At 38.5% G+C, this 54,846-nt stretch carries 53 protein-coding genes and 2 riboswitches; of the genes, 36 read left to right on the top strand and 17 right to left on the bottom strand.

Annotation, left to right across the window (positions count from 1 at the left end):
- Window positions 1-109: 109 nt before the first annotated feature.
- Together BLQ56_RS10140 and BLQ56_RS10135 are read right to left on the bottom strand one after the other, a co-directional pair.
- Complete coding sequence (locus BLQ56_RS10140; RefSeq protein WP_090853276.1) at window positions 110-2,368, bottom strand: MASE3 domain-containing protein; 2,259 nt, start codon at window positions 2,366-2,368, stop codon at window positions 110-112.
- A 368-nt stretch (window positions 2,369-2,736) separates the two neighbouring features.
- Complete coding sequence (locus BLQ56_RS10135) at window positions 2,737-3,186, bottom strand: Lrp/AsnC family transcriptional regulator (protein WP_090853273.1); 450 nt, start codon at window positions 3,184-3,186, stop codon at window positions 2,737-2,739.
- A 280-nt stretch (window positions 3,187-3,466) separates the two neighbouring features.
- Here BLQ56_RS10135 and BLQ56_RS10130 point away from each other — a divergent pair, with 280 nt between their 5' ends.
- The 19 genes from BLQ56_RS10130 to BLQ56_RS10040 all read left to right on the top strand — a co-directional run bounded on the left by BLQ56_RS10130 (window position 3,467) and on the right by BLQ56_RS10040 (window position 24,536).
- Entirely contained in the window at window positions 3,467-5,071 is a 1,605-nt protein-coding gene (locus BLQ56_RS10130) for a gamma-glutamyltransferase family protein (protein WP_090853956.1), read from the top strand.
- Window positions 5,072-5,121: 50 nt separating this feature from the next.
- Window positions 5,122-5,688: a chromate transporter gene (locus BLQ56_RS10125; RefSeq protein WP_090853270.1), complete on the top strand. Its 567-nt coding sequence runs from the start codon at window positions 5,122-5,124 to the stop codon at window positions 5,686-5,688.
- Window positions 5,688-6,218, top strand: coding sequence for a chromate transporter (locus tag BLQ56_RS10120; RefSeq protein ID WP_090853267.1), 531 nt, complete (start codon window positions 5,688-5,690; stop codon window positions 6,216-6,218). Before BLQ56_RS10125 ends, BLQ56_RS10120 begins: the two co-directional genes overlap by 1 nt.
- Window positions 6,219-6,296: 78 nt before the next feature.
- Complete coding sequence (locus BLQ56_RS10115; protein ID WP_090853264.1) at window positions 6,297-6,899, top strand: pyroglutamyl-peptidase I; 603 nt, start codon at window positions 6,297-6,299, stop codon at window positions 6,897-6,899.
- Between the two features lie 32 nt (window positions 6,900-6,931).
- On the top strand, window positions 6,932-7,768 hold the full coding sequence (locus BLQ56_RS10110) for a DUF1028 domain-containing protein (RefSeq protein ID WP_090853261.1): 837 nt from the start codon (window positions 6,932-6,934) through the stop codon (window positions 7,766-7,768).
- 603 nt (window positions 7,769-8,371) lie between these two features.
- Window positions 8,372-11,416, top strand: coding sequence for an efflux RND transporter permease subunit (locus BLQ56_RS10105; protein WP_090853258.1), 3,045 nt, complete (start codon window positions 8,372-8,374; stop codon window positions 11,414-11,416).
- 638 nt (window positions 11,417-12,054) lie between these two features.
- The gene (locus BLQ56_RS10100; protein WP_090853256.1) at window positions 12,055-12,237 is read left to right on the top strand and encodes a hypothetical protein; all 183 of its coding nucleotides are present in this window, start codon (window positions 12,055-12,057) and stop codon (window positions 12,235-12,237) included.
- Window positions 12,238-12,342: 105 nt separating this feature from the next.
- Window positions 12,343-12,645: a DUF4212 domain-containing protein gene (locus BLQ56_RS10095; RefSeq protein ID WP_090853253.1), complete on the top strand. Its 303-nt coding sequence runs from the start codon at window positions 12,343-12,345 to the stop codon at window positions 12,643-12,645.
- Between the two features lie 99 nt (window positions 12,646-12,744).
- Window positions 12,745-14,406, top strand: coding sequence for a sodium:solute symporter family protein (locus BLQ56_RS10090; protein WP_090853250.1), 1,662 nt, complete (start codon window positions 12,745-12,747; stop codon window positions 14,404-14,406).
- Window positions 14,407-14,623: 217 nt separating this feature from the next.
- Window positions 14,624-16,489 (top strand): DUF294 nucleotidyltransferase-like domain-containing protein, encoded by a 1,866-nt coding sequence (locus BLQ56_RS10085; protein ID WP_090853953.1) that lies wholly within the window; start codon window positions 14,624-14,626, stop codon window positions 16,487-16,489.
- 12 nt (window positions 16,490-16,501) lie between these two features.
- Window positions 16,502-17,152, top strand: coding sequence for a 3'-5' exonuclease (locus tag BLQ56_RS10080; protein ID WP_090853247.1), 651 nt, complete (start codon window positions 16,502-16,504; stop codon window positions 17,150-17,152).
- Window positions 17,153-17,682: 530 nt separating this feature from the next.
- The gene (gene spoIIID, locus BLQ56_RS10075) at window positions 17,683-17,958 is read left to right on the top strand and encodes a sporulation transcriptional regulator SpoIIID (protein WP_090853245.1); all 276 of its coding nucleotides are present in this window, start codon (window positions 17,683-17,685) and stop codon (window positions 17,956-17,958) included.
- A gap of 146 nt (window positions 17,959-18,104) precedes the next feature.
- Window positions 18,105-19,106 carry a rod shape-determining protein gene (gene mreB / locus BLQ56_RS10070; protein ID WP_090853242.1) on the top strand — a complete coding sequence of 334 codons (1,002 nt, stop codon included), beginning with the start codon at window positions 18,105-18,107 and terminating at the stop codon, window positions 19,104-19,106.
- Window positions 19,107-19,387: 281 nt separating this feature from the next.
- Window positions 19,388-20,203, top strand: a complete 816-nt coding sequence (locus BLQ56_RS10065) for a flagellar hook-basal body protein (protein WP_090853239.1) — start codon at window positions 19,388-19,390, stop codon at window positions 20,201-20,203.
- Window positions 20,204-20,313: 110 nt separating this feature from the next.
- Window positions 20,314-21,162: a flagellar hook-basal body protein gene (locus BLQ56_RS10060; RefSeq protein WP_090853236.1), complete on the top strand. Its 849-nt coding sequence runs from the start codon at window positions 20,314-20,316 to the stop codon at window positions 21,160-21,162.
- Window positions 21,149-21,460, top strand: a complete 312-nt coding sequence (locus BLQ56_RS10055; protein WP_090853233.1) for a DNA-directed RNA polymerase subunit beta — start codon at window positions 21,149-21,151, stop codon at window positions 21,458-21,460. Before BLQ56_RS10060 ends, BLQ56_RS10055 begins: the two co-directional genes overlap by 14 nt.
- A 32-nt stretch (window positions 21,461-21,492) precedes the next feature.
- Complete coding sequence (gene fabZ / locus BLQ56_RS10050; protein WP_090853230.1) at window positions 21,493-21,927, top strand: 3-hydroxyacyl-ACP dehydratase FabZ; 435 nt, start codon at window positions 21,493-21,495, stop codon at window positions 21,925-21,927.
- A gap of 504 nt (window positions 21,928-22,431) precedes the next feature.
- Window positions 22,432-23,934 carry a methyl-accepting chemotaxis protein gene (locus BLQ56_RS10045; protein ID WP_090853227.1) on the top strand — a complete coding sequence of 501 codons (1,503 nt, stop codon included), beginning with the start codon at window positions 22,432-22,434 and terminating at the stop codon, window positions 23,932-23,934.
- Between the two features lie 284 nt (window positions 23,935-24,218).
- The gene (locus BLQ56_RS10040; RefSeq protein WP_090853225.1) at window positions 24,219-24,536 is read left to right on the top strand and encodes a hypothetical protein; all 318 of its coding nucleotides are present in this window, start codon (window positions 24,219-24,221) and stop codon (window positions 24,534-24,536) included.
- Window positions 24,537-25,177: 641 nt separating this feature from the next.
- Here the strand turns inward: BLQ56_RS10040 and BLQ56_RS10035 are convergent.
- On the bottom strand, window positions 25,178-25,621 hold the full coding sequence (locus tag BLQ56_RS10035) for a YwpF family protein (protein ID WP_090853222.1): 444 nt from the start codon (window positions 25,619-25,621) through the stop codon (window positions 25,178-25,180).
- A 403-nt stretch (window positions 25,622-26,024) separates the two neighbouring features.
- Between BLQ56_RS10035 and ssb the strand changes: the two genes are divergently transcribed.
- Together ssb and BLQ56_RS10025 are read left to right on the top strand one after the other, a co-directional pair.
- Window positions 26,025-26,363 carry a single-stranded DNA-binding protein gene (gene ssb, locus BLQ56_RS10030; RefSeq protein WP_090853950.1) on the top strand — a complete coding sequence of 113 codons (339 nt, stop codon included), beginning with the start codon at window positions 26,025-26,027 and terminating at the stop codon, window positions 26,361-26,363.
- A 10-nt stretch (window positions 26,364-26,373) separates the two neighbouring features.
- Entirely contained in the window at window positions 26,374-26,562 is a 189-nt protein-coding gene (locus BLQ56_RS10025) for a hypothetical protein (protein ID WP_090853219.1), read from the top strand.
- Window positions 26,563-27,241: 679 nt separating this feature from the next.
- On the opposite strand, the gene BLQ56_RS24065 is transcribed toward BLQ56_RS10025, so the two are convergent.
- From BLQ56_RS24065 to BLQ56_RS10015, 3 genes are read right to left on the bottom strand one after another with little or no spacing between them, the layout of a single operon-like run.
- Window positions 27,242-27,367, bottom strand: coding sequence for a hypothetical protein (locus BLQ56_RS24065; protein ID WP_274380220.1), 126 nt, complete (start codon window positions 27,365-27,367; stop codon window positions 27,242-27,244).
- 27 nt (window positions 27,368-27,394) lie between these two features.
- Window positions 27,395-30,154, bottom strand: a complete 2,760-nt coding sequence (locus BLQ56_RS10020) for a DEAD/DEAH box helicase (protein WP_090853216.1) — start codon at window positions 30,152-30,154, stop codon at window positions 27,395-27,397.
- Window positions 30,155-30,181: 27 nt separating this feature from the next.
- Window positions 30,182-31,792, bottom strand: a complete 1,611-nt coding sequence (locus tag BLQ56_RS10015) for an SWIM zinc finger family protein (RefSeq protein ID WP_090853212.1) — start codon at window positions 31,790-31,792, stop codon at window positions 30,182-30,184.
- Between the two features lie 339 nt (window positions 31,793-32,131).
- On the opposite strand from BLQ56_RS10015, the gene BLQ56_RS23500 reads away from it, so the two are divergent.
- Complete coding sequence (locus tag BLQ56_RS23500) at window positions 32,132-32,293, top strand: YwzD family small protein (protein WP_175490260.1); 162 nt, start codon at window positions 32,132-32,134, stop codon at window positions 32,291-32,293.
- A gap of 155 nt (window positions 32,294-32,448) precedes the next feature.
- Here the strand turns inward: BLQ56_RS23500 and BLQ56_RS10010 are convergent, their stop codons facing one another.
- Both BLQ56_RS10010 and BLQ56_RS24060 read right to left on the bottom strand, forming a co-directional pair.
- Window positions 32,449-32,919, bottom strand: coding sequence for a hypothetical protein (locus BLQ56_RS10010; RefSeq protein WP_090853209.1), 471 nt, complete (start codon window positions 32,917-32,919; stop codon window positions 32,449-32,451).
- A gap of 174 nt (window positions 32,920-33,093) precedes the next feature.
- Entirely contained in the window at window positions 33,094-33,228 is a 135-nt protein-coding gene (locus BLQ56_RS24060) for a hypothetical protein (protein ID WP_274380219.1), read from the bottom strand.
- A gap of 27 nt (window positions 33,229-33,255) precedes the next feature.
- Window positions 33,256-33,341, bottom strand: a riboswitch (cyclic di-GMP riboswitch).
- A gap of 884 nt (window positions 33,342-34,225) precedes the next feature.
- Here BLQ56_RS24060 and pssA point away from each other — a divergent pair.
- Window positions 34,226-34,921 (top strand): CDP-diacylglycerol--serine O-phosphatidyltransferase, encoded by a 696-nt coding sequence (gene pssA / locus BLQ56_RS10005; protein ID WP_386756465.1) that lies wholly within the window; start codon window positions 34,226-34,228, stop codon window positions 34,919-34,921.
- Between the two features lie 75 nt (window positions 34,922-34,996).
- Here the strand turns inward: pssA and lepB are convergent, their stop codons facing one another.
- The 3 genes from lepB to BLQ56_RS09975 all read right to left on the bottom strand — a co-directional run bounded on the left by lepB (window position 34,997) and on the right by BLQ56_RS09975 (window position 38,260).
- Entirely contained in the window at window positions 34,997-35,626 is a 630-nt protein-coding gene (lepB, locus tag BLQ56_RS10000; RefSeq protein ID WP_090853203.1) for a signal peptidase I, read from the bottom strand.
- A 989-nt stretch (window positions 35,627-36,615) separates the two neighbouring features.
- The gene (locus BLQ56_RS09980; protein ID WP_090853192.1) at window positions 36,616-37,989 is read right to left on the bottom strand and encodes a TrkH family potassium uptake protein; all 1,374 of its coding nucleotides are present in this window, start codon (window positions 37,987-37,989) and stop codon (window positions 36,616-36,618) included.
- 79 nt (window positions 37,990-38,068) lie between these two features.
- On the bottom strand, window positions 38,069-38,260 hold the full coding sequence (locus tag BLQ56_RS09975; protein ID WP_090853189.1) for a hypothetical protein: 192 nt from the start codon (window positions 38,258-38,260) through the stop codon (window positions 38,069-38,071).
- Between the two features lie 249 nt (window positions 38,261-38,509).
- Between BLQ56_RS09975 and BLQ56_RS09970 the strand changes: the two genes are divergently transcribed.
- The 10 genes from BLQ56_RS09970 to BLQ56_RS09930 all read left to right on the top strand — a co-directional run bounded on the left by BLQ56_RS09970 (window position 38,510) and on the right by BLQ56_RS09930 (window position 45,199).
- Window positions 38,510-38,965: a DinB family protein gene (locus tag BLQ56_RS09970; protein ID WP_090853186.1), complete on the top strand. Its 456-nt coding sequence runs from the start codon at window positions 38,510-38,512 to the stop codon at window positions 38,963-38,965.
- 128 nt (window positions 38,966-39,093) lie between these two features.
- Window positions 39,094-39,639: an RNA polymerase sigma factor gene (locus tag BLQ56_RS09965; RefSeq protein ID WP_238457233.1), complete on the top strand. Its 546-nt coding sequence runs from the start codon at window positions 39,094-39,096 to the stop codon at window positions 39,637-39,639.
- Complete coding sequence (locus tag BLQ56_RS09960; RefSeq protein ID WP_090853183.1) at window positions 39,623-40,213, top strand: hypothetical protein; 591 nt, start codon at window positions 39,623-39,625, stop codon at window positions 40,211-40,213. The genes BLQ56_RS09965 and BLQ56_RS09960 overlap by 17 nt, the downstream gene beginning before the upstream one ends.
- Window positions 40,214-40,562: 349 nt before the next feature.
- Complete coding sequence (locus tag BLQ56_RS09955) at window positions 40,563-40,997, top strand: hypothetical protein (RefSeq protein ID WP_090853180.1); 435 nt, start codon at window positions 40,563-40,565, stop codon at window positions 40,995-40,997.
- 228 nt (window positions 40,998-41,225) lie between these two features.
- Window positions 41,226-42,596, top strand: coding sequence for a YjiH family protein (locus BLQ56_RS09950; RefSeq protein ID WP_090853177.1), 1,371 nt, complete (start codon window positions 41,226-41,228; stop codon window positions 42,594-42,596).
- Between the two features lie 548 nt (window positions 42,597-43,144).
- Window positions 43,145-43,312, top strand: a complete 168-nt coding sequence (locus tag BLQ56_RS23495) for a hypothetical protein (RefSeq protein ID WP_175490259.1) — start codon at window positions 43,145-43,147, stop codon at window positions 43,310-43,312.
- Between the two features lie 16 nt (window positions 43,313-43,328).
- The gene (locus tag BLQ56_RS09945; RefSeq protein WP_090853175.1) at window positions 43,329-43,694 is read left to right on the top strand and encodes a nuclear transport factor 2 family protein; all 366 of its coding nucleotides are present in this window, start codon (window positions 43,329-43,331) and stop codon (window positions 43,692-43,694) included.
- 17 nt (window positions 43,695-43,711) lie between these two features.
- Window positions 43,712-44,224, top strand: a complete 513-nt coding sequence (locus BLQ56_RS09940) for a GNAT family N-acetyltransferase (protein WP_090853172.1) — start codon at window positions 43,712-43,714, stop codon at window positions 44,222-44,224.
- 44 nt (window positions 44,225-44,268) lie between these two features.
- The gene (locus tag BLQ56_RS09935) at window positions 44,269-44,814 is read left to right on the top strand and encodes a hypothetical protein (RefSeq protein WP_090853168.1); all 546 of its coding nucleotides are present in this window, start codon (window positions 44,269-44,271) and stop codon (window positions 44,812-44,814) included.
- A 193-nt stretch (window positions 44,815-45,007) separates the two neighbouring features.
- Window positions 45,008-45,199, top strand: a complete 192-nt coding sequence (locus BLQ56_RS09930; protein WP_090853165.1) for a hypothetical protein — start codon at window positions 45,008-45,010, stop codon at window positions 45,197-45,199.
- 7 nt (window positions 45,200-45,206) lie between these two features.
- On the opposite strand, the gene speD is transcribed toward BLQ56_RS09930, so the two are convergent.
- Window positions 45,207-45,602 (bottom strand): adenosylmethionine decarboxylase, encoded by a 396-nt coding sequence (gene speD, locus BLQ56_RS09925; protein WP_090853162.1) that lies wholly within the window; start codon window positions 45,600-45,602, stop codon window positions 45,207-45,209.
- A 211-nt stretch (window positions 45,603-45,813) separates the two neighbouring features.
- On the opposite strand from speD, the gene BLQ56_RS09920 reads away from it, so the two are divergent.
- The 3 genes from BLQ56_RS09920 (at window position 45,814) to BLQ56_RS09910 (ending at window position 48,544) form a co-directional block, all read left to right on the top strand.
- Window positions 45,814-46,212 (top strand): VOC family protein, encoded by a 399-nt coding sequence (locus BLQ56_RS09920; RefSeq protein ID WP_090853160.1) that lies wholly within the window; start codon window positions 45,814-45,816, stop codon window positions 46,210-46,212.
- 172 nt (window positions 46,213-46,384) lie between these two features.
- Window positions 46,385-46,469: riboswitch (cyclic di-GMP riboswitch) on the top strand.
- Between the two features lie 282 nt (window positions 46,470-46,751).
- Window positions 46,752-47,612: a hypothetical protein gene (locus BLQ56_RS09915; protein ID WP_090853158.1), complete on the top strand. Its 861-nt coding sequence runs from the start codon at window positions 46,752-46,754 to the stop codon at window positions 47,610-47,612.
- Between the two features lie 11 nt (window positions 47,613-47,623).
- Window positions 47,624-48,544 (top strand): CPBP family intramembrane glutamic endopeptidase, encoded by a 921-nt coding sequence (locus BLQ56_RS09910; RefSeq protein WP_090853155.1) that lies wholly within the window; start codon window positions 47,624-47,626, stop codon window positions 48,542-48,544.
- An 81-nt stretch (window positions 48,545-48,625) separates the two neighbouring features.
- On the opposite strand, the gene BLQ56_RS09905 is transcribed toward BLQ56_RS09910, so the two are convergent.
- The 5 genes from BLQ56_RS09905 to phnD all read right to left on the bottom strand — a co-directional run bounded on the left by BLQ56_RS09905 (window position 48,626) and on the right by phnD (window position 54,244).
- Window positions 48,626-50,203 (bottom strand): bifunctional metallophosphatase/5'-nucleotidase, encoded by a 1,578-nt coding sequence (locus tag BLQ56_RS09905; RefSeq protein WP_090853152.1) that lies wholly within the window; start codon window positions 50,201-50,203, stop codon window positions 48,626-48,628.
- A 324-nt stretch (window positions 50,204-50,527) separates the two neighbouring features.
- Window positions 50,528-51,325 carry a phosphonate ABC transporter, permease protein PhnE gene (phnE, locus tag BLQ56_RS09900; RefSeq protein ID WP_090853149.1) on the bottom strand — a complete coding sequence of 266 codons (798 nt, stop codon included), beginning with the start codon at window positions 51,323-51,325 and terminating at the stop codon, window positions 50,528-50,530.
- Complete coding sequence (gene phnE, locus BLQ56_RS09895; RefSeq protein WP_090853145.1) at window positions 51,325-52,137, bottom strand: phosphonate ABC transporter, permease protein PhnE; 813 nt, start codon at window positions 52,135-52,137, stop codon at window positions 51,325-51,327. Before phnE (BLQ56_RS09895) ends, phnE (BLQ56_RS09900) begins: the two co-directional genes overlap by 1 nt.
- A complete protein-coding gene (gene phnC, locus BLQ56_RS09890) occupies window positions 52,134-52,907 on the bottom strand; it encodes a phosphonate ABC transporter ATP-binding protein (RefSeq protein WP_090853143.1) in 774 nt (257 codons plus the stop codon). Before phnC ends, phnE (BLQ56_RS09895) begins: the two co-directional genes overlap by 4 nt.
- Before the next feature lie 383 nt (window positions 52,908-53,290).
- The gene (gene phnD, locus BLQ56_RS09885; protein WP_090853140.1) at window positions 53,291-54,244 is read right to left on the bottom strand and encodes a phosphate/phosphite/phosphonate ABC transporter substrate-binding protein; all 954 of its coding nucleotides are present in this window, start codon (window positions 54,242-54,244) and stop codon (window positions 53,291-53,293) included.
- Window positions 54,245-54,846: the final 602 nt, after the last annotated feature.

Here is a 54,846-nt window from a genome sequence, read left to right as displayed (position 1 = left end):
ATGGTCAGAGAGCTAAGTTTGTCCAATAAAAGTCTCTAATCACACAAAGCTTCTGGTCAATCATGGTGTTGATCACTTCGAGCTCGCGTCCCGAGGAGGTGGGCGCCTCTTATGCAAATAATTTATGATGCTCTTCATTTGGTAGGGGTAGTCGTATTTCTACGGTTGTTCCTACATTCTCTATACTGTCAAAATGAATTGTTCCTTTGTGTGCTTCAATAATGCGGAAGCTCACCATTAGTCCTAATCCAGTCCCTTTTTCCTTCAACGTATAGAAAGGCTCACCTAGTCTTGGGATAATTTCCGCTGGTATGCCAATGCCAGTATCTTTAATCCGAATCACGATATGGGTATGGTCAAGTTGATCAAGCTCGATCGTAAGAACACCTCCACAAGTCATTGCCTCAAACGAATTTTTAATCAAGTTAATTAATACTTGCTTTAATTGGTTTACATCACAATACACATTTGTAGTTGAGGTTTTAATATCAACAATAAGTTCAACATTATGGAGCAGTGACTGCGGTCCAGCAAATAAACTAATAGAGTGAATAAGTAGCTTTAAATCATAGATTTCATATTTTACAGCTTGTGGTTTCGCCACAACCATGAATTCATTTGTAATAGATTCTATACGATCTAGTTCGCTTAGCATGATATTAATAAAAGTCTGGTTCATTGGAGCAACACTTGAGCCTAATAGTTGTGTGAATCCTTTTAAAGTCGTAAGTGGGTTGCGTATTTCATGGGCAAGTCCTGCAGCTAGCTCACCAACGACCGCAAGCTTTTCTGATTTCTGCAAAAGCTCCTCAGCCTTTTTTAATGAAGTAATATCTAATGTTGAACCAATGACCTCAACGACCTTTCCATTGCGCTTCAGCGGTTTGTAAGTAACAAAAAGAATCAGGTTATTGAGTTCGATTTCATAAGACACATCCTCACCATTCCAGGCACGAGCATTGAATGGCTTAACTTGTTCGGCTATCTCTGGAGCAAAAACTTCTGTAGTAAGCTTCCCAACCACTTGTTCAGGTGTTAACCCCAACGCCTTAAGTAGCTTCCCTTCACATAGTGTGAAAAGATAACCTGAATTCACTTCTTTAAATTTGAAAAGAATCCCCTGTTGTCTTTTTACCAGTTCAATCCACTCTTGTTCAACCGCTCTAATTTTTTCTTCATTTAGAACTTGTTTCGTCACGTTTCTAGACACAATTACCGTATGAGAATGTCCGATACCCTCACGATTGACAGGGAAAGAGCTGTGTCTAATAAAGATTTTTTCCCCGTCCTTTTGCTGCGCGATTATTGGGGAATCTGATAGCGTTTTCCCATTCTGTATTTCGGCAAGCATCTTTTCAAAGGCATAGATATATTTAGGAAGTGCATCCTTAAGGCTAACGCCCACTACATCACTTTTTTTAAGATTGAAAACGGAAGTAAAACAATCATTCACCCGAACGATTTTCTTATTCTGATCGATAATCATGATGCTATCAGGAGTATTAAGGAAGACAGACTCTAATAAACCATTGGTAACTCTAAGGTTTGTTTCAGCCTCTGACTTTTGTCTGAAAGAAAGCAGTAGCTTGGAAAAATAAAAAAACTTGAATATATAAGCGTATCCTATTGCTTTAAAAATATGAGCGATTAGTATATTGATATCTGTGATACTAGTAAATTGAGTAATCATTATTTCGCATATAAAGAGATAGCTGAAGGCTAAAAGTAAGTCTAAATCAGTTGACTTTTTTGTTTTTAAATAATTGTTTGAAGCTAAAAAAATACAAATTAATAAAATTGAACTGATAAATAGTTCAAGTATATTCTTTAAGAGTGTTGGTGATTCGTTCTCGATCAGGAGTGGTAACTGATGTTCAAATTTAAAAATAATGAATGAGATAAAAAAAGTGTAAAAGAGAGTAACAGCAATAAATATCTTCCGGTTATGTACAGTTGATTCACGATTTTTAAAAGTAAAAAGAAAAAATAAAGAAAATGTAGCAGTTAATCGGGCGGCAATCCAAAACCATATTGTCTTTTCGCTCGAAGCTTCTGTGATAAAGTGAGGCATTCCTGGATAGGTCAAAATGTGTAATAAATCTAAGAACCCAACAGCAAAAAAGATGGAGGGAATCCAAAGTGTATGAATCGTTTTCGAATGATTATATGCATGCCAACCATAAGAACAGATGGAGAAACAGGCAAAAATACTAAATAACTCAAGGATAGTATGAATAGAAAAATGGTTCAGCCCTTGGTAACCCTCTGGTGCTGGGACGAAGAACAAATTGATTAAAATCACCAATACAACTGCCAAAAAGATATGAATGATTACTTCGGAGAACTTATTTGTGTGATTAATAGTCATCGATGCTACCCTTTCTCAGTAAGTTAGATGCTAGGCAATTAATAAATTCGACATGATTGTTAATAATCCTTTAAATTCTCTGAAAATAAAACAGAATTTCACGTGAACTAATTGGATGTGGGTATGCTTATTACTCATTAAACAACAAAGGGGCATAAGTATGGAAATGATTAATTGTAAAAAGTCCTTCATCGAGTTGATAAAGGACAAAATCTAGTATGCTAAATAAGAAAGATGAAAGACAAAAGTAGGTGGGGCTGGTGTTAAAATGTCTTTCATCAAGCCGAAATAGAGGTGCGAACCCTAAGAATCCTAGCCCGGGACAAAATCTATCCCGCGGGTGGTGCCAGGCACCGCCTATTCCCCTCTTATAACTTTAACCCCGTCCGACTCTTAAATCTTCTTAATAGGATATGGCTTTCAACTCTTGTAATGCCTTCTAGGCTGTATAATTCCTCATTTATAAAAGATTCTAGTTTTGAAAAGTCTTCGACAAGGACATGCATATGGAGCGTGCTTGGTCCTGTCATTTGGTAACAGCTTGCGACTTGGGGGTTGTTGGCCAAGGCTTCTGCTACTGCAACAAGTGAGGCTGGTTCACAATCTACCTCAAAGAACGCGGAGACGCCTTTGCCGAGTTTCTCAGAATTAATAACGACAGAAAACTTCTCGATTACACCGTTGTCCATCAGCTGATTAACCCTCTCACGAATGGACACTCTTGATAAACCTAATTCTTTTCCAATATCCACATATGACATTCGGCCATTTTCAGTTAGTAATTGTAATATTTTTTTATCCGTATCATCCAGTCTCATCCGACTCACCACTTTATTATGTAATCATGAACCTATCTTATCGTACATGATCAATGAGAATCAACATGAACATGATCAGGCTGTTCACATTGTTGTTCTCCACATACCCGAAATAAGATATTTTCATAATTTACTAAATTTGTGGAAATATACTGTCTACTCGGGTTATAATCTATTTTGAGAAACGATGTTACGTTTGTTAGTCATAAAAGAATAATCGCTTTACAAATGAATAAATACATAGTCAATAAAATACAATGTGGAGGTAGTATGAATGAAAATGGATTACTTAAATCACCCTTACTCATCTCAACGGATGACAACTTTTGCGAAGAATGGAATGGTCGCAACTTCACAGCCATTAGCTGCTCAAGCAGGACTTGATATTATGAAAAAAGGTGGAAATGCGATTGATGCAGCAATTGCAACAGCGGCAGCATTAACGGTTGTTGAGCCAACATCAAATGGTATTGGTGGAGATGCATTTGCTTTAGTATGGGTAAAAGGTGAATTGCATGGCCTAAATTCAAGTGGTCCATCCCCGAAAAATATCTCGATTGAAGCAATAAAGGAACGTGGTCATGAATCTATGCCAAAGTTCGGTCTGATTCCGGTAACCGTTCCTGGAATTCCAGCAGCATGGGCTGCGTTATCAAAACGTTTTGGAAAACTTCCTCTAACAGAGGTGTTGCAGCCAGCAATTGAGTATGCTGAAAAAGGGTATCCGGTTTCACCAACATTAGGTAAGTTCTGGAAAGGTGCATACAATGCTTATAAGAAGCTATGCACTGGTGATGAGTATCAAGGATGGTTTGATACATTTGCACCAGACGGACGTCCACCAGAGATTGGTGAAATGTGGAGTTCAGAAGGTCATGCGAGCACCCTACGTGCGATTGCCGAAACAAATGCTGAAAGCTTTTACCGAGGCGAGTTAGCTGAGAAGATTTCTGCTTTTTCTAAGGAACATAACGGGTTTATTACTGCTGAAGATTTAGCTGCTTATGAGCCAGAATGGGTGGATCCGATTTCAGTGAACTATCGTGGCTATGATGTGTGGGAAATTCCGCCGAATGGTCAAGGGCTAGTTGCCTTGATGGCACTGAATACGTTAAAAGGGTTCGAATTGAATGAGAAAGAATCAGTTGATACGTACCACAAACAAATCGAAGCGATGAAGCTAGCATTTGCCGATGGAAAAAAATATATTACAGATCCAAAAGAAATGTCGACGTCTGTAGCCCAACTTTTATCAGAAGAATTTGCTGAGCAAAGACGTAGTTTAATAGGTGATGAAGCAGTGACACCAGAGCCAGGAACGCCTCCAAGTGGTGGGACGGTTTACTTAGCGACTGCTGATTCAGAAGGAAATATGGTTTCGTTTATCCAAAGTAACTATATGGGCTTTGGTTCTGGGGTTGTTGTTCCTGGAACTGGAATTGGCTTACAAAACCGAGGACATGACTTCTCGCTCGATCCTACACATGAGAATGCATTAAAGCCTGGTAAAAAGACCTATCATACGATTATTCCAGGATTTTTAACGAAAGACGGAGAAGCTGTTGGACCATTTGGCGTAATGGGTGGTTATATGCAGCCACAAGGTCATGCACAGGTTGTCATGAATACAGTTGACTTCCATATGAATCCGCAAGCGGCACTTGATGCGGCTAGATGGCAGTGGGTGGAAGGGAAGAAGATTCAAGTGGAGCATAGCTTCCCACAGCATATCGCGCAAGCATTGGCCCGTAAAGGACACCAAATTGAGGTATCCCTAGATAGTGGCGGCTTTGGTCGTGGACAAATCATTTGGAGAAATCCTGAAACAGGTGTACTATCAGGTGGAACAGAATCAAGAACTGATGGATCAGTTGCTTCTTGGTAAAATAAGTGAAGTGATGAGGGGTCGCTCTCAGGTAGAAAAGGATTGATTTTATGAAACAGTACCATTTGTTTTTGGCTTTTTTTCGAGTAGGAATCTTGGGGTATGGAGGAGGCCCGTCCTCAATTCCTCTTGTTCATAAGGAAGTCGTTGAAAAATATAGCTGGATGGATAATGATGAATTTTCAGATGTGTTAGCTCTTGGCAATACATTACCAGGGCCGATTGCGACGAAAATGGCTGGTTATATTGGCTACCGTGTCGGTGGAATTCTAGGGATGATTAATGCTATTGTGGCAACCATCGTTCCAACCATTATATTAATGATTATCCTCTTAACATCATTAGCATCATTCAAGGATTTGGCATGGGTAGGTGGGATGACCAAGGCGGTTGTTCCGGTTGTAGGTGTGATGCTAGCAGTTTTAACATGGCAATTCATTGATAATGCCAAAAAAGGGTTAGGCTGGTTAAAAGCGGTGATTCTAGGTGTGGCGAGTTTAGTGTTATTGCAGGTTTTTCATGTGCATCCAGGAATCTTAATTGCCGTTCTTTTAATAGCCGCACTTGTGCAAAAGGATAAAAAAGAAGAACCGGAGAAGAAAGGAGGAACTGCGTAATGATCTATTGGCAGCTATTTCTCGCATTCTTTCTTCCAGGTATTTTAGGGTATGGTGGAGGACCGGCGTCGATTCCACTTGTTGAAAATGAAGTCGTGGGTACTTATGGTTGGTTGACTGTTAATGAATTTAGTGAGGTGCTTGCAATCGGTAATGCTCTTCCAGGACCGATCGCGACAAAAATGGCAGGGTATATCGGCTTTCAAGAGGCTGGTGTATTAGGTGCTATTGTGGCAACCTTTGCAACTGTTGCACCTTCACTTATACTAATGATTGGATTATTAGGTCTTTTATATAAGTTTAAGGATTCGCCAAAGGTAAAGCGAATGACCAATTACATACGTCCGACAATTGGGGTTTTACTTGGGGTAATGGCTTATAACTTCTTTGCTGAATCATATGCTGGAGCTGGGGTCTATCAAACTATTTTCTTAGTGGTAGCAAGTTATTTATTAATGGAAAAATGGAAGGTACATCCGGCCTATGTGATTGTAGGGGCATTAGTATATGGAGCGGTTTTTTTAGCATAAATGACAGTAGAAAAAATGGTCAGATTCCTATAGGGGTCTGACCTGAATACTATTTTCTCAGGAAAGAAGGTGTGCATATTGAAGAAATTATTATTAACGGGCTTTGTTCCATTCTTGGACAATCCTATTAATCCGACAGAGGAAATTGTCAAAGCGTTAGAAGGGCAAGAAATTGGGAATTATGAAGTAGTGGGTCGTATTTTACCAGTCGATTTCTCAGAGTCAGCGGTTCAATTGGAGACGTATATGGATGAAGTGAAACCAGATGTTGTGATGTCTCTTGGCCTTGCAGCTGGGCGGACGAAGATTACACCTGAGCGAATCGCGATTAATTGCCGTGATGGTGCTGAGGATAATCAAGGTGTGAAGCTTCAGGACGCACTGATTGACGAAGATGGACCAGCAGGCTATTTTTCAAGCTTACCTATACGTAAATTCGTGGATACATTAAATGAATCAGGGTTTCCGGCAACGATTTCTAATACCGCTGGAACATACCTTTGCAATAATGTGATGTATGCTGCATTGCAGAAAATTGAGAGAGAAAACTTAGCGATGAAAGCAGGCTTCGTTCATATTCCAGCATCCCACAGGTTAGCAGTTCAGAATCCGAAATTACCAAGCTGGTCAAGTCGGGATTTGGAAGAAGCGGTTGTTGAGATGATTAAGGTGCTAGATTAATTTTAGAATAGAATAGATTAGGAGGAATGTTCATGACATTTTCAATTGTTGGTTTTGATCCGGAAACAAAGGAGTTAGGAATTGCTGTACAATCAAAGTTCTTAGGTGTAGGCGCGGTCGTTCCTTGGGCAAAAGCGGGTGTGGGGGCAGTGGCGACACAATCTTATGCAAACACGACTTATGGACCTAATGGCCTTGAATTAATGGCTGGTGGAAAATGTGCACAAGAAACGGTAGATCAGCTTGTGAGTGAGGATGAGGATCGTGATTTTAGACAGGTAGGGATTGTTGATGGGAATGGGAATGCAGCAACCTTTACTGGCTCAAAGTGCTATGACTGGGCAGGTGGAATTACAGGGAAGAATTATGCTGCACAAGGAAACATTCTTGTTGGAGAGGAAACTGTACTAGCAATGGGTCGTACGTTTGAGCAAACACAAGGCTCATTAGCAGAGCGGTTGCTGAAAGCACTGGACGCTGGCCAAGAAGCGGGTGGAGATAGCCGTGGCATGCAATCAGCTTCCTTACTTGTTGTAAAAGAAAAAGGCGGGTACGCTGGCTATAATGATCGTTTCATTGACGTGCGTGTCGACGACCATCCTGATCCGATTAAAGAATTGATTCGAGTCTATGAACTACAGCAGCTATACTTTGCACCACCAAGACAAGAAAACATTGTCGACATTACGGGTGAAGTTAAGTCTGAATTAGCAGAGCAACTTAAAAGACTTGGTTACTTGAATGAGGAGTCAGAAGAAGCACTTTATGCAGCGTTAACAACCTATATCCACACCGAAAATTTCGAGGCGCGTGAGCTTGAAAAGGGTAAGTTAGATAAGGATCTTTTGACATATATGAAAAAACAATAAGAGCGGGGAGAGTGTGAAATCATAGTGGATTTCATACTCTTTTTTTGTGTGCGGGCGGGCGAGTGATGAAAGACAAAATCCGGATGAGTATTGGGAAAAAGTCTTTCATGAGGCTGATGAAGGACAAAATTGAATAGTTCAGTAGAAAAAAGTCTTTCATGAGGCTGATGAAGGACAAAATTGAATAGTTCAGTAGGAAAAAGTCTTTCATGAGGCTGATGAAAGACAAAATGGATGAGTTCAATAGGAAAAAGTCTTTCATGAGGCCGATGAAAGACAAAATCGAATAGTTCAACAAGAAAAAGTCTTTCATAAAGCCGATGAAGGACAAAATCAATTAGTTCAAAAGAAAAAAGTCTTTCATAAACCGCCTGCGGGACAGATTAAGTCCCGCATTTGGTGCCTGGCACCGAGAGAGGTGGCACCGAGAGAGGGTCTTAACCCTTGATACGACGGGGGTCTGATGTGTGTATAAGCCTCTAGATGTATTTTTGTTATTTTATTGTAAAAATAGAGATTTTATCCAATTATTGCTATATAATCACATCTTGGATAGAGCAAAAAATTTCGAGTAGGTTTAGCACATATAAGGGGGAAGACGGTTTGAGTTTAATAAGGTTTATTGTCCAGAGAAAGATACTTGTTGGGTTAATGGTTGTGTTAGTGGTGTTTGTTGGAAGCTTTGCAATGATGAGATTAGATAAGGAACTTTTTCCAGGACTTGAGTTTGATGGAGCATACGTCGAAATTGATGCAGGTGATATGCAGGCCGTAGAAGTGGAACGAACGATTACGACACCGCTAGAACAAAGCATTCAAGCGATGGATGGAATTGAGAGTATAAACAGTACAACATATATTGGTTCAACTTCGATCCAGGTTGCGTTTGAGCGTGGACGTGGGGAGGAGTTGTTCAAGGAACTAGAATCAATTGTTAATACTTCAACCGCTGATATGTCAGGGATTAAGGATGTCCTAGCTGGCAGAGTTGGAATGAATGCGAGTTATGAATTCTTTATGGATGTAACAGGGGAAGATATGGATCAGATTACTAGTTTCGCGAAAAACACGCTAGAGCCGAGACTAGAGGAGCTGCCAGAAGTGCGAGATGTTTCACTTGGTGGCATTCAAGAATATGAGATAAGCATTGCTTTTGACCGTGAAAAAGTAGTGGAAAATGGGCTAGACGTTACACAGGTTATTGGCCTGATTCAACAGAGTAATACCGAAGCAACTTTAGGTGAATTAAGTGGAGAAAATGACTCACCTACGATTCGCTGGAACACGAAGTTGGAAGAAATAGAACAAGTAAAAGCAATTAAAGTTCCTACTCAAACGGGGTTTATTGCTCTTGATGAAGTGGCAAATGTGACATTAGAGCCAGTAGAAAGTTCATCATTTGTTTGGAAAAATGGATCCAAGGATTTCATTTTTGTCCAAATTGGGCGAGTGTCAGATGTGACTCAAATTGAAATGGCAGCTGCTATTCGTGAAGAGCTTAAAAACATTAAGGATGAAGGTCTAGTTGAGGGCTTTGAACTGAATGAAATGGTTGCACAAGCGGATTATGTTCAGGAGTCAATTGATGGAGTCGCTAGTAATATTTTAATAGGAGGAATAATTGCCGTTATCATTCTTCTCCTATTTTTACGAAATGTAAGAGCGACATTAATCGTTGGATTATCGATCCCAACGTCAGTCCTTTTAACATTTGCAATGATGTGGTTGTTTGACTATAGCTTCAATATTTTAACATTAGTAGGGCTAGGGTTAGGGATTGGGATGATGGTCGATTCCTCAATTGTTATCTTAGAATCTATTTATCGCAAAAAAGAACAAGGGTTAAAGAGCTTGGAGGCAGTTGTTGAAGGAACAAGGGAAGTCGCAACAGCCGTTATTTCATCGATGCTTACGACCATTGTTGTGTTTCTACCGATTGGATTAATTGGTGGAGAAATGGGTCAATTCATGATCATTTTATCGATGGTTGTTGCGATTACATTAATTAGCTCAGTCATTGTCTCCTTTACAGTCATTCCATCTCTTTCTGAAAAGTTTTTAAGGTTCAAAGCACCTAAAAAGCAAAAGGAAGATGGACGTTTAATGCGTGTTTATAGTAAGGTCGTAGGCTGGACGGTAAAGAAAAAGCGTTATAGCTTAGCTATTGTTGCGGCATTTTTCATCATGTTTGCTGGATCACTTGCATTGATTACAAAAATACCAATGTCAATTATGCCAGATGTTTTTAATCGCTATAATGAAATCCTTTTAGATGTGGAATCAGGCCTTTCTTTAGAGGATAAAGAAAAGCTAGTTCAAGATATCAATAGCACGCTTTCATCAATTGAAGATGTTGAATCAAGCTATGTGATGGATAATGGGAGTATGCTGTATACGATCGTGAATATGACAAAAGGCGACGACATCACGAGAGAACAAAAGGAAATCAATGAAGAAATCATGAGTTCATTAAGAGAGCTTGCAGAAACGACGCCGATTGAAAATGTAGCAAGTGCAATGACAGGTGGAGGCGGATCTCCTGTTCAAGTGAATATTAAGGGTGAGAGCTTTGAAGAATTAACGGTAATCGCAGACGATTTTATCACAGAGCTGGAAGAGATTGATGGAATCGTAGGTGTGAAGAATACAATTGAACGAACGTCTATCGAGCAAGTGATTGAGTTAAAGACAGAAGCAATTGAAGATGCTGGATTAACCGACATGCAATTGAAGCAATATATTGAACAGTCATTTTTACAGATGCCAGTAGGAGAAGTAGCGTCTGAAGAAGAAACACTTCCTCTTATTGTAAAATGGGACGGTGCTGTTAAAACACAGTCAGATTTATTGGACGTTGAAATTCCAACAAAATCTGGTATGCAGGAGCTTTCTACTTTTATCAGCTTAAAAAATACAAATACACCTAATGAGATTACACATACAGATGGGGAGCGTTTCATCTCGATTTCTGCAGATATTGAAGACAAAGACTTAGGAAGCATTAACCGTGAAGTTCAAAAGCTAATTGAGGAATTTGAATCACCGGCTGGTTATAGTGTGGCAGTCGCTGGGGATTTAGAGCAGCAGCAAGAATTAATGCAGGAAATGATTTTCGTCCTAGCAATTGCGATTTTCCTCGTGTACTTGGTTATGGCTGTTCAATTTAATCATTTAATACATCCGATTGTTGTCATGTCCGTTATTCCAATGACCATTGTCGGTGTGATCTTAGGGTTATTCTTAACACAGCGTGAATTAAGTATTATGTCAGGGATGGGTATCGTGATGCTAATTGGAATCGTGTTAAACAATGCGATTCTTCTTATCGATCGAACCAATCAGCTTCGCAGGGAAGGATTCTCGATTGAAGACGCGCTCGTAGAAGCAGGGATCAACCGGATTCGCCCAATCTTCATGACCACTTTAACGACGGTCGGGGGAATGCTTCCGCTAGCACTAGCAACAGGAACATCAGGAAATTACCAAGCACCAATGGCAACCGTCATTATCTCAGGCTTACTATTTGCAACCTTTATTACACTCTTACTTATTCCAGCAGTGTATCGCCTGTTATCTTCTTCTGGTAAAAAGAAAGGGCAAAAGAAAAAGAAAGAAGACGAACTTGAACAAACAGAAGCGGCGAGTTAAGGATAGAATTGAATTATCCCACTTTTTTGGTGCCAGGCACCTAAAGTGGGACTTTTTTTGTCCCGGACATGGGTGTTTAGGGCCGTAGGGGATTATGGGGGGAATGCTTTCATCGGGGATGATGAAAGACAAAATCTGAGCGGACTAGGGAAGAAAAGTCTTTCATGAGAGTGATGAAGGACAAAATTGAATGGGATAAGAAGAAAAAGTCTTTCAGGAGGCTGATGAAAGACAAAATTGAGTGGAGTAAGAAGAAAAAGTCTTTCATGAGGGCGATGAAGGACAAAATCGAATAGATTAAAAGAAAAAAGTCTTTCATCAATCTATTAAAAGCAAATCGACTATTCCAACAAGACAAATCGTTAATCAAAATTAGCCTGTGGGACATTTAATGTCCCTCGATTGGTGCCTGGCACCAAAAATGCAAGAATTGTAGAAATTTATGGAAATTTTATGTGTCCAATAGTATTGACGAGTTGAAAGATTCAACGCATAATAAGATTATTGAATTTTATAAAAATTTACCAAATGTTCACAAAATTTTTTTGAGAGGTTATGACAACGCTTTCAACCAATGGTAAGTGACATGAAACTCAATCAATAATGACTCAAAACAACTAAAGGAGGTAATTCCCCAGGTGATACCCTTTATTATTATTCTACTAGTAGCTGGTGTGAGTCTATTTGCAGCATTCAAGAAAAAGCGCCCGATCCTCCTTGCAGTACCGTTTCTATCAATCTTTCTATACTTCGTTGTTGAAGTCATCATGTTTCCTGCACCCATTCTTGACACAATTAAATTCATATTTAACTTAAGATAAATGTGAAAAAGAAAGTAAAGGTGGTGATCGTTACAACAATTTCCCGCGTATATTCGTCCAAACCCTGTATCTAAATAAGCAATTACACTGTGGAGGTGGCCTTGATTGAAGAAAATTGAGAAGAAAGTAGCAGATTCTTATTTTCGTGAGAGAACTAGAAATATTGTTATTTATTTAATCATTTGGTTTATTGTATCATTTGGAGTTGTCTTTTTTGCAGAAGGCTTAAGTTCTATAACGTTTAATGGCTTTCCATTCCATTACTTTATGGGCGCTCAAGGGGCTGTAGTGACATTCATTGTTTTACTTTTCATTAATGCAAAGCTTAGCGATAAAATTGATCAGAAATATGGAATTGATGAAAGTAAGAATGAACAAATTAGCTCTGGTAAGGTGTTTGATCATTGAGGGTTATTTTTAAAAAACGTCAGTTAAAAACGAAATTATCATTTATTTATAAAAAGTAATGAATGAACATTCAATCACCACGTATAAAAGGGGGATAACATGGATACACAATTTTTGGTCTCATTATCTATTATTTTAGCTACATTTGCTTTATACATTGGGATTGCGGTTTATAATAAAGCAAAAGCTACGTCAGATTTCTATGTAGCCAGTCGTGGGGTTCCACCAATTTTTAACGGAATGGCCATTGGGGCTGACTGGATGAGTGCGGCTTCCTTTATTGGGATGGCAGGGACAATCATGTTGCTTGGATATGATGGACTTGCATATATTATGGGGTGGACAGGTGGTTATCTCCTTTTAACATTCCTATTGGCGCCACAGCTGAGAAAGTACGGTCGTTATACGGTTCCTGAATTTATTGGAGATCGTTATAACAGTCATACTGCCCGGATTATTGCGGCAATCTGTACGATCATTATCAGTTTTACATACTCCATCGGCCAATTATCTGGATCAGGGGTTGTAATCGGTCGTCTTTTTGAAATCGATGCGAAGCTTGGAACAATGATTGGGGTAGTTCTTATTGCCTTCTATGCAGCGTTCGGTGGAATGAAAGGGATTACATGGACGCAAGTAGCTCAATACATTATTTTAATTATTGCCTACTTAATCCCCGTTATATTCATGTCACTTCAAATCACAAATAACCCAGCTCCTTGGTTATCTTATGGAAAAATTGTTGGGGAAATGGGTGAGCTTGATCGACAGCTCGGAATATCGGAGTACTTTGCACCATTTACGAATGGAACAAAGTGGCAGTTTCTAGCACTGATGTTTACGTTGATGGCAGGTACTGCTGGACTTCCACACGTAATTGTTCGTTTCTACACAGTATCTACGATGAAAGCGGCTCGTTGGTCAGGGGCTTGGGCGCTATTATTCATTGGTTTACTATACTTATCAGCACCGGCTTATGCTGCGTTTTCACGTTTTATTTTAATGAAAAATGTCGTTGGACAGAAGATTTCAGAGCTACCTGCATGGACGACTACTTGGGTCAATACTGGGAAACTATCAGTTGCAGATACAAATGGGGATGGAATCCTGCAATGGCAAGAGCTAACAATCTCAAATGACATTGTGGTTATGGCAACACCGGAAATTGCGAACTTAGGCGTGTTTGTTATCGGTTTGGTTGCAGCTGGAGCGATGGCGGCGGCATTATCAACAGCGGGTGGATTAATGCTTGCGATTTCATCTTCTTTTGCACATGATATCTATTACCGGGTGCTAAGACCTCATGCATCTGAAAAAAATCGTTTAAGTGTCGCGCGTTGGACAATTGCAATTGCGACATTGTTAGCTGGATTAATTGCACTTAATCCTCCTGGAGCGATTACGCAAATTGTTGCATGGGCCTTTGCACTAGCATCTGGAACCTTCTTTCCTGCACTCCTACTTGGTGTTTGGTGGAAGCGATCTAACGCAAAGGGTGTTACGGCAGGAATGCTAGTAGGTCTTGCGGTCACGTTAACCTATATCTTTGCTGCAAAATACGGTGGCTTTACGATTGCCGGAATCATTGATACAGGCGCAGGTGTGTTTGGTGCAGTAGCTGCCATTATTACAAACGTGGTTGTATCATTATCAACAGCGGCACCGTCACAAGACATTCAGGACGAAGTCGTAGACCTTCGCTACCCTGAGCAAATGACCTTCAAAGATGGCGAAGTATGGTTGAAAGACGAAAATCTATAAAATTAACTAACCGGGATTGGTGCCAGGCACCGTCGGTGGGACATAAACGGTCCCGTTTAAGGTGCCTGGCACCATCAAAGGCACCATCAATCGGCACCAAAGAGTAGACCCCAATTTTCTTGGGGTCTAGCTTTGTTTAAAAAGGTTCTACTACTGTTCTAACTTGAGTACTCTTTCAAAGGGGATTTTAAAGAAGAAGGTGAACATTTTGTTATCGATGGACGAATTATATGAAAGAGTAAAAGGTCATCCATTTTTTGCAGGAATCGGTAAGGAACGTGCGATAGAGCTTCTTGGAGACTGTGTGCAGTTTACATATAAACAAAGGGAAATTATTTTTCATGCAAATAAGAAAAGGGAAGGTTTACTTTTGCTACTTTCTGGTATGGCAGAGGTTTATGTTGAAGCGGCAAATGGGAGAGAGGAAGTGCTAGAAGTTGTTGGGCAAGGTGAATTAATTGGGTTCTCAAGCCTAGCTGACTTTTTGGGGGTATCAGAATGGAAGCCCTCAGAACAAATGGTAGAGGTGCGCGCAACAGAACAGGTGAAAGCACTATTGCTTCCTTTTAAAATGATCTCAAAACGCTGGGATGACCAAGTGGTTCATGATTATCTTTTAACACAGGTTACCAGAAGGCTTAAGGATGTGTACAATTCACTAGCTGAACAGGTTAAGATGTCAAGGCAGTTTGGAGATCCTGACACCATTGTGATAAGAGTTCAGGACTTAATGTCTTCACCAGTTGTCACAGTTTCACCCACTACTTCAGTAAGAGATGTTGCGAAGTTAATGAGTAAAAATCGTTCAAGTTCAGCTATTGTCGTAGAAGAGGAACAACTCTTAGGAATCATAACAGAGCGTGATTTAGTTGATCGAGTACTTTCTGCAGGAAAACCTTCTACTATAGAAGCTTCTGAAATCATGACAGAAAATCCGATCACCATATCCAAGCTTTCTTACTATTATGATGCCCTGTCGACCTTAATACTGAACGGAATTAAGCATCTTCCAGTTATGGATGGTGGCAAGGTGGTTGGAATCGTTACTCTATCAGATCTTCTTCGTAAAAAAAATGAAAACATGATGAAAACAATTCAAACGATCGAAACCGCTGATGAAACAACACTACCTAAAATTGAAGCCGCCCTATATGAAGTTCTACAGACATTAATTGAAGGAAATGTTCCAACTTTTCATCTGCTTGAAATCATGACAAGACTTAATGACCGAATAGTCGTTCGTTGTGTAGAGCTTGGGATTGAATCAATGAGGGTTCCTCCACCTTGTGGATTTTGTTTATACCAAATGGGGAGCAGTGGACGAGCAGAGCAATTTTTGTTAACAGATCAAGACCACTTTCTAGTCTATGAAAATAAACAAGAGGAACCTTATTTTGCAAAATTCACAAATGAACTTGTTCGCCTCTTGGAATTAGCTGGATACACAAGATGCAAGGGTAGAATGATGTCGAACTTTTCGAAGTGGAGAGGTGATGTTTCGACATGGGCGGAACGGGTTAGGAGTTGGTCAATTCAAGCCACCAATGAAAATCTCTTACTAGCACAAAACTTCTTTTCCTATCGAAAGGTTTACGGAGATTCTCATCTCCATCTCCTTTTTGAAAAAGGACTTAGTGAGCAATTAGTTAAAGGGAAAATTTTACTATATCGATTAACTGAGCTAGAAAGAGAGAATGGGATCCCAACTTTAGAGCAGCCAATTCGCTCATTATTTGGCTTACAGAGAAAGCATATTGATATGAAAAAAGAGATTCTATTTCCAATCCACCACAGCCTTCAGATTCTAGCGCTTAAACATGGAATAACATCAGGTACACCAGTTGATCGAATCAATAGATTAGTAGAGTTAAATGCTCTATCATCTTCGTTTGGTAGTGATCTAAAACTAGCGATCCAGGAGCTGCTCAAAATCTATGTCGAACAGAGATGCTATCAATATAAAAACAATCAGGAACTGACTTCACTATTAGACTTTACACATCTAACGACTCGTGAAAAAGAAATTCTTACGTTAAGTCTTAAGACGGTAAGAGAATTGCAACAGCTTGTGTTATTACAATAAGGGGGGATTTCTATTTTTTTTAAGCGATTTCCACAAATCCCATTTGAATTAAACAATCATGTTCCATTAAATACACCAATTGAAGAGTTGCATTTTACTGTGTTTGACACTGAAACAACTGGGTTTGATATTGCTACAACAGACCGATTAATTGAAATTGCTTCTGTTCAAGTACAGGATTTAAAGGTACTAGAAGATGGGAAATTTCAGACATATGTAAACCCTAACCGACAAATTTCTCGGGAAATAACGGAGTTGACACATATTTCTGACACTGATGTCAAGGATGCTCCATTAGCGTTAGATGCAATTAAGTCCTTCTTTAACAATGTGAATGAACATCATAGTGTTTGCTTAGTGGGACACTATGTTTCGTTTGACATGCTGGTGTTAAAAAATGAACTCAAACGAAGTAAGCTAGGGTTAAAAAAACAACAAACCATCGATACACTTGATTTGATTGGATTTATTGCACCTTCCTATGACATGAGGGACTTGCATAAATACGCAAGAGCATTTAACTCCAGAATTTATGAGCGTCATACAGCATTAGGAGACTCATTAACAACTGCATACTTATTTATCGAGCTGCTTCACCACTTTAAAGATAGAGGCCTTCATACATGGGGAGACCTATTACGAGCAACAGAAAATCGATTGTGATACGGGACGGTTCTCACGTCTCGTTTTCAATGAGACATGAGAACCGTCCCGATGTTTTCTATCTATATAGATGTGGGGAGTCTTACTTAGTTAGAAGTTCTGTTTGGTGTAACATTACTTGAAACTACTTGATCGCGGTCAAAATGAGACGCGAGAACCGTCCCCAATTAAATTTTTTTTATTTTTTTCGGATTTGTTTTGCTTTTACCACTTTATGGGTGGAATATCCAAGCGTACCATGCGTGTACAAGTATTGAGGAATCATTAAAAAAACCGGAATAATTGTACTATTTTCAAAAAAATCTAAATAAATCCCTTGTCCCTCTTGACTTTATTAGCATAATCCCTCAACCAAGCTAATAAAATGTTACAAACCTAACAAAGAGAGTGTTTGAGGTGAGGAATCGTATATCGTCTTCGAAGATCTAGCAATGCTATCCTGCCAACGATCGAAATAATATCACTTGTCGTTGAAGCATGAGCGAGTCTCATTTCACACTTCTCACATCCATATAGGGAGGGCGAGTAGTGTGCACGATTACATCAAAGAGCGTACTATCAAGATTGGAAAGTATATCGTAGAGACAAAGAAAACGGTTCGCGTTATAGCGAAGGAGTTTGGAGTTTCCAAAAGTACTGTCCACAAAGATTTAACCGAGAGACTACCTGAAATAAACCCAGAACTAGCTAACGAAGTGAAAGACATTCTTGATTACCATAAATCGATCCGCCATTTGCGTGGAGGAGAAGCTACAAAATTAAAATATAAACGTGAAGATGTAGAGGAGGAAACCGTACAGTCATAAGGGTTCTTAGTGCTTTCTAGCTGGTCGACAAAATTCCGCATTATTTTTTTACAAAATTACCTATTATTTTGCATTTTATGATACAATATATAATTAGGAAAATAATGTGCATTGACCAGTGTAGATGCAAGGAGGAAAGTAACAGGATGTTAGCTAGAGATATCGGAATTGATCTAGGGACCGCGAACGTGCTGATCCATGTAAAAGGAAAAGGAATTGTCTTAAACGAACCATCTGTCGTAGCAATTGACCGAAATAGTGGAAGAGTATTAGCGGTTGGTGAAGAAGCGAGGCGCATGGTTGGACGTACTCCTGGGAATATTGTTGCGATTCGCCCATTAAAGGACGGCGTCATTGCAGATTTTGATGTAACAGAAGCAATGTTAAAACATTTTATTAATAAATTAAATGTAAAAGGATTCTTATCAAAACCACGCATTTTAATATGCTGCCCTACAAATATTACGTCTGTTGAACAAAAGGCGATTCGTGAAGCCGCAGAAAAAAGTGGTGGGAAGAAGATCTTTTTGGAGGAAGAACCAAAAGTAGCTGCAATTGGAGCTGGTATGGATATCTTTCAACCAAGTGGAAATATGGTAGTAGATATTGGCGGTGGAACGACTGATGTTGCCGTATTATCAATGGGCGATATTGTCACCGCCTCTTCCATTAAAATGGCAGGGGACAAGTTTGATGCTGAAATTTTAAGTTATATTAAAAGAGAGTACAAGCTATTGATCGGTGAGAGAACAGCAGAAGACATCAAAATTAAAGTAGCGACAGTTTTCCCAGGCGCGCGTCAAGAAGAAATTGATATTCGCGGAAGAGACATGGTTACTGGATTGCCAAGAACGATTACTGTTCGGTCAAACGAGATTGAAAAAGCACTACGTGAATCAGTAGCTGTTATTGTACAAGCCTCAAAAAGTGTACTCGAACGTACACCACCAGAGCTTTCTGCAGATATTATTGACCGCGGAGTCATTCTAACTGGCGGTGGAGCATTGTTACACGGCATTGATCAACTATTAGCGGACGAGCTAAGAGTACCAGTTCTTATCGCAGAAAATCCGATGGAATGTGTGGCGATCGGTACAGGAATCATGTTAGAGAATTTAGATCGTATTTCAAACCGAAAATTTTTATAAGTAAAGGGGACCTTGTCACTATAAAGACTGGTCCTTATTTCCTAGTATTCATCGTATACAAACCATTTAGCAAACATTACTACTTTTGTTAGTGGTTCATTTCTACTAAAATAAGAAGAAGATGTTTAAAATCGTCTTATTTGATTTTTTATTAGACTGTTCCTTCCAAAGACAGAAACGATATAGATTTGTAAGAAACAACAAGCCATGTAAATAACAGTCTTTAAAATTGAGCTCTTATCAACTGCAACATGGAGCTAACTAAAAAAGAGGTGGAATCTTTGCTAAGAGGTTTTTATACAGCTGCATCAGGTATGTTCGCTCAACAGCGACGTACAGAAATGTTAACAAACAATATCGCAAACGCAAATACGCCAGGATTCAAAGCAGATCAATCCTCATTAAAGGCGTTTCCGGAAATGCTTTTACAAAGGATGGAATCAAATAGTGCAGTACCATCTAAGAAATTTACAACGTCTACAAACATTGGTAGTTTGACGACTGGAGTATATATGCAAGAAGCAACACCGCAATTTTCTCAAGGTGATATCCGAGAAACAGGGAGAAATGCAGACCTTGCACTTGTGAACGGAAATGTTCCAGAAGGTGGATCATTGTTCTTTACGGTTGAAAATGCAAACGGTGACGTGCGCTATACACGTAATGGTAACTTCACACTTGATGGTGCTGGTTATTTAACAACGAACGAGGGATATTATGTTCTAAATGAAAACGGAAATCGGATTCAGTTAGAAAATGAGCAATTTAGTGTAGCGTCAAATGGGGCCATTTTAGAAAATGGATTTGAAGTAAACAACATTGGTATTACTTTTTCCCAAAACTCTAATAATCTAGTAAAGGAAGGAAATGGATTGTTTGCGGCCACTGAAGATGGTGAAATGGTCAATGCAAACAATAATCCAGACACAACTTACGCGATTAGACAAGGGTATATTGAAAGGTCAAATGTAGATGTAGCAGCATCGATGACTGATATGATGACTGCATATCGTGCATTTGAAGCAAACCAAAAGATTCTGCAAGCCTATGATAGAAGTATGGAAAAAGCAGTCAATGAAATTGGTCGTTTGCGCTAATTTACCTGGTTATTTTCGCAACTTATTCGGGTGAATAGGTTATAAGTTCTTAAAAAGAGCCTTGATCATTAATGTTTCGAGTGACTAAAGCAGCCTCAGGAGGAAATAACGTGAATCGTTCAATGATTACTGCAACAAATACAATGACACAGCTTCAAAAGCAATTGGATCTTATTGGTCATAATATGGCGAATGTGAATACCAATGGATATAAGAAACGTGATGTGCAATTTGGTGAACTCTTGTTTCAACAGTTTAATAATATTAAAGCACCAGAGGCAGAGTCAGAAGGCCGATTAACGCCTGCAGGAATTAGACAGGGTGTTGGAGCTAGACTTGGACAAACGACTCTTAATTTAGCGCCAGGAGCTATTCAAGCGACAAACCGACAGTTAGATCTTGCTTTGACAAACATTGGGCAATTCCTGCAAGTTATGGTTGAAGAAAATGGCATCCAAACTCCTACTTTAACGAGAGATGGAGCGCTTTATCTATCACCAATAAATGATGGAACAAACCGAGTATCATTAGTTACATCAGAGGGACATCCAGTCTTAGATGCTGATGGTGAGCCTATTGAATTCTTAGACCAATTCAAGGACCTTATTATTTCAAAAGAGGGCAGACTAACTGTGAACGGTAATAATGGACAAGCCCAAAACTTTGAGCTGTCTGTTGTTCAGGTTAATAAGCCACAGCTTTTAGAAGCTAAGGGAAATAATCTGTTTGGATTACCAGACTTTGAAGCTTTAGGATTAGATGAGAACGAAGTATTTATGGAACTTAACGGTGATATGCGTGCCGAAATTGGGATCACACAAGGCGCACTTGAACAGTCAAACGTAGATATGGCGAAAGAAATGACTGAGTTAATGCTCACTCAAAGGTCATATCAGTTCAATGCAAAATCAATTTCACTAGCAGATCAAATGATGGGGTTAGTGAATGGAATACGCTAAAGGACGGGTGAAATCCGAAGTGACCACTGAACATAACAATTCACAAGAAAGAACACGCGCCGAACATAGGCAGCAAGAAGAAGCAATAGCAAAAGAAAAGCCAGGTAAGACGAGACGACTTGTTCGATTACGTCTGATCCCAATCTGGCTACGTCTATTAATTGTCGCTGCTCTTATTTTGCTAAGTGCAACAGCTGGTGTAATTGTTGGGTATGGTGTCATTGGAGATGGAGAACCGACAGACGCGCTAAAAACATCAACATGGCAACATATCATTGACTTAGTTGAAAAAAAATAACATAATTACCTTGTACGTAAAGGAGGTAAAATATGTTAGACATTAATCAAATTAAAGAAATTATCCCTCACCGCTATCCATTCTTGTTAGTGGACCGAATCCTCGAGCTTGAAGAAGGAAAACGTGCTGTTGGTGTTAAAAATGTAACAGCCAATGAAGAGTTTTTTAACGGACATTTCCCTGAATTTCCAGTAATGCCAGGTGTCCTTATTGTTGAAGCATTGGCTCAGGTTGGTGCTGTTGCAATGCTAGTTAAAGATGAAAACCGTGGTCGCCTTGCTTTTTTTGCAGGCATTGATAATTGCCGTTTTAAAAGACAAGTTGTTCCTGGTGACCAACTACGTCTGGAAGTTGAAATGACACGTGTTCGTGGATCAATGGGCAAAGGGAAAGCCGTTGCTACAGTTGACGGTGAACTCGTTTGCGAAATGGAATTAATGTTTGCACTTGGTGATAAAAAGGAATAATTTTTAAAAACACGCTTGGACAAGCAATGGTTCCAGGCGTTTTTTTATTTTCAAAAGGCTGTTTTCGTAAAGATTGTTGCACTTTAAAAGCCGCAGGCTGAATACACTCCGCGTCCGGCGGGTGACCAGTAAGCCTCCTCGTCGCTAATACTCCTGCTGGGTCTCACTTTTACCACTGGTCCCACAGGAGTCTACGTGTTTGTAAATTCCATTTCAATACTCTATTTTCTAAAACAACAAACTTTGAGAAAACAGCCAAAATTATTATGATAGTAAGTAGGCTAAGAAGGTATCAATCCTTGGCCAATTTGCCATTCATTAGCCTATAATGTACACTAATGCACCAATCCTTCGGATAATCCTTTTTTTAGGAATGATATGGAATTTATATATCTATAAACAGTAATATATACCTATTTAATTTTCAATATTTTTCTAGTTAAATAGTCCGATATACCTTATACTTATACACGGACTAGAATTAAAACTAAGGAGAGAAACATATTGAGTAATGCACTTACGGAATTAAATAAAAAAGATGAACTTATTTATCAAAGGAATAAGCTATTAATTATGATTTTGTGGTTTACTTCCATTATTAGTATGTCATTTGTTGTAATGTCAGGTTTTAGTATTATTGAAACACTTGGCATGTTTTCAATAAGTATAATTATTAATACAGTTATAACATTATTAGTTATTAAAAGGTTATTTACTAATCTTACAAAATATATCATAGTAGTTTCATTTATATTATCTACTTTTGTGACATTCTTTAGCCCAACTGTAACTCTGTCTTTATTTTTTCTTATTGTATTTTACTTAATATTAATCGCAATGTATGAAGATTGGATCTTAACTCTTATAGTTGGTATAGGGTGCTTAATTATATCTAATATTGGCTTTTCGAAAAGTTATAACTTTACACTTCCTGAAAACTTATTGCCGGAACTATACTCTGTTAACTTCTTTATCGTTTTAATAATAGGAGTTATTTTTGTTCAAGGTGGTTTCAATGTTAAGGTAAGAAACCATGTCGATTCTTTAATAAAAGAAGTAATTAAAATGAAAGATAAAAGCGAACAAAATAATGAGTCTATTAGGATGGCTATTACTACTTTAAACAGCTTTAGCACTCAATTGGTTCAAACTATAAGTTCCACATCTAGCATTTCGCAGGACTTGTCACATACGTTTAATGAAATGGCATCAGGGTCTTCTAATCAAGTAGAGAGCATTTCAAGAATTAACGATTCTATTAGGAATACTTCTAAATTTACAAATGGAGTAAAAGAAACTGCTGATGAAATGTCTGGGAAGTCATTAGAAAATTTAATCGTTGTAAAAGAAGGTAATCAAAACTTAAACCAATTACAGAACGAGATTGGTAACATCTCTAGTGTTATAGGTGGTATGGTTATCGTTACGCAAGAATTAAATGAGCAGAGCTCAAAAATTGCAAATATCATTGTTGAAATTAATGAAATTTCTAACCAGACTAATTTACTAGCGCTTAATGCAGCAATTGAGGCAGCACATGCTGGAGAACACGGAAAAGGATTCGCGGTAGTAGCAGATGAAGTTCGAAAACTGGCAGAGAGTTCCAAAAAATCAACAGAATTAATCCAGACCATTTTAAATGGAATAGAAGAAAAAGTACACATGGCAATTGACCAAGCTCAAAAGGGAGACGAAGCTGCAGAATATAGTGAGAAAGCCCTATCATCTGTTCAAGCTGTTTTTGAAAAGATAATATTAAATGCAGAAGAAACGACTAATGCTTCTAAAAAAATCGAAAAAATGTTAGGTGAATTAAACCAATCCTCCGAAAGTATATCTGAAGAGGTAGAAGCAATTGCTAGTGTTACGGAAGAACAAAGTGCATCAACAGAGGAAGTGTTAAGTAGCTTTGACGAACAACACTCAAGGATAAAGGATATAGAAGTTAAATATACTGAATTAGAAAAGATTATTGAACAACTCAATGAAATTGCGAACAATGAATAATAGTAGATTTAACCATAGGAAAGGGGGATTTTGAAATCCCTCTTTTTTTCAACCTCTTTATTAATTGTTGGTGTATAAAGATAACAATCGAGAGCTTAGCGTTGTAATCCACATTTTCCTGTCGATATCCCAAAAGGAATTTTTTTCTAAAATTTATTACTAAATATAAGTGCCGCTTTCTAATTTTTTTCCTTGAAATGCAAAATAATCAACTGATTGGGTAAGCTAATCAAAGACCTACACTAATCGGGTCATTCTATTTTCAGAAGAAAGGAGGAATTGTGATGAATAAGAAATGGCTTTTGAAGCTTTCTGGATCTCTACTTGCGGCAGCATTAATTACTGGCTGTGCTGCAGATGACCAAGATCCACCACCAGAAGAAACTCCTGTTGATGACGTAACACCTGAAGAAGATGTGGATATGGACATGGGTGATGATACAGGAACTGATGCTGGAACAGAAGCTGGTGAGAACGGAGCAGCAACAGGAGACGCGGAGACTGGAGAAACTGAAGCAGGAACTGGCGATACTGGAGCTGAAACGGGTGAGACTGGCACTCCTACACCTGAAGAAACACCAGAAGATGAAGAAAACAAATAAGTTTTCTTTGGATCATCTATGAAGAGTCTCCTTTTATAGGGGGCTTTTTTAGTGTGTTTTTAAACAAGCTGTTTTTGGGAATTGGTTTAGTTAGGTGAAAAAGCAGCAGGTTTGTAGTTTTGGAAGGTTGTTTGTTGGGGGAGAGAATGTTCTATTGGACAAACCAAGCGTGAATCGGGTGGTTTTGTTCGATAGAGCCGTCCTATTGGACAAATCGAGCAAGAAGGCGGGTAGTTTTGTTCGATAGAGCCGTTCTATTGGACAAACCAAGCGTGAAGGCCCATAGTTTTGTTCAATAGAGCCGTCCTATTGGACAAACCAAGCGTGAAGGCCCATGGTTTTGTTCAATAGAGCCGTCCTATTGGACAAACCAAGCGTGAAGACCTATAGTTCTGTCCGATAGAGCCGTCCTATTAGACAAACCAAGCAAGAAGCTGGTAGTTTTGTTCGATAGAGCCGTTCTATTGGACAAACCAAGCGTGAAGGCGCCTAGTTCTGTTCAATAGAGCCGTCCTATTGGACAAACTAAGCGTGAAGACCTATAGTTCTGTCCGATAGAGCCGTCCTATTGGACAAACCAAGCGTTAAAGCCCGTAGTTCTGTCCAATAAGACTAATCGGTTCAATTACCCTTGATGACCACTATTTAATGATCATCAATTTCTTACGTTCTTCATGCACGATTGAATTAAAACTTTTAAGTAAGTCGTCACCCTGTAGGCCTTCCTCCAATAACTGGGCAAGAATCATTTCTGAATTAACAAATTTAGTGCGTTCAAGTTTTGCATCAAACAACACACTAATATGTTCTGAAAAGACATTAACCGACATTACTTTTGCAGCAACCAAAGCTGGATCATTTGAACGATCGGTAATCGTTACTTTAAGATGCAGCTCCTCGTTATTCGCCATATAAGTAGAAAAGGAATCAGCATACTTTTTATCAACAAATGCTTCGATAATCCAGCGCTTTCTACTATCTTCTCGATTTATAATGAGCCCATCTATCAAATCTACATCAACTTGCATTCTTTCTAAAGGCACATCCGGTAAAATACTGAGAGACACAAGCTTAAATGTCTTCAAAAAATACCCTCCCTGTTATTTAAGATATCTTATAACTAAAGTAATACTTTAGGTTGTATTCAATTTCGCTCTATCAAAAAATTATATCACACCAAACTCAGAAGAAATATATCAGTCAAATTACAGTTTTGTATATAATGATCCTCTTTCTTATTTTATACCTTTTTCTGTACTTCAACCAAACATAAGAAAATTAGTATTAAAATGAGTAAATATCTTTTTCCGTGAACAACAACTTAGATATATGACTCTAAATTTATGAATAAATATCGTATTTTATGACAGAATTTGTATGAAAATGTAAAAATGTGAATTTTACTGGAGGGAGGGAGGTCGGTATGATAAGCATGTGAAAGCTATTCTCACATCACAACTCAAACAAAATGGAAAGGAGACTACAACAGTGATTAACCAAGTGATTTTAGTAGGGAGATTGACAAGAGATCCTGAGATCCGCTATACACAGGAAGGTCAGGCTGTTGCTAATGTAACACTGGCGGTTAGTCGTAATTTTAAAAGCAATGCCGGTGAAATTGAAGCAGACTTTGTGAATTGTACGCTATGGAGAAAAACAGCTGAAAACACAGCAAACTATTGTAAAAAGGGGTCAATTGTTGGTGTTAGTGGTAGAATTCAAACCCGTAGCTATGAGAACAATGGCAAAAGAGTTTATGTGACTGAGGTGCTAGCAGAATCAGTCAAATTCATGGGTGGTAAGCCTAGAGAATTAGTAGAGCAATAAGGAGGAGAACATGAAAGATCATGAAGTAAATATGATCCATAAACGAATTGATAAATTAGCAATTGGAATAGGGCGACATCTTGAAACACTTCTTGGTCAAATTGACGAGAGGTTCAATCAAATAGAGAGTAACAACACTAAGCCGTTTATTAGCATCGATACACTACCAGAAAGTAAGGTGTACCATCATTGCGATTAGCTTAAACTTCACCGCAAATATGTCTTCAAAGTAAAAATCCATATACTGAACAAATTACTCACAATTATTTTTATAAAAATGTAAAACAACCTCGTACCAATCCGAACGAATAATATCCAATCAGAGAACATAGCCACAATTATCCCATAAAATTACCTGACTCTAGACTTAGAAAACCCACCTAAACGGTTTTCGTCCCCAATCTGAGAGTCAGGTGTTTTTTTTTTTTAGGGAAGAGGTTTTTATTTGATTATGTTGATGGTCGTCTAATAGACAAAACTCTAGACAGAGTAATGACTTTGTCCGATAGAGCGCTCCTATTAGACAAAACTGAAGGTCAGGGTGCTTAGTTTGTCCGATAGAGCGCTTCTAATAGACAAAACAGGAGACCAGAGAGCTTAGTTTGTCCGATAGAGCGCTCCTATTAGACAAAACAGGAGGCCAGAGAGCTGAGTTTGTCCAATAGAAAGCTCCTATTAGACAAAACAGGAGGCCAGAGAGCTTAGTTTGTCCGATAGAGCGCTCCTATTAGACAAAACTGAAGGTCAGAGTGCTTAGTTTGTCCAATAGACCACCCATTTTAGACAAAGTCGATGATCAGAGCTCCGACTTTGTCCGATAGAACACCTCTAATTGAAACATAGCCTCAAGCATTCACTGGGTTTTCAGCTACTTACCTCTACCTCTTAATCTTCGCCTCAACCAATGTCAAAAAACGTTGCCATGCTTCATCTTTATCTTTATGCTTTTCGTTCACAACCACTTTTTTCTTTCGTTCATTTTTCGTTTTTACCGCTTTTACCATCTAAATCAACTCCTTAGACCACAACTCCTATCGTAGTGACAGAAGATCCTTAAGATCATGATTTGACAATTCTGTAATCCAGCTTTCACTTTGGATGATTTCATCGTTTAGCGCCTGTTTCTTTTCAAGCATTTCATCGATTTTTTCCTCAAGTGTACCTGTACTAATGAGCTTGTGAACATGTACAAATCGTTTTTGACCAATTCGATAAGCGCGGTCTGTTGCTTGGTTTTCAACAGCTGGATTCCACCAACGGTCATAATGGATCACGTGGTTTGCCTCTGTTAAGTTTAACCCGGTTCCACCAGCTTTAAGTGACAGAATCAATACATTAAACTTTCGATCCTGGAAGTTTGCAATCATTTCATCACGTGTATTCTTAGGGACACTACCGTTTAGAAACAACACCTTTTCATTTAGCTGCTTTTCAAGAACTGACTGAATCATTTCACCCATTTGAATGTATTGAGTGAAGATTAAACAGCTTTCCTCTTGTTCACGAATATTAGTTACTAAATCAAGGAGCTTCTCCATTTTATTCGAACGAGTTTCAATTCGACTAGGGCGTTCTTCTTTTAAATATAAGGAAGGATGATTACATACTTGCTTTAACTTACTTAGCATTTTTAAAATAAGGCCCTTACGCTGCATGCCAGCAACCTGTTCAACCTGTTCAAATGTATCCTTAACAAGCTGTTCATACATGGATGCCTGCTCAACAGTTAGTGGGCAATATTCCTTTTGCTCTTGTTTATCAGGTAAATTAAGTGCCACATCTTCATCTTTCTTCGTTCGTCTTAATAAAAATGGACGGATTAAACGTTGTAGCTGACCGATTCGTTCTGTATCCCGGTCCTTCTCAATGGGAGCCACGTATCGTTTTTGAAACTGACCTAAGCTACCCAAATAGCCTTCATTTGTAAAATCAAAGATCGACCATAACTCAGTTAATCGATTCTCCATAGGTGTCCCGGTTAAAGCAATATGATGCGCACCAGCTAAGTTGCGGATCGCACGAGACTGTTTCGTTTGGGCATTCTTAATGTTCTGGGCTTCATCTAAACAAATCGTGCCCCATTCATATGCAGAAATCTCCTCATAATCCAAATGTGATAAACCATATGAGGTTAAGACAACATCCGCATCTGAAACAGCAATCGGGAAATCTTCACCCTTGCGACGATTTTGCCCATAGTGAAGATGCACCTTCAAGGTAGGTCCAAATTTCTCAAGCTCCTTTTGCCAGTTCCCAAGTACGGAAGTAGGGCAAATGATGAGAGATGGCTTTGAACCTTGCTCTTTAATAGTAAGGAAATAGGCGATCATTTGAATCGTTTTCCCAAGTCCCATATCATCAGCCAAGCAGGCCCCAAACCCAAAGCGGCGTAAATACAGCAGCCAGTCAACACCTTGCTGTTGATATGGTCGTAATTCACCTTTGAAATCTGCTGATAACTCTACATGTGGAATTTCCTTAATTTCACCGAGCGATTTGACCATTTTCGATAGATGACGATTTAACTCGATTTCAACATTGGCAAAAGGATTCGTTGAATCAACTGCTTCCTCAAGACCCTGTTCTTTAGCTAATAGTTCCTGTTCCAATATATCGCGGAAGCTAAGACCTTCTTTATTTGCTTTCGTTAAAATAGACTGGACCTGCTTGATGAAGGCAGGGTCAAGCTTGATCCACCTTCCACGAATATTGACAAGCCTTCGTTTCTGATCAACAAGGCTCATGAACTCATCCTCAGAAAGGTCAACTCCATTGGTCGAAAAGCGCCAATCAAAATCAATCAAGGCATTCAGTCCAACAAAAGATTTTCGTGCAGTCGCAGAAGTCGATTTCACCTTCGCTTTAACTGCTAGTTGTGCATCCTTGATCGCTTGCCACCATGATGGAAGCTGAATTTCCACACCTGCTTCAAGCAAGCGCTCACTATCCTCTGTTAAAAAAGACCAGGCCTGAAACTCGGAAATTTCACGGATAATCGTCTCATTTTCAGCACGAAGCCATGGAACAATCATCCCCCACACCTTTTGCTCGCGATCGACTTTTTCTACAAAATCTCTCCATGAGATCGGTAATTTATCTCCATAAGAATAAGCAATTTGCTCATTTTTTTTATCACGCAAAATCGTCTCAATCACCCATGGCTCATCATCTTCATCAGGTTCAACCAGCCTTAGCACCACATCGAAGGGGGAGGTATCCTGTATCCAACCAATTTTCTCAAGCCAATCGGTTTCATTGGCAGCGACTAACTGATTTCCTGCATGCTTAAGCAAGGGGAATTCACGGAGAAGGTGATTCCAACCCTCACTCAAGGAAGGATCTTGATCAAACCAATCATGTAATGCCGCAGTTAACCACTCTTTTGAAAATAAATCTAAGGTCATCTCTTCGATTGTCCAACCAAATTCACCATCTAACCATTGTTCAAAATCAGGGATAAATGTTCCATCAACGATTGCTTCATATAAAAGCTCTGCACTCTCTCTATAGAGATCACAGTCTTCCGTATAATTAAAATGTGCTAATGTGTTTTGTGATTGATTTGCGAAAAAATCAAGTGCTTGCCATGGTGTTAAATAGAAGGCTTGATGGGAATGAATTTCTTTTAATTCAACAAAAGAACCATAATAAGATGATTTATGATGGGAAAAAAGAAGTGTCCGAACCTTTCTGAGGTTCATTTCTTCACCCATTTCATTCTTACACCATACATAACAGCCCTGTATTCCATCCCATTCACAATCAATGGTAATCGTCCGAGTTACTAGCATATAATCACCTACTTTGTTTTGAAAATTCTACTGCTGCACGACTAATTTTGCTCGAACTAATTCCTCTTGAAACGCACGAAGACGCTTATGAGTTAGGGCGAGCTTCTCGATATAAATCTCCCAAACATCCAGCTGATTGATCTGACGGTAGGAGGTACGTAGTTTTCGTAAATACTTAACAGCTTGCTTATAACTAGAACGATTTTTCTGTTCGAGCGCATCCATTACGGCATGATGGTAAAAAGGCAGAAGTGCCTCTCGTTCATTCTCTTCAATTAACTTTAATGTATGACGATCACAATCACTTGCATTGTAGCCAACAAGAATTTGCAAATCAACCCATGCCTTATAATCACGAATATGTAATAAATGATGATCAAGCTCGACAAAGCTATATGGAAGCAGTTTTTTCATCATTTGAATATAAAGCTCTGGATTGTTTGCCTCACAGTACCCAGACACTTCACTTAGAAACGATCTAGTAAAATGTCGACAAGCTTCATAAGATCCTAAGCCCTTAATATAGCTATCTATATGCCGCGCTGCATAGTCAATCCAATAGCGAGCTCGTTTCCAATCATGATTATTGGATAAAACATGAATCCACCAAAAACTATAAGTCACATAAGAGCTATCTAAGCGGGATAAATAGTTAATCGCTTCCTGATCTCTTCGCTGTAAAAACGCAAGATGGACTAACGCCAATAGGTTGCCATCATGATCATCACTATCAGTTGTTGCTAACAGCTCTTCTTCTTCCTCAATCCACTTTTTACGATTAAACAAGACAGACCATAATGCACGATAAATTGAGAACCGGTTAAACAGAAAATAATCCTCACGTAATAAGGTTTCACGTACAGAATCAATGCTTTCATATAAAATCGTATCTAATGCAAACGGAAGTGATATTGCTCGTAAATGAAAGATATCATCAAGCACATCATCAACAACATTATGGACATGCTGACTAACTGTAGATTCAAACTGGAACGGCTGAAGCTGATGCTTATCAATTGCTTCAATCATTTTATTGACTGTGAAAATCCCAGCATGAATCGAGAACAATCGTTTCGTTTCAGAAACCTTTGGCGACTTTCCGATCACAGATTGAAAGAAATGATAATAAGCATTTGAAAAGAAATGCCGATCTCGCTCTGAATATTGATTTAGAAACATTTCATATTCTCGTTTAAAAAATGACTGCCAGCTGACTAGTGATAAGTCCTCATATGGTTTATGTAAATCCTTCGCAGATCTAAGTGTCGGTAAGCTATTCAAATTAGTAGTGATTACGTCTTCTTTCCATTCATCTAGAAGTGCGCCAATCCTTGCAACACTCGCATAGATTGAAAAAAACAACGCCATCCGGTGACGACAAAAGCTTGGAGAAGGGCAGCTACATTGACTTTCATCTGTAAACTCTAAATCAAGTGTCACCTCAACAGGAATCACATCTTGAACTCTACCGTGAACCCTTTGATTATGAAATTGGACATTATAGACACTACCTTGACGATATAAATTAAGCCCTTTTTTGATTAAGTTTCGATCATCTTCACGGTTGAATGAGTATTTCTTTTTTAACACTTCAGCATAATCAAGAATGATTTCTTTTGCTACCTCATGCTCTAGCATGACAGATCTCCACCTCCTAAATTAAACATGACCGCCAAATAGATATTGGTGTAAGAATATTCAAATAGTTACTTCTAAAGAATTTCATCCTTCTATTATAACGCATTCTTGAAATAAAATCGCTCTCTTACATGATTAGACATTGTTTTGACATCATCATTTTTCTAGATCTTCTCATGGTACAGTCGCAAAAGGTTAAGGGCTTGCGTATAAATATAAGAAGTATATAAACTTATACTTATTTTGGTGTCTAGCGCAAGGATCCACCGGCTCGAGGTCATTTTATGCCTTGCGCCGATCACGGGCGCCATGCGCTTATCATTTTAAGAGGTGATAATTTTGGACAATAAAAAGTCCAAGGCTCAAGGTCAATTGAATCTTGAAGAATTTAAGCAGGTATTATTGCGAGCATATATGAAGGGTGAAAACCTATCTGATATGAATGCAAAAAACATGATTGAAGAGCTTGCTAGAACGATAAGAAATGCTAATGCAAATTAAAATAAGATTATCCCATTAGTGCAAGGAATCCACCTTAAGCTACTATAAAGAAGGTGGTTCTTGCACATTTACAATGGGACAACCCTATTATATATGAGTATCTAATTTTCAGGGAAATGGGGCCAAGATGAGGGGCGAATTCTGCTTCAGGTTCGTTATTCATACGACCATAAAATGGACCAATCTCCATCTTCCTTATCCTTTGCGACAAACACATCCTGACTTAATGTGAAAGTGCCAAACTTACTTTTGAAGGTTTGTGTGATTGGTATTTGATAGACTTCATTAATTGGATCACTTTCCCGGGACATTTTCCAAGAATCCAGTAACTTCGGGTCTCCGATCGTATAAGAGAATGTGCTCACATCAAAGTGCCCCATGAAGACATGATTACGATCCTGAATGTAGCCTCTTCTTGTGAATTTATCTCTCATAAAAGGATGAAACAATTCCCATGCATTTCCGAAATCTGATTCCTGCTCATATTGATAAAAATCATCTACCACTCTTTTAACCTGTGATTCTGGTGTGCTGCGAAACAGAAAGTATAAAACGAGTATGAATGCAATAATGATCAAACCTATTATGATGAATCCACTTGATGATTTCTTTCTCCTGTACTTCATTAAAATAGGCCCCCTAAACTTGTTTGTAAAGGCAAATGAATCTGTGACCAAGCCTTTATAAAACATGGATATGCTTAGTGGGAGTTGTCCTATACGTACAAAGATCTTTTAATATTGAATAGAAAAATAAAAACTAGAGTAAAAAACTACTCTAGTATAATAATTTTATATAAATTAATTTGAGAACAGTTGTTTACGAGGTCGGTTTCCAACCTTCATAAATACACTGCCGTCATTTATACATCTGAAAAATCGCACTTTAACAATTGCAAATGGCGTCCAAACTTCTTTAAATGAGTAATATGGCATCTATATTTTCCCCCTGATAAAAGTAATAGATGCAGCTGGCTGGCCTATTTGTAAAAAACGTAGCCCCTATAGCTTTGCGTCATACATTTTCATGTACTTTGCCAATATTGGCTAATCATACCACTTGTCCTATTTTGTTATTGTAGAAAAATGTCGTCCGGTTTAGAAAGAATTTAGAGTCATTTCGACAATGTTCGTCATTTTTCTTATTTTTTAGTGGGAATTAGTTGCTATATAGGATATAATAAACAGTATAAGTAATATAAAAATATTTTGAATGGTCTGACAGAATGAGACACACATCGCTCTAAGTTTCATATATAGTGAAGTCAGGGTATAAATCTATTAAAGGAGATGGTCTTAGTGAGAGAGGAATCAAATCACTTATTTGTTGGCATGGTTTGGGGAACGACATTAAGCATACCTTTATGGATATCTTTTCTTGGATGGTTTAAAATTTTAGTGAAGGTTTTAATATAAAAACTATAAATGTAATCGTTTACAACATTGTGAATTGGAGGGGTTGATTCTTGGTGTTTACACCTTAATCAACCCTTTTTTATTTGGCTGTTTTCGTATAAAATGCTGCTATTAAAGCCGCAGGCTGAATACACTCCGCGTCCGGCGGGTGACCAGTGAGCCTCCTCGTCGCAAAAGCTCCTGCGGGGTCTCACTCTGGCCACTGGTCCCGCAGGAGTCTCCGTGTATTCAGCCTGCTAGTAACTGCCATTTCAATACTTTATGTTTAAAACAACCAACTTTGAGAAAACAGCCTTTATTTTGAAGGGACAGATAGCTGTCTGCTTCTGCTGTTGTTAGTGCTCAGGAAAATATAAGGATCGTGCTTTTAAAAAAAGGATATAAAAAGTGCTAATTTATCATAGAATAATTAGATGGCTTCAATTCATTTAGAGTTCTCTTACCATAAACTGAATAAATAGTATATAATTAATAACACTATAGGAATTATTAGCCACAGTGTGTTGGAGGTATGAGATTGTACGGAAAAATACTTAGAAGAAGCATTCCAAACTTATTTACCCTTTCTAATTTGTATGTTGGGTTTTTATCCATTTTCTTCGCAGCAAACGGAGATTTCAAAAATGCATCGACCTTAATCTTAATTGGTATGATGTTAGATAGTATGGATGGTCGATTAGCTAGAATGCTAAATGCACAGTCCGAACTTGGAAAAGAGCTTGATTCCCTTGCAGATGTTGTAACATTTGGGGTTGCTCCAGCTGTATTAGTGTATTATGTTTCTTTTTCAAATCATGGCATGATTGGCTTGCTAGTAGCTGGGATGTTCCCACTATTTGGTGCCTTTCGACTAGCGCGATTTAATGTAACATCAAAGAATTCAACTCGCTATTTCACAGGTATTCCAATTACAGCAGCTGGGGGATTATTAACCTTTATTGTCATGCTAAAGCCATGGATCCCATCAATTGTGATTACAACGTCATTTGTTATACTTGCATTATTAATGGTTAGTAAAATTAAAATCCCAAGCTTTAAGGACGTTCCGCTTCCCAAGTATGGAACAATCATTACGATTCTCTTTGGTCTGATGCTATATTATGTTTATAGAAGTAGTGACTTTCCTTATTTTATCTATTTTGCAGTGCCTTTATATGTGCTTTATATTGGGTACCGCTTTAGAAAGTCAAAGGGAAAACAGAAAAGTAAGTAGTATTAAACTTAAGAGGTAAAAAATAGGCTGTCCTAAAAGTAGTGGAATTCACTCATAGGACAGCCTTTTTATTATTTAAAATAGCTCAAACTTCTTAAAAGGATACATTCTCATCACAACTTCACCGACGATATGATCAAGTGGAACTGGTCCGATTTCACGACTGTCACTGCTAAAGTTACGGTTATCACCCATTACAAACACGGTTCCTTCAGGGACAACCATTCGTTCAAAAGGATAATTCATTTTCTCTTTTATATAACTTTCTTCAAGCTTTTCATTATTCCGATAAAGGTAACCATCTCTGATTTCTAAAATGTCTCCAGGTTCACCAATTACACGTTTAATCCAAATATTTGTTTGATCATTACTACCTTTATCTTTATTGGCAAGAACAGAGATAATCGGACTATCCCTCAAATCATCAAGCCAACTACGTTTTTCATCTATCCTACTATCAATAATAACCATATCACCATGGTCAGGGCCATTACCTAGTAGTAGAGCTTTTTTTATGACAATAACTCTGTCCCCTACTTGATTAGGATCATCCTGACTTTGACCCGTTAGAGTCGGTTCCATTGAACTACCACTAACAGAATAAGGTTGTACTAAAAACATAGTCACTACAATCGAGATGACAACAGCAATTATAATCGCTTTAACCCAAGAAAAAACTTCTCTTACTACATTTATAGGTTTCATGTATACACTTCCTCTAAATAGTAGGTACATTTTATCACAGATTTATGTCATTTTCCCAAACAGTAGTAAGAATGAAATATAATTGTAACATGGGGACGGTTCTGGTGTCTCATTTAGTGAGTTAAAGTGGTGAAGTGTCGTGATTGGTGTAGGTGGGGCGTGGGAATTCCGCGAAAAGAGCCTGGAATTCCGCGAGATAGCATGATAATCCCGCGAGAATACAGGATAATCCGACGAAGTGCCAAGAATGGTGAAGGCGGACGAGGTAATCCCTCGAAAAGAGGCTGGAATCCCACGAAAAAGCATGATAATCCCGCGAGAATACAGGATAATCCGACGAAGCGCCAAGAATGGTGAAGGCGGACGAGGTAATCCCGCGAAAAGAGCATGGAATTCCGCGAGATAGCATGATAATCCCGCGAGAATACAGGATAATCCGACGAAGCGCCATGATTGGTGAAGATGGACGAGATAATCCCGCGAAAAGAGCCTGGAATTCCGCGAAAAAGCATACTAATCCCGCGAGAATAAAGGATAATCCGACGAAGCGTCATAATTGGTGAAGATGGACGAGGTAATCCCGCGAAAAGAGCCTGGAATCCCACGAAAAAGCATGATGATCCCGCGAAAATACAGGATAATCCGACGAAGTGCCAAGAATGGTGAAGGCGGACGAGGTAATCCCGCGAAAAGAGCCTGGAATCCCACGAAAGTTCAGGTTAATCCCGCGAAAATACAGGATAATCCGACGAAGCGCCATGAATGGTGAAGATGAACGAGGTAATCCCGCGAAAAGAGCCTGGAATCCCACGAAAAAGCATGATAATCCCGCGAAAAGAGCCTGGAATCCCGCGAAAGTTCAGGTCAATCCCGCGAGAATACAGGATAATCCGACGAAGGGTCAAACTAGCTGAAACTAAAAAATAGGATGCTCATCCAAACTACCCCACCATAGTGGTCATAGTATGTATAAACATCCTATCCAAGCTCTACCCAATCATAACCTTCTCTTCGACATATCGGTATGGTGGCTGTTTTTTTGATGCTCTTGCTAGTGCAAAGGCGATTGTGAGTGGACCGACTCGGCCGATAAACATTAAGATGGTGATTACAATTTTCCCAACTGGACTTAAGTCAGGGGTAAGTCCTAATGACATACCAACTGTTCCGAACGCTGAGATGACTTCAAAAAGAATAACGTTTAATGGTGCCGCTTCTGTAATAGTTAAAATAAACAAGGTAATGAACACAACGGCTGTTGAATAAACCGTAATCGCAAATGCGCGATAGATTATATCCTTGGGCAAGCGTCTACCCATCGTATTCACATCTTCTTTGCCACGAATCAAGGCCCAGATTGCCAGGAAAATAATCGCGACTGTTGTCACTTTAATTCCTCCTGCCGTTCCACCTGAACCACCACCAATGAACATCAGGACCATCGTGACAAACTGGGAACTTAACGTTAATTCGCCCATGTTCAAAGAATTAAATCCAGCCGTTCTTGGCACGACTCCATGAAAATATGCACCTAACAATTTATCCTTTAACCCTAACGGACCAAGAGTTCCAGGATTATTATATTCTAAAGTAAAGATGAGAACAGTACCGACCACATTTAGAAGAACAGTCATAATAAGCACGATTTTTGTGTGCAGAGAAAGCTTCTTAATTGATTTTTTTCGAACGATATCTAGGACGACTGTATAGCCGATCCCTCCAATGATTAATAGTGAGGTAAGGACCATGATAACGGTGAAATCGCCGACATAGCTGGTCATACTGCGGAAATCTCCCATTATATCAAAGCCTGCGTTATTAAACGCAGAAATCGAATGAAAGATGCCATAATAAATCGCTTTTGGAATGGCGAAGTCTTGGGCGAAACGAAACGCAAGGATAACAGCCCCAATGCCTTCTATGAAAAAAGTAAACCCTATTACAAACTTTACGAGTTTTACCATTCCTTCCATTGAAAGCTGATTTAGTGACTCTTGAATCATCAGTCGACTTTGTAAGCCAATGTTTTTGCCGAGAAACAAGGCAACAAGAATACCAACCGTCATAAAACCTAATCCACCGATTTGAATTAAGACCATCAAAACGATTTGGCCAAACATAGTGAAGGTTGTATGAGTGTCCACCACGACTAAACCAGTCACACAAACCGCTGATGTTGCTTGAAACAGGGCATCAATAAACGAAAGATGATGTCGATCCTGTGTGGCAAAAGGTAGCATTAACAATAAGGTTCCAACTAGAATGAGAATTAGAAACCCAAGAGAAAGAGTTTGGGCTGGGTTAATCCGTATCAGTTTTTTAGATAACTTAAATTTAGCGATTTTTTTTAGTCCTTGGACCATTATCATCTGCTCCCAAACGTTCAATTTTTTATAAAAAAAAAGCCATATAAAATGGCGTTACAGCTTTGTATTAATATTATTATTTAATAAGACTTACTAATCGTAGCAATGGATTTCTGCTTCGATCTGAAATTTTAAGATCACTCATCGATAATTTATCTTGGTTTTCTGAAATCCAGTTTTTTAATTCTTGTTTATCCTTACAATGGGTGTAATATGTTTCGCCACCTTTTCCGATCGCGTTCACAACAAATCTACATGTATTCCCCATAATGCCCACCTTTTTTTATATAGATAATGTATTACTTAGAGGATTATATCAGTGTTGATTAAAGATTTCATCATCTTTTTTTGTCGAATTTCAAATCCCTTTTTTGTAAACCTTTACATGTGGAGAAATAGTGGATTTATGCTTTTTAAATTTTTCTAGGGAGTGTAAGTTTTATCAAAAAAAGGAAATGATTGTTTTTTGTTGAATGTATATAATGTCGATATCTGACTGATGTGAAAGGAGAAGATCATGAAAAATTTATTTTTATATAATTGGATGGTTAGAGAAGACTGGTTCAATTGGTGTAAACAATTTTCCAATGAACAACTACTGGCCGAGAGAAAAGGCGGATTAGGTAATATCCTTCACACACTTCTTCATATCATTGTGGTCGAACATGATTGGATTCAAGACTTGAAAGGTGGCAGGGTTGCCGAATTAATAGTGAGTGATTATCGAACAATTGAAGACGTTATTGAACTACATCATAAATGGCATGACGAGATTAAAGAGTTTGTTATGGGGTGGCACGAGGATCTCGACAAAATCGAATTAATTTTGGATGAGGATCGTTATACATATGGAGAAGTGTTGAAGCACTTGATCGTACATGAAGTTCATCATATTGGGCAATTATCAATATGGGCAAGAGACCTAGGGAAAGCCCCGGTTACAGCGAACTATATACGCAAGGGACTTCAATAGAAATAGGGGAATTAGCACTTGGGTAGGATTTTACCAAGTGCTTTATTACGTTATGGACAGTGCTAAACAAATTATTTTTTAAAAGTGTAACCGATTTTTTCTTCAATCGTTATTTAGGTAGAAAAACAATGAAAGAAGAGATGAAAATGGACCATGAGCTAATGAAGAGGAGAATTAATGAGTGGTATTTTGAGTACAGTAATGACCTTTATCAATATGTAGTATTTATGATTCGTGATCATGACCAGGCAAAGGATATTATGCAGGATACGTTTCTGAAGGCATATACCAACTATGAAAGATATCAAGGGGGTAATGCGAAGGCGTGGCTGTTTCGAATTGCTCGCAATTTAACGATCGATTATATTCGCAAGAAGAAGCCAATTTCACTCTTGTTTGAAGCAATCCCATTTATAAAGAATGAGGACCCAACGCCTGAACAAATGACGACCCTCAATGAAACAGAGCGTGAGTTATATAGAGCTTTAGGTAAAATAAAGAGGTCTTACCGGGAAGTCATTATTTTACGAAAAATGAAGGACTTCTCTGTGAAGGAGTCTGCAGAATTATTGGGTTGGAGTGAAAGTAAAGTGAAAACAACACTCTTAAGGGCCATTGCCGCATTAAAAAAACAACTTGAGGAGGAGGGTTTCACACATGAAACAATCTTATAATGAGCTTCATTTAGATAAAGAATTAAAGTCTATGACTACAAAATTGAACCTTACTACCACTGAAAATAAAGAGATTTTAAAACAACTTAACTTAAAATTAGATGAACAGCAAAAGAGAGTAAAGAAGCGCTTTAATCCATATTACTTGTCAGTTGCAGTGATGGCTGCGATCTTGCTTATCTTCTTGGCACCTGTTCTCCTGCAACAGGATTCACAACAATCAGAAGCACCAGTAGTAACGGAAGCCGGAATTGAACAAATAATAAGTGAAACCCCAGTTAATACGATTACCTATCGGTTTGAGGAATATGAACAAGAGCTAACAATCATGAAAAATGCACTCATAGCTAAGGAGGAACTAGAAGGTAAACCTGATTTGGAAGAAGTGTTTCCAAAGACGATTACGATTGAGTACAAAGGTGGCCTGAAAGAAGTCTACCGAGTATGGATCACCTCAGAACCATCTGGTGAAGACTATACGTACAGAGGATATTTCCTGAAAGAAAATGGTCACACCTTTTATAAGTTAGATGTAGAGGCTGCTGAATTAATGTTTGGGATGTTTGCGAATTAATCTAAAAGACTGTTTTCGGATAGAGTGTTGCTCTTAAAGCCGCAGGCTGATTACACTCCGCGTCCAGCGGGTGACCAGTGAGCCTCCTCGTCGCTACTGCTCCTGTGGGGTCTCACTTTGGCCACTGGTCCCGCAGGAGTCTACGTGTATTCAGCCTGCTTGTACTACTTTTTCAATCTAAAAAAAACCACTAAAATTGGATGTGCATGTGCTAACGTGATAAATCCCTTAAGATAGACAGGTAAAACTTGTTATCCTAGGGGATTTTTTATGTTAATGAAGTGAACATTATTATCTAAGGGGGACTGGATTTATAGGTAATGAATAAATATGAAAGGAATGGCTTCGAATGGATTTCATGTTGATTTTAATTATACTAACGCTTTCCTATCAATTAGTTCGAAGAAGACAACGATCACATCATTGGAGTATAAAAAAAGCCCGGGTTGTCTTTGGATTATTCAATTTTATGGGGCTATTCTTTGGTTTGCTTATTATAGAGATGTTCATTTATGCTTCCCCACGACTCGAATTACATTTAACCCTATCATACGCATTAATCGCATTGATTTATGGTTTGATTATTTCAAGCTTGACTTTTATTAAATATAGCAATAATCCAGAGGAAAAAAAGAGAACCATTTTTGATGAGGATTTTGTCCCACAGCGTGATATCTTGATTTTAAGAGAAGGAAAAGAAAGGCTAAAACTTGAATCAATTGCAATTATAATTATCATACTCCCACTTTTGGCAGCCTTTGTCGCATTATACTTTTTATTATAATGATAAAATAAACCACAGGTCTTCTACTGTAATAGTCCCCTTTGCAAACTCCTACTCCATAATAAGAGTGCTTATGAAACTTCCACTTTAAGAGTCTTTCCGATTTTAATGAAAATTTGATTAAAAATTTGAAAGACTATCTTGAAAATATGTGATATGATATCAAAGTTTGAAAAATACAATATAGAAGAAAGAAGTTTCGCATCCTGAAAAACTAGAGGTGAACGAATGGAAAATCAAGATCAACATGAACTTAGGAAATCATATAGCATTAGCGAATATTTACAATTTATCATACCGTCTCTAATCGGTATCTTCTTATTTATTATACCCATTCCTTATAGCGAAGGGATTACCATTCCTGTTGCCGTACTTGCGAAATGGATACAGAGCAACCTAGCTGGTGAAATACCTGCTATTATGACAATCGTTATGGTGATTACTGCATTCATTTCAATACTTGCAAGCATCGTGAAGCCAAGGGTAATCATGCAGTCGCCTTTTTTAGAAAAATTATTCTTGGTTACACCAGTTTGGCTTTTCGCTAGAATTCTTGGAGCAGCGTTTGCTGTGATGGTCCTAAATGAAATGGGTCCTGCTTGGATTATCTCTGAAAATACTGGTGGGTTATTATTCTACGACTTAATTCCAGTACTGTTTTCAGTGTTTTTATTTGCTGGTTTATTTTTGCCATTGCTTCTTAATTTTGGACTGTTAGAGCTATGTGGAGCACTATTAACAAAAGTGATGAGACCACTCTTTCTTTTACCTGGACGTTCATCGGTTGATTGTTTAGCTTCATGGCTTGGTGATGGAACGATTGGGGTACTATTAACGAGTAAGCAATATGAGGAAGGCTACTATACAAAACGAGAAGCAGCGATTATTGGGACAACATTTTCTGTTGTATCGATTACGTTTACGATTGTGGTCCTTGCTCAAATGAAGCTTGACCATATGTTTGTTCCATTTTATTTCACGATAGTTGTGGCAGGCTTAGCCGCGGCGTTAATTTGCCCAAGAATTCCACCATTATCAAGAAAGTCAAATACGTATAATGACGATAAAGAGCAAAAGGTAGATGAAAAGATTCCAGGGAATTTCAGTGCATTTCGCTGGGGGATTTCACAAGCTGTGACGACAGCAAAGAGAAACAATCAGTATTCGGCTGTGTTAAAAGGCGGGGTCCAAAACGTACTTGATATGTGGATGGGAGTAATTCCGATTGTCATGGCGATTGGAACGGTTGCACTTGTCATTGCTGAGTACACACCACTCTTTACCTACTTAGGCGCACCTTTCGTCCCTGTTTTAACATTGCTACAGGTGCCAGAAGCATCTGAAGCAGCTCAAACAATGGTCGTTGGTTTCGCGGATATGTTCCTACCAGCCATTATCGGGAGTGGAATTGAAAGTGACCTCACCCGATTTGTCATTGCAGGCGTCTCTGTCACACAACTGATTTACATGTCAGAAGTGGGTGGACTATTATTAGGATCCAAAATACCAGTTAGTTTCCTAGATTTAGTCCTAATCTTCTTGCAGCGTACGGTCATCACTTTACCGATTGTGGTGGGGATGGCTCATTTGTTTTTTTGATGTATGATATTGAAGATTTGGCGAGAATTCTATTTAGGGTTCTCGCTTGTTTGTGTTGGCTGGGTTTGGGTGTTGGGGGATTGGTTCCCTTTTTCTATGTTTTGGCTTGAGGTTGGGCATCTAAATGGGGATTAGTTGCCTTAACGCTTGAATGGTATAGCACAACGGTCACTAATCGTGGATAAGTGCCCTTAGCCCATGATCCACCCCGCGAAACGGTCACCAACGGAGATAAGTGCCCTTACCTCATAATCCCACACCACCCCTAGATCCCCAACCCAAGATAAGTGCCCCTATCCATTGATCCACCTCGCACATTGGTCACCAATCCTCCAAAAACGTCATCCAACAACCACACATATACAACTATAAGAAGGAAATAGAAAATAAATCACGAAGTTAATCATAATCATCATCATACGTATCTTTGAAAGGGGACTATCCCAATGAATATCACAAATGAAGCAAGTCAATTCCTTCAACAGCTCTTAGCCAAGAGGAAAAAAACAGGTGTGCGGATTGGTTATAATGAAAAAAGTACGTGAGGCTTGTCTAAATTCAAATTAACTCTGGATGAGTTAAAGGAAGAGGACTATGTAACAGAGGAAAATGGCTTAACTATTTTCTATCAGGACGATGTCGCCACAAAACTCCATCGTTTATCAATCACCTATGAGAATGGGAGACTAGGGTTGAGAGATTTAGAACAATCGTAAAAAGGAGTGTGCAAGAGTGGAAGATATTATTTTACTAAAGGAAGAAATACGTCGGCTAGAGGAATCCCTACATAGTCCAGACATTCGTACATCGCCTGAGAAAATTAATCAATTACTCTCAGATGATTTCTTTGAGTTTGGTGCTTCAGGAAACAAGTGGACGAAAGCAGATTGTGTGGGTGACGATGGACTAGCGGTATTAAAGGTGAAAATCATTGAATTTGACTTACATACGCTCTCACCAGGAGTCGTTTTAGCAACCTATCTCTTACATGACGAGCTACGAGAAGAGATGAAATATACGTGGCGGAGCTCGATCTGGAAGCAGCGGGATGGAAGATGGCAAATGTTCTTTCACCAAGGTACACCCATTAAGAAATAGAGAAGAAGGTGCAGACTGTGATTATTAGAGAAATCGTCGTTGAAGATGCAGAAGGCCTTGGCCAAATCATGACCAGAGTAGAGTCGGAATCTGATTTTATGATGTATGAGGCGGGTGAAAGAAAAACGAGCACAGAGCGCCAAAAGCAAATGATTGAAAACCTCCTAAAGTCAGAGAACTCAACCATTTTTGTGGCTGAAGAACACGGCAATCTGATTGGATATCTCTTTGCCATCGGTGGCTCGGCGAAAAGAAACAAGCACTCAGCATACATTGTCATTGGTATAGCAAAGGTGCACACGGGCAAAGGCATCGGAACAAGCTTGTTTCAGGCGCTAGAAAAATGGGCAAAAGAACAGGAAGTCCACAGACTTGAACTAACCGTCATCACAAACAACAAAGCAGGCTTGAGCTTATATCAGAAAATGGGCTTTGAAATTGAAGGAACAAAACGTGATTCACTATACATGAACGGTCAATTTGTAAATGAATATTATATGAGCAAGCTGTTAGAAACAAATAGGTCCTAGAAAAGTAAATAAATGAAGGAAACGAACATACATATGAAGTAAGGATGGAAATAACTGAACCTAAACAACTAGTTATTTCCCATACAATACAACATGAACGAACAGAAGGGAGTGATCCTTTGGACAGTAGAATCAAAGCTATTATGACAAGCTTTGTTATATTACTTGTTTGTATATACACCTATTTGAAATTCAACCCACCACTACAAAGCCTTGGATATAGCTGGGACCCAAAGGACTCAACACTAATCGTCGTAAAGCTCCATAACGAAGGCTTCGCTGAAGCAAACCTACAGGGAGTATCAATCAATAACCATCAGCAGCCACAAACCGTACAACTAGGAATCAGTCGAACAAACGTAAATGTTGGAATATACGCCACCCAAGCCGAGAAAGACCAATTTAGTTTTCACGAACTAGACGACTATCCGATCCTTCCTGCTAAAAAAATTGAGATAGAATCTCCGGACAGTATAAAAAAATATGGCCTTGTCGTTGACACAGAATTCCCGATTGAAAAGCTAACGATTAAATATACGTACATGGGGCTGCCCCTTAAAAAGGTAATCAGGATTGAAATGGAAGAATAAATTAGTTAGTTTATAAGAGTGGGCTTGTGGTTGGATCATGCCGATTTGTCGAAAAATCGATAAATCGTGGAAAGTCGCAGATAAAACCTAAAAAGTAGCAGATAAATCTAGCAATCTGACTGATATTCGACAAAAAGTAGCAGATAAACTTCTTAACCACCCAATATATGCCGCACTAGGAGGTCCAAACAAAATGAAAAATCAAAAATTCAATCCAATAACCTTAGTAAGTGTGTTCATCGGCTCCATTTTAATGGGAATGAATGCATATGAACAGTATCAAGCGGAACAACCAACATATATGGTGATTTTCATCTTGTTAAGCCTCTTATTATTAACCCTTACTGTTTATGGAATCGTGAAAAATAAAAAAAGTTCAAGGTGATCGAACGTCACCTTGAAACTTTTAGCCCCGTATAATCGTTAACAGCGAATTCTCCGTTGCCTCGCTTAATTTCCTTGCCGTGTAGCTTTTTTGGCTGAAGGAAATCTATCATCATTTCAATTGCAACCTTTGGATCAACACCTTCACCACAAGTATAGCAGTCAATTGAAGCATAACCTTGCTCAGGATAGGTATGAATGCTGAAATGACTTTCTGATAATAGCAGCAAGATGGTGCATCCTTGTGGGACAAAGCCTTCAGATTGCACACCAAGTACACCAGCTCCACTAGAAAGCGCCGCATCATACATTTTTCCTTCTAGTCCATCAACATTATTTAATAAATCAAAGTCAACTCCCCACATATCGATCATAATATGGGTACCCATTGTTTGATAATCCATGTTCATCTCTCCCAATCACAAGTTCTTATTTAAATACCCTTCCAATAATAAAATTAAACAAAGAAGGTTTTAAAATTTGAATAACGGGTAATAATGAGTAATGTATTCCCCCTTTTCCTTTTTTAAATGCTCCTTTCCCAGGGAGCATTTTTTATGGAAAAATAATAACAACGAAAATGGGTGGAAGAGAATTGATGGGAGGGGATGGGTTATGCCTTGCTATGTAACAAGAATTAGCACCATTGAGTTGCCGGTAACAAATATCGAAACATCTGTTAATTGGTATGCTAAAATGCTGAATTTAGTGGTCCAACACAAAACAGAACATGATGCGATGTTATCGTTTAATGCAAAAGGTGTTGCAAGCATCTACCTTGTTCGAACAGACGATTCAAAGAGGAATTTTTTTGAGAATACACACACAAATGTCACTCATAGTGTGATTGATTTATATACCTATGACCTAGAAGGCTTTTACCAATTCCTACAGGATCACAATGTCGAGGTAGGAGAGCTTAATCTAACTGGAGAATTCGGTGGATTTGGTTTTAAGGACCCGGATGGCAACCATTTAAGCGCCACAAATATTGCTCAACTTGGGCAGGAATAATTTAAAAGAGTTTGTAGGGAGAAAATCTCTAGAGGCTTTTTTACATTATTCGACACATGTCACAAATTTTGTCAAAAAGTATATGGCCAAATCATCCTTAATTGAGAACAAAAACACCCATATTTATCCTATAATGTGGTATTATTACCATACTAATAGTGGGTATTCACCGATCAGCCAAGGGCAAACCGTTTGAAAGAATGGGACGCAAAGTCACGGGTCTAACGTAGCAATACTATGATGGCTGGGCTACCTGATGATAAAAATTGGGAGATGGTCTGTGTGAAGTTACGTGCAATCATTTGTTTTTTAAAGAGAAAGCATAAATACAGCTATTATGATGATCGCTGTGTCACATGTGGCAAAAGAAAGAGACGAGCTGCTTAATTATAAGTAGCTCTGTTGACCTGAGAATATTAAATACACAGTAATGAGCAGACCAATTCACATATGATTTGGTCTTTTTTTTTATTCCCTACTATTCGAGAATAGTAGCAGTCTGATATGATGAGATTATCATAATTTAAGGAGAACAAGACATGGGACAAGTAGTGCGGGCTCTTATTAAATGGGGGATACCCATTGTGCTCTTTTTTCTAATTTTTAATGGAATCGGCTATTATTTTTTATCTACTAAAGCACAAACAGAAATAGAAACATCCCCTGAAGAAACGATTAACTTTAAAGACGTTTCTATTACAGTCGTGAATAACGGGGAATATGATAATCAACTAATGAAGGATATCCGTGAAAAAGTAGAGTATTCAACTAAATCGATCCTAGAACTAACAGATTCTTACTTATCACCTGTTCATCATGTGACACTCAAGTTGGAGCCATATACAGAAGGTGATTACTACAGACCTCCCTACATATCTAATACTATTTATAATCCTGATGGACTATTAATTGAAACATGGAACATTGAAGAACAACTGTTATATAATTTGTTTCTAAAAAGAGCGAAAACGAGTCCGTTTACAACCATTGGACTTGGCTTTTATTTATATTCAGCGGAAAACTCAAAAGAGGTGATGGATGCTCATGATTACTGGCTGATTCACGAAAAACATCATGCTGATGTAAATATACCCTCCCTTCTTGTAAATGACGAATTCACAGAAGATGTTGTCTCCCAGGACTACGGACCTCTTCCACAAGCACGTTATTACGGAGTTGCTTCTTTTTCAAAATATCTGATTGACACTTACGGGATCGATCACTATGTTTCTCTCTATGATTCACCAAATGTAGAAGGTTCAATGAATGAAGTATACGGTTCATCATTGGAGGAACTACTTTTGGAATGGGATGACTATATTACGAAAAAACGGTCTTATTTATCTTCCTATCAATTAGATTTTTATCAATCTGAATACCAATTTCTGTATGAAGAATAACGGAGGATTCCATGAAAATTAGTTTTTCTCAATTCACAAAACCAGTGTTAGTTGGAATGATTTTTGTCACATTAGGAGCCGAACTTTTATTATGGGGAAGTGGATATAGTTATTTTTTAAATGAACTGTATATGTATCTTATAATCGCATCTATTTTTCTCGCAATTCCTCTTCATAGAGCATGGAGAGGTCAGAAAACGAAAAGGTCAACATCGTATTATATTTTTCAATTTTGTATTGTTTTTTTTGTGTTTTTCACAATTTCAAGTATAGTAGACCTTTCCACCTATTCTTATTTAGATGAATTTGAGATAGGCTATGATGAAGAATTGCAAGACCATTTAGGGAATGCGCCTACTTTCTATGAAGATGGTGAATACTATGAAGAAGAGTATGAGGACTACGGCACTTATCCTTTCTTTGAAAATCTTGATTATTACGGTTCCGATATATGGAGTTGTGTTTTAGCAGGACTTGAAGAAGTATCTCGATTATCCTATATCTTGCTTACCATGTGTTTATTTTCATTCTTTTATCGTCAAAATAAACAAGATAGAAGCCATATTCCACCAGTGTTAACTGGTCTTTTTCTCTCATCTCTTATGTTTGGACTTGGACATGTTTGGGCTCATGACTACACATTGGCTGAGAGCGCAGGGAGTTTTATCTATTATACCAACGCTGGTCTCGTTCTTGGTGTTCTGTTAATTTGGACAAAAAATCTTTGGATGATGATTGCTGTACATGGTTTCTATAACCTTTGCATGAGTTTGAATCTTTATCTTTATGAATACAGTACCTTAATTATCTACCTAATTGTCCTAGTTGTATGTATTTCATATTGGATTGTCTTGCATAGAAAACGCCGTCGACAAAAAGAAAAAGAAATCTTCCTACAAAAATTACACCAATTTAATCAGTCACAAGGATAGGATGATTAAATGAAATCGGAAAAACCCCAGAGCATATAGCCTTTGGGGTTTTTCCGATTTAACCAGTGCTTAGGAAGTAGTTTATCCTTTAACCACACGCCAATTCTGATTGGTCTCCGCTTTTATTAACGGATGTTTGACAAAATAGTTTGCTAGGATTTCGGTCATATCAATTTGAATTTCTTTGACCACTTTTTTTCCTTTAAACATATGATATTCTCCGCCACCTGTTGCACGGTAATTGTTCATGACGACTTGGTAGGTTTGACTCTCAGCAAGGGGGCTTCCATCTTTAGTAAGTGAAGTAACTCGCTGACCAATCGGCTTTGCCACGTTAATCGTGTAGTCGATTCCTTCCCACATATCATAGTTATAATGCTGTGGCTTTGGTTCATAGAATGAAGGATTTACATCAATCTCTCCGTCTTCTCTAATGATAAAATAAGACGCACTTCGTTCCAGTGCTTCTTTAATATCCCTTCCAGTCACTTCTAAAACGGTTAATGTGTTTGGATAAATATAGTTTGAAACAATATCTCTCATCGTGACATCTGTTGGAAGCCCTCTTGCTTGGTTATTGAATAGAGCAGTGTTCGAAATGTCTACATCGGCTACATCCATTTGAACATTGTTAATGAACTCAACAAGCGGGTGCTCCTCAAGCCTTGCATGGAAAGCGTCAGTAATAACCATGTTGCCTTCGATTTTACCAATTGGTTGATCAAGCCAGGTTTGAGTGGCTTCTTCATACACCTGATTAATGGCTTGAATCGTTTCATGAGCAACATGTGATTCCATTGGGACAAGGGAAGACTGTTTGTGAATGCAGACCCATTTTTCCAGATCATTTTGTTGAAAATGAAGATCGACACGCCCGACATATGCACCATTGCAACCAGGTTGAACAATACTGACACCATTTACCTCGTCAGCTAAGAGACGATGTTGATGCCCTGTTAAAAGCACGTCAATTCCCTCTACTTTTTGACAAATCTCATAGGCTTGATTTTCACCAGATAAGGTTTCCGTTGGTTCACCTGTACTCAAGTTTTTTTCAAATCCACCATGGTAAGAAACAATCAGTAGATCTGGTTGCTCGTGTGTTCGAATATAAGAGACCCATCTAGCTGCACTCTCAAGGCAATCTTCAAAAGCAAGATCCTTGATATGCTCAGGCTTTTCCCAATTTGGGATATAGTGGGTCGTTAATCCTAGAATGGCAACTTTGAAGTCTTCTGTCAGCTTTTTGATCAGGTAGGGTTGACCAAAATAAGGCTCATTTGTGACACTGTCTACAATATTAGCGGAAAGCCATGGGAAGTTTGATTCTGATACGGCTTGGTTTAATGGTTGCATGCCATAATTAAATTCATGGTTTCCAATAACGGCTGCATCGTAGTGTAAATGGTTTAACGTTTGGGTCACTGGGTTAGCTAAATGAGATTGATTCCGTACATAGTGATAGGTGAGAGGGGTTCCTTGAAACTGATCTCCGTTATCGATTAAGAGTGTGTGTGGTTCTTGTTCTCGCACTTCTTCTATGTATGTAGCAATTTTGGCTAATCCTAATGGTTGGTATTCGTTTGTTCCGTAATGGATTGGGTAGATGTGACCGTGTAAATCACTAGTTTCTAGGATTGTAAGTTTAATGTCCTTCATGGAATTCCTCCAATACACGTTTTTTATATTTATTGGTCACTCGGAAATAGGAAAGCGAACTTTCCATTCGCTGCGAGCCACTCCCTTTCCTTAGAGCTGCGTGAGCCTCCTCGTCGCAAAAGCTCCTGCGGGGTCTTACGTGAACTGCAAATCCTGCAGGAGTTGAGTGGCTCTCCGCTCATTCCAAGTACAAGGTTTGGGCATTCTGCTTTCATATATAGGTTGTGAAAAATTCTTCAAAGAGCATAAACAACCTCACTGAAAAAGCCGACTTAATGAGTTTACTATATCATTAAGTCGGCCAAATGGGTAAGGGTGAGTTTGTTACACTAACCGTTTTCTTATTTGAGTTGAAATGAAGTCGATAATCGTTACGACGACAATGATGACGACGAGTATGAGGCCCATTTCTTCCCAGTTTCTGTTCATTTTTGCAAATACGATGAGTGTCCCGATTCCTCCGGCACCAACGATACCGAGAATGGTTGATGCACGAACATCAATCTCAAAACGATAGATCGCGTAAGATAGGAACTCTGGTGTGATTTGTGGGATAATCCCATGTGCTAGAATTTGAAGCTTGTTGGCGCCATTGGCTTCCATTGCTTCAATAATATTTGTATCAAGTGATTCCAACACTTCAGAATATAGCTTTCCAAGCATTCCGATTGACCCGATCGCAATCGCGAGTACCCCAGCAAATGGCTTTGGTCCAACAACAACGATGAATAAAATTGCTAGAATGATATCTGGAAATGCACGGATTGCACTTAAAATCCATTTTCCAATCGTAGTTAAGACTCGGTTTTTAGTCATGTTTTGTGCGGCTAAGAATCCTAATGGTATCGAGAAAATAGCTGCTAATAGAGAACCAGCGAATGCGATGTATAGCGTTTCAACCATGGCATCCCAAACTTTAGGTAGAGCTTCCCAGTTTGGATCAAATAACTTTGGAATGATCCGTGAGAAGTTGTTCATCATTCGGTCAAAAGCACGAGCAAAGTCAATGTCGATTCCGGTAAAGGTCCAAACATACAATGCAATGATTGCAATCGCAATAACAATATTTCTGACTTGTTTAAACAGGGAGCGTTTAGGCTTTGGAGGTAATACGAGTGACATTACACAATCGCCTCCCTTATCTTAGTACTGATATATTCAATGATGACAACGAGTGCAAAGATGATGATGATGATCCCCATTGCATTTGGATATTTATAAAACTTGATTTGTTGATCAAGAATTTGACCGATTCCACCAGCACCTACTAATCCTAATACGACCGATGCGCGAATGTTAATCTCAAACACATACAAGACGAATGAGGTGAATTGTGGAAGTACTTGTGGGACGACTGAAAAGTAGATCGTTTGAATTGTACTTGCACCGGAAGCATGCATCGCTTCAAGAGGGTTCATATCAATCGATTCGACCGTCTCACTGATTAATTTTGCTAAAATTCCTAAAGAGAAAATAATAAGTGCAATAATCCCTGGTAATGCACCAATTCCAAATAATGCAACAAAGATAACAGCTAATACTAAATCTGGAATTGTACGAAGAATATTTAGAACAAAACGCACAAAATTATATAGATATTTGTTCGTTGTCACATTATTTGCAGCAAGTAAGCTTAATGGAACACAAAGAATAGCTGCAATCGTTGTGGCAATCACTGCCATTTGAATTGTTTCTGCTAATGCTGGCCAAATTGCTTTAAATAGACCTAAATTGGGTGGGAAGAATTTTTGAAATAATGTTCCCATATTTTCGAAGCCATCAATAAATTCCATTAGAGAAGCTTCTGTTTTATAAGAGCTAAGTACATAGAAGCCAAGTACTACTAAGAAAATAGCGGTAATTCGCATTTTAGCCTTCGCCGGAATAACAGCAGGAGATTTACCTAGAGCTTTTTTTGTTCCGTCTTTTGTCATGCCTCTTGCCCCCCGCGAAGATCATCCTCACGAATGGTGCGTCCATATATTTCTTCGAATGTCTTTTCTGTTACTTCAGACGCAGGTCCATCAAACACAACCTCACCTGCACGCATACCAATGATACGATCAGCATATTCCATTGCCATATCAATGAAGTGAAGGTTAACAATCGTCGTAATTTTATCTTCTTGATTAATTTTTCTTAAATAGGTCATTACTTGGTGTGAAGTAGGAGGATCCAATGATGCAACAGGCTCGTCCGCTAATATATATTTTGGTTTTTGTGTCAAAACACGAGCGATACTCACACGTTGCTGTTGTCCACCACTCAATTCATCTGCGCGATTATAGATTTTTTCTTCAATGTTAACACGCTTTAAGCTTTCATATGCCAAGGCACGATCTTCATTGCTAAACATATTAAAAAGAGAAGGTAATGTGCTTGTATGTCCTAATCTTCCAGCTAGAACGTTTTTGAATACATTTGATCGTTTTACTAGATTATAATTTTGAAAGATCATACCAATCTTTGTTCTAAGAGTACGAAGCTGTCTACCGTTAAAGGTTAAGATGTTTTCGTTATCAACCTTTAATTCACCCTCGGTTGGCTTGACAAGTCGGTTAATGCTACGGATTAAAGTTGATTTCCCTGCACCTGACAGTCCAACGATGACGACAAATTCACCTTCGTTAATAGTAAGGTTGACTTTTTTTAACCCTTTTGTTCCATTTGGGTAGGTCAATGATACATTTTTAAACTCGATCATAAATCATTACTCCTCTATTAGATGTGAATTTTTATGAGCCAATTTTTACTAGAACACAAACAAGTTATGGCTATTATCATTTTACTGCAATATTTGTTTATGGTCTTGATTAAAAGGGCTTTCTACTTTTAATTAAGTAGAGTCTAGCAACATTTTTTTAATAATAAGAAAGTATATAACTTTGTACTCAGTTTTGGTGTCTAGCTCCAGGCGCCATCGGCTCGGGGTCATAAGCCAATCCGTCGTGAAGGTTAAAAAGCAACCTTCAAGCCGGCTTGTCTTATGCCTGTCGCCGATAAGCGGGCGCCTTGCGCTTTTCTTAATAGAAAAAGAGAGGAGAAAAACTCCTCCTCTCAAGCTTTAGCTATTTTGGTCCGTGGGAATTAGTCTAAGCTAATTGAGTCTCTTAATTTGTCGTAAGTATCACGAACAACGTCATACTCAGCATCTTCAGCTTCACTAATTGCATCCCAGTTATATACATCATTCATGATTTTGATCATTTCTTCATCATCATTGAAAGCCATGAAAGCTTCTTTAATTTGTGTGACTAATTCATCATCTAATTCGCTAACAACAGAGATTGTGTCATTTGGAATGTCTTCAGTATGACCAAGAATTGTTAATTTTTCCATAATGTCTGGGTAATCTTCTTCAAGAGTTGTGCGAACATCATCAAACGTTGTTGCTACGTCAGCATCGCCTTCATATACAGCAATTGCAGCTGAGTCATGTCCACCTGCAGCAATTCCTTCAGCGAAGAACTCAGTTTGAAGTGCTTCTGCAGATTCAAGATCAAATTCACCCATTAATTGTGCTGCTGGGAATAAGAAACCAGAAGTTGAAGCAGCATCTGGATAAGCCCAGATTTTACCTTCTAAGTCAGCAAGAGTTTTGATGTCAGAGTCAGCGCGAACAACATATTGTGCTTTGTATGTACCACTGCCATAACGCATAGATTTAAGAATAACTTCTACATCATATTGCTCATTAGCAAGTACATAAGCAAATCCAGGAATGAAACCAATTTGAACTTCGTTAGCACCCATTGCTTCTACTAATGCAGAGTAATCAGTCATTACTTTTCCTTCAACTTCAATACCAAGAGCTTCTCCTAATTTGTTAGCAAGAGGTTCTACAGTATCTGCAATCGTATCAGAATCCTGTGAAGGAACAAATCCCATAACAATCTTTTCAGGCTTTTCTGCTGGAGTTTCAGCCGGTGTTTCTTCGTTGTTGTTTCCTTCTGTTGCTGTACCACCTTCATCAGATGTTCCACATGCTGCTAGTACAAATGCGAAAGTCAATACTAGCAAAAAGCTTAACAATTTTTTCATCTTTTCTTACCCCCTGTTGTAGTATTAAATATTTGCACAACCTAAATTATGCATGTTGTTTGTAAAAATTTCTACACTTAGTGACTAGTTTTTACAATTTTTTTACATATGTTGCTTTGACATGATTTTTATTATAACAGTTTAACCAAGCATTTCAATTAATCTGTAAGATTATGTAACACAATAGTTTACAATTTATTTACTTTTCCTTTAGTATAAAAGAAGATCGAATATTGTTAGTATCTACCTTTAAAGGTATTTTATGGGTTCTATTATCCTGCATTATTCTAAACTTCCGAGAAAATGGTGTGAATATTGATCATGCCAAATAACTTCAACATGAAAAAATCGAATGAAGGGGGACAAGCAAGTATCTTAATCAAATTGGACCAAATCGAAGCGAGGCTGTGGAAGATTGTCTAATAGAAGCCTCTTATCGGACAAAATCGGTGTGAGGGCGTGTAGAAATGTCCAATAGAAGCATCTTATTGGACAAGATCGGTGTGTGGATGAGGGGAATTGTCTAATAGAAGCGTCTTATCGGACAAAACCGAAGCGTGGATGAGGGGAAATGTCCAATAGAAGCGTCTTATCGGACAAAA

The organism is Litchfieldia salsa, from assembly GCF_900104555.1.
Taxonomy (GTDB): domain Bacteria; phylum Bacillota; class Bacilli; order Bacillales; family Bacillaceae_L; genus Litchfieldia; species Litchfieldia salsa.
The sequence above is the reverse complement of the archived record's forward strand: the minus strand, read 5'-3'. Positions and strand labels throughout refer to the sequence as shown.

Bases quoted from the DNA above. Each gene is read 5' to 3' on its own strand.
- fabZ (WP_090853230.1), top strand. From the start codon at position 21,493: ATGTTAGACATTAATCAAATTAAAGAAATTATCCCTCACCGCTATCCA.
- BLQ56_RS24060 (WP_274380219.1), bottom strand. From the start codon at position 33,228: ATGCCATATTACTCATTTAAAGAAGTTTGGACGCCATTTGCAATTGTT.
- BLQ56_RS09915 (WP_090853158.1), top strand. From the start codon at position 46,752: ATGGGACAAGTAGTGCGGGCTCTTATTAAATGGGGGATACCCATTGTG.
- BLQ56_RS10125 (WP_090853270.1), top strand. From the start codon at position 5,122: ATGAAACAGTACCATTTGTTTTTGGCTTTTTTTCGAGTAGGAATCTTG.
- BLQ56_RS09955 (WP_090853180.1), top strand. From the start codon at position 40,563: ATGGATTTCATGTTGATTTTAATTATACTAACGCTTTCCTATCAATTA.
- BLQ56_RS10015 (WP_090853212.1), bottom strand. From the start codon at position 31,792: ATGCTAGAGCATGAGGTAGCAAAAGAAATCATTCTTGATTATGCTGAA.
- phnE (WP_090853149.1), bottom strand. From the start codon at position 51,325: ATGTCACTCGTATTACCTCCAAAGCCTAAACGCTCCCTGTTTAAACAA.
- speD (WP_090853162.1), bottom strand. From the start codon at position 45,602: ATGGATTATCAAACAATGGGTACCCATATTATGATCGATATGTGGGGA.
- BLQ56_RS09950 (WP_090853177.1), top strand. From the start codon at position 41,226: ATGGAAAATCAAGATCAACATGAACTTAGGAAATCATATAGCATTAGC.
- BLQ56_RS10010 (WP_090853209.1), bottom strand. From the start codon at position 32,919: ATGAAGTACAGGAGAAAGAAATCATCAAGTGGATTCATCATAATAGGT.
- BLQ56_RS09930 (WP_090853165.1), top strand. From the start codon at position 45,008: ATGAAAAATCAAAAATTCAATCCAATAACCTTAGTAAGTGTGTTCATC.
- BLQ56_RS10090 (WP_090853250.1), top strand. From the start codon at position 12,745: ATGGATACACAATTTTTGGTCTCATTATCTATTATTTTAGCTACATTT.
- BLQ56_RS10040 (WP_090853225.1), top strand. From the start codon at position 24,219: ATGAATAAGAAATGGCTTTTGAAGCTTTCTGGATCTCTACTTGCGGCA.
- BLQ56_RS10020 (WP_090853216.1), bottom strand. From the start codon at position 30,154: ATGCTAGTAACTCGGACGATTACCATTGATTGTGAATGGGATGGAATA.
- phnC (WP_090853143.1), bottom strand. From the start codon at position 52,907: ATGATCGAGTTTAAAAATGTATCATTGACCTACCCAAATGGAACAAAA.
- lepB (WP_090853203.1), bottom strand. From the start codon at position 35,626: ATGAAACCTATAAATGTAGTAAGAGAAGTTTTTTCTTGGGTTAAAGCG.
- BLQ56_RS10025 (WP_090853219.1), top strand. From the start codon at position 26,374: ATGAAAGATCATGAAGTAAATATGATCCATAAACGAATTGATAAATTA.
- BLQ56_RS09965 (WP_238457233.1), top strand. From the start codon at position 39,094: ATGAAAGAAGAGATGAAAATGGACCATGAGCTAATGAAGAGGAGAATT.
- BLQ56_RS09980 (WP_090853192.1), bottom strand. From the start codon at position 37,989: ATGGTCCAAGGACTAAAAAAAATCGCTAAATTTAAGTTATCTAAAAAA.
- phnE (WP_090853145.1), bottom strand. From the start codon at position 52,137: ATGACAAAAGACGGAACAAAAAAAGCTCTAGGTAAATCTCCTGCTGTT.
- BLQ56_RS24065 (WP_274380220.1), bottom strand. From the start codon at position 27,367: ATGGTAAAAGCGGTAAAAACGAAAAATGAACGAAAGAAAAAAGTGGTT.
- BLQ56_RS10110 (WP_090853261.1), top strand. From the start codon at position 6,932: ATGACATTTTCAATTGTTGGTTTTGATCCGGAAACAAAGGAGTTAGGA.
- phnD (WP_090853140.1), bottom strand. From the start codon at position 54,244: ATGAAAAAATTGTTAAGCTTTTTGCTAGTATTGACTTTCGCATTTGTA.
- BLQ56_RS10140 (WP_090853276.1), bottom strand. From the start codon at position 2,368: ATGACTATTAATCACACAAATAAGTTCTCCGAAGTAATCATTCATATC.
- BLQ56_RS10085 (WP_090853953.1), top strand. From the start codon at position 14,624: ATGGACGAATTATATGAAAGAGTAAAAGGTCATCCATTTTTTGCAGGA.
- BLQ56_RS10120 (WP_090853267.1), top strand. From the start codon at position 5,688: ATGATCTATTGGCAGCTATTTCTCGCATTCTTTCTTCCAGGTATTTTA.
- BLQ56_RS10130 (WP_090853956.1), top strand. From the start codon at position 3,467: ATGGATTACTTAAATCACCCTTACTCATCTCAACGGATGACAACTTTT.
- BLQ56_RS09970 (WP_090853186.1), top strand. From the start codon at position 38,510: ATGAAAAATTTATTTTTATATAATTGGATGGTTAGAGAAGACTGGTTC.
- BLQ56_RS09920 (WP_090853160.1), top strand. From the start codon at position 45,814: ATGCCTTGCTATGTAACAAGAATTAGCACCATTGAGTTGCCGGTAACA.
- BLQ56_RS09910 (WP_090853155.1), top strand. From the start codon at position 47,624: ATGAAAATTAGTTTTTCTCAATTCACAAAACCAGTGTTAGTTGGAATG.
- BLQ56_RS10135 (WP_090853273.1), bottom strand. From the start codon at position 3,186: ATGAGACTGGATGATACGGATAAAAAAATATTACAATTACTAACTGAA.
- BLQ56_RS09960 (WP_090853183.1), top strand. From the start codon at position 39,623: ATGAAACAATCTTATAATGAGCTTCATTTAGATAAAGAATTAAAGTCT.
- BLQ56_RS09975 (WP_090853189.1), bottom strand. From the start codon at position 38,260: ATGGGGAATACATGTAGATTTGTTGTGAACGCGATCGGAAAAGGTGGC.
- BLQ56_RS09935 (WP_090853168.1), top strand. From the start codon at position 44,269: ATGGAAATAACTGAACCTAAACAACTAGTTATTTCCCATACAATACAA.
- mreB (WP_090853242.1), top strand. From the start codon at position 18,105: ATGTTAGCTAGAGATATCGGAATTGATCTAGGGACCGCGAACGTGCTG.
- BLQ56_RS10055 (WP_090853233.1), top strand. From the start codon at position 21,149: ATGGAATACGCTAAAGGACGGGTGAAATCCGAAGTGACCACTGAACAT.
- BLQ56_RS09905 (WP_090853152.1), bottom strand. From the start codon at position 50,203: ATGAAGGACATTAAACTTACAATCCTAGAAACTAGTGATTTACACGGT.